The organism is Ancylobacter novellus DSM 506 (assembly GCF_000092925.1).
GTDB classification, from domain to species: domain Bacteria; phylum Pseudomonadota; class Alphaproteobacteria; order Rhizobiales; family Xanthobacteraceae; genus Ancylobacter; species Ancylobacter novellus.
This window is the reverse complement of sequence record NC_014217.1, coordinates 1,787,576-1,845,246: the sequence shown is the minus strand read 5'-3', so window position 1 is coordinate 1,845,246 and position 57,671 is coordinate 1,787,576. Positions and strand designations below refer to the sequence as shown.

Annotated in this window: 46 protein-coding genes and 1 pseudogene (2 of these 47 running past the window's edge); 28 read left to right on the top strand and 19 right to left on the bottom strand. The window is 68.5% G+C overall.

All coding sequences use genetic code 11. The annotated features are described in order from the left end of the window. From SNOV_RS08855 to SNOV_RS24075, 9 genes are all read right to left on the bottom strand, one after another. Positions 1 to 807, bottom strand: the 5' portion of a protein-coding gene (locus tag SNOV_RS08855; protein WP_013166577.1) for a D-alanyl-D-alanine carboxypeptidase family protein. It extends 438 nt beyond the left edge of the window; only the first 807 of its 1,245 coding nucleotides appear in the window; the start codon lies at positions 805 to 807; its stop codon lies off the left edge, out of view. Positions 808 to 889: 82 nt separating this feature from the next. Further along, positions 890 to 1,963, bottom strand: coding sequence for a septal ring lytic transglycosylase RlpA family protein (locus tag SNOV_RS08850; RefSeq protein WP_013166576.1), 1,074 nt, complete (start codon positions 1,961 to 1,963; stop codon positions 890 to 892). A 342-nt stretch (positions 1,964 to 2,305) separates the two neighbouring features. Further along, the gene (locus tag SNOV_RS08845) at positions 2,306 to 2,593 is read right to left on the bottom strand and encodes an HdeA/HdeB family chaperone (RefSeq protein WP_013166575.1); all 288 of its coding nucleotides are present in this window, start codon (positions 2,591 to 2,593) and stop codon (positions 2,306 to 2,308) included. 117 nt (positions 2,594 to 2,710) lie between these two features. Beyond that, positions 2,711 to 4,033: a glycosyltransferase family 4 protein gene (locus SNOV_RS08840; protein ID WP_041782123.1), complete on the bottom strand. Its 1,323-nt coding sequence runs from the start codon at positions 4,031 to 4,033 to the stop codon at positions 2,711 to 2,713. A gap of 79 nt (positions 4,034 to 4,112) precedes the next feature. Next, positions 4,113 to 5,183: a polysaccharide pyruvyl transferase family protein gene (locus tag SNOV_RS08835; protein ID WP_244412910.1), complete on the bottom strand. Its 1,071-nt coding sequence runs from the start codon at positions 5,181 to 5,183 to the stop codon at positions 4,113 to 4,115. 181 nt (positions 5,184 to 5,364) lie between these two features. Further along, positions 5,365 to 6,813: a mannose-1-phosphate guanylyltransferase/mannose-6-phosphate isomerase gene (locus SNOV_RS08830; protein ID WP_013166572.1), complete on the bottom strand. Its 1,449-nt coding sequence runs from the start codon at positions 6,811 to 6,813 to the stop codon at positions 5,365 to 5,367. A 207-nt stretch (positions 6,814 to 7,020) separates the two neighbouring features. Further along, positions 7,021 to 7,884 (bottom strand): SDR family NAD(P)-dependent oxidoreductase, encoded by an 864-nt coding sequence (locus SNOV_RS08825; protein ID WP_013166571.1) that lies wholly within the window; start codon positions 7,882 to 7,884, stop codon positions 7,021 to 7,023. Continuing rightward, the gene (locus SNOV_RS08820) at positions 7,881 to 9,215 is read right to left on the bottom strand and encodes a capsule biosynthesis protein (RefSeq protein WP_013166570.1); all 1,335 of its coding nucleotides are present in this window, start codon (positions 9,213 to 9,215) and stop codon (positions 7,881 to 7,883) included. Before SNOV_RS08820 ends, SNOV_RS08825 begins: the two co-directional genes overlap by 4 nt. Then, a complete protein-coding gene (locus tag SNOV_RS24075; RefSeq protein WP_013166569.1) occupies positions 9,212 to 11,404 on the bottom strand; it encodes a polysaccharide pyruvyl transferase family protein in 2,193 nt (730 codons plus the stop codon). Before SNOV_RS24075 ends, SNOV_RS08820 begins: the two co-directional genes overlap by 4 nt. Positions 11,405 to 12,153: 749 nt before the next feature. On the opposite strand from SNOV_RS24075, the gene SNOV_RS08810 reads away from it, so the two are divergent. The 4 genes from SNOV_RS08810 to SNOV_RS08795 all read left to right on the top strand — a co-directional run bounded on the left by SNOV_RS08810 (position 12,154) and on the right by SNOV_RS08795 (position 24,860). Then, entirely contained in the window at positions 12,154 to 14,601 is a 2,448-nt protein-coding gene (locus SNOV_RS08810; protein WP_013166568.1) for a glycosyltransferase family protein, read from the top strand. 113 nt (positions 14,602 to 14,714) lie between these two features. Beyond that, positions 14,715 to 22,025, top strand: coding sequence for a type I polyketide synthase (locus SNOV_RS08805; protein WP_013166567.1), 7,311 nt, complete (start codon positions 14,715 to 14,717; stop codon positions 22,023 to 22,025). After that, positions 22,022 to 23,416 carry an aminotransferase class I/II-fold pyridoxal phosphate-dependent enzyme gene (locus tag SNOV_RS08800; protein WP_013166566.1) on the top strand — a complete coding sequence of 465 codons (1,395 nt, stop codon included), beginning with the start codon at positions 22,022 to 22,024 and terminating at the stop codon, positions 23,414 to 23,416. Before SNOV_RS08805 ends, SNOV_RS08800 begins: the two co-directional genes overlap by 4 nt. A gap of 1 nt (position 23,417) precedes the next feature. Next, complete coding sequence (locus SNOV_RS08795) at positions 23,418 to 24,860, top strand: glycosyltransferase family 4 protein (RefSeq protein ID WP_013166565.1); 1,443 nt, start codon at positions 23,418 to 23,420, stop codon at positions 24,858 to 24,860. A gap of 20 nt (positions 24,861 to 24,880) precedes the next feature. Here SNOV_RS08795 and SNOV_RS24070 read toward each other — a convergent pair. Beyond that, positions 24,881 to 25,696, bottom strand: a pseudogene (locus SNOV_RS24070) (LTA synthase family protein); the annotation flags it as partial. Positions 25,697 to 26,436: 740 nt separating this feature from the next. On the opposite strand from SNOV_RS24070, the gene SNOV_RS08785 reads away from it, so the two are divergent. The 6 genes from SNOV_RS08785 (at position 26,437) to SNOV_RS08760 (ending at position 32,292) form a co-directional block, all read left to right on the top strand. After that, entirely contained in the window at positions 26,437 to 27,885 is a 1,449-nt protein-coding gene (locus SNOV_RS08785) for a KpsE/RkpR family capsule polysaccharide export protein (protein WP_013166563.1), read from the top strand. Positions 27,886 to 27,899: 14 nt separating this feature from the next. Further along, the gene (locus tag SNOV_RS08780; protein ID WP_013166562.1) at positions 27,900 to 28,724 is read left to right on the top strand and encodes an ABC transporter permease; all 825 of its coding nucleotides are present in this window, start codon (positions 27,900 to 27,902) and stop codon (positions 28,722 to 28,724) included. Continuing rightward, positions 28,721 to 29,467 (top strand): ABC transporter ATP-binding protein, encoded by a 747-nt coding sequence (locus SNOV_RS08775; RefSeq protein WP_013166561.1) that lies wholly within the window; start codon positions 28,721 to 28,723, stop codon positions 29,465 to 29,467. The genes SNOV_RS08780 and SNOV_RS08775 overlap by 4 nt, the downstream gene beginning before the upstream one ends. Positions 29,468 to 29,524: 57 nt before the next feature. After that, complete coding sequence (locus SNOV_RS08770) at positions 29,525 to 29,734, top strand: hypothetical protein (RefSeq protein WP_013166560.1); 210 nt, start codon at positions 29,525 to 29,527, stop codon at positions 29,732 to 29,734. A 358-nt stretch (positions 29,735 to 30,092) separates the two neighbouring features. Further along, positions 30,093 to 31,145: a polysaccharide biosynthesis/export family protein gene (locus SNOV_RS08765; RefSeq protein ID WP_049785717.1), complete on the top strand. Its 1,053-nt coding sequence runs from the start codon at positions 30,093 to 30,095 to the stop codon at positions 31,143 to 31,145. Positions 31,146 to 31,173: 28 nt separating this feature from the next. After that, positions 31,174 to 32,292, top strand: a complete 1,119-nt coding sequence (locus tag SNOV_RS08760; RefSeq protein ID WP_013166558.1) for a hypothetical protein — start codon at positions 31,174 to 31,176, stop codon at positions 32,290 to 32,292. Between the two features lie 7 nt (positions 32,293 to 32,299). Here SNOV_RS08760 and SNOV_RS08755 read toward each other — a convergent pair whose 3' ends face one another. Together SNOV_RS08755 and SNOV_RS08750 are read right to left on the bottom strand one after the other, a co-directional pair. Beyond that, positions 32,300 to 33,724: an FAD-binding protein gene (locus tag SNOV_RS08755; RefSeq protein ID WP_013166557.1), complete on the bottom strand. Its 1,425-nt coding sequence runs from the start codon at positions 33,722 to 33,724 to the stop codon at positions 32,300 to 32,302. Further along, complete coding sequence (locus tag SNOV_RS08750; protein WP_013166556.1) at positions 33,721 to 33,954, bottom strand: DUF1127 domain-containing protein; 234 nt, start codon at positions 33,952 to 33,954, stop codon at positions 33,721 to 33,723. Before SNOV_RS08750 ends, SNOV_RS08755 begins: the two co-directional genes overlap by 4 nt. Positions 33,955 to 34,084: 130 nt before the next feature. Between SNOV_RS08750 and SNOV_RS08745 the strand changes: the two genes are divergently transcribed. From SNOV_RS08745 to lhgO, 16 genes are all read left to right on the top strand, one after another. Beyond that, positions 34,085 to 34,978 carry a LysR family transcriptional regulator gene (locus tag SNOV_RS08745; protein ID WP_013166555.1) on the top strand — a complete coding sequence of 298 codons (894 nt, stop codon included), beginning with the start codon at positions 34,085 to 34,087 and terminating at the stop codon, positions 34,976 to 34,978. Positions 34,979 to 35,125: 147 nt separating this feature from the next. Further along, positions 35,126 to 35,878 (top strand): FadR/GntR family transcriptional regulator, encoded by a 753-nt coding sequence (locus SNOV_RS08740; protein WP_013166554.1) that lies wholly within the window; start codon positions 35,126 to 35,128, stop codon positions 35,876 to 35,878. A 32-nt stretch (positions 35,879 to 35,910) separates the two neighbouring features. Then, positions 35,911 to 36,822: an NAD(P)-dependent oxidoreductase gene (locus tag SNOV_RS08735; RefSeq protein ID WP_013166553.1), complete on the top strand. Its 912-nt coding sequence runs from the start codon at positions 35,911 to 35,913 to the stop codon at positions 36,820 to 36,822. 51 nt (positions 36,823 to 36,873) lie between these two features. Continuing rightward, on the top strand, positions 36,874 to 37,557 hold the full coding sequence (locus tag SNOV_RS08730) for an amino acid ABC transporter permease (protein ID WP_013166552.1): 684 nt from the start codon (positions 36,874 to 36,876) through the stop codon (positions 37,555 to 37,557). A gap of 10 nt (positions 37,558 to 37,567) precedes the next feature. Next, entirely contained in the window at positions 37,568 to 38,230 is a 663-nt protein-coding gene (locus SNOV_RS08725) for an amino acid ABC transporter permease (protein ID WP_013166551.1), read from the top strand. Positions 38,231 to 38,263: 33 nt separating this feature from the next. Continuing rightward, positions 38,264 to 39,034: an amino acid ABC transporter ATP-binding protein gene (locus SNOV_RS08720; protein WP_013166550.1), complete on the top strand. Its 771-nt coding sequence runs from the start codon at positions 38,264 to 38,266 to the stop codon at positions 39,032 to 39,034. 40 nt (positions 39,035 to 39,074) lie between these two features. Then, entirely contained in the window at positions 39,075 to 39,875 is an 801-nt protein-coding gene (locus tag SNOV_RS08715) for a transporter substrate-binding domain-containing protein (RefSeq protein WP_013166549.1), read from the top strand. Positions 39,876 to 39,941: 66 nt separating this feature from the next. Further along, entirely contained in the window at positions 39,942 to 40,388 is a 447-nt protein-coding gene (gene rpiB, locus SNOV_RS08710; protein WP_013166548.1) for a ribose 5-phosphate isomerase B, read from the top strand. 30 nt (positions 40,389 to 40,418) lie between these two features. Continuing rightward, the gene (locus SNOV_RS08705) at positions 40,419 to 41,366 is read left to right on the top strand and encodes a ribokinase (protein ID WP_013166547.1); all 948 of its coding nucleotides are present in this window, start codon (positions 40,419 to 40,421) and stop codon (positions 41,364 to 41,366) included. A 109-nt stretch (positions 41,367 to 41,475) separates the two neighbouring features. Further along, positions 41,476 to 42,585, top strand: a complete 1,110-nt coding sequence (locus tag SNOV_RS08700) for an Ldh family oxidoreductase (RefSeq protein WP_013166546.1) — start codon at positions 41,476 to 41,478, stop codon at positions 42,583 to 42,585. 66 nt (positions 42,586 to 42,651) lie between these two features. Further along, entirely contained in the window at positions 42,652 to 43,344 is a 693-nt protein-coding gene (locus SNOV_RS08695; protein WP_013166545.1) for a GntR family transcriptional regulator, read from the top strand. Further along, the gene (locus tag SNOV_RS08690) at positions 43,341 to 44,507 is read left to right on the top strand and encodes a mandelate racemase/muconate lactonizing enzyme family protein (RefSeq protein WP_013166544.1); all 1,167 of its coding nucleotides are present in this window, start codon (positions 43,341 to 43,343) and stop codon (positions 44,505 to 44,507) included. Before SNOV_RS08695 ends, SNOV_RS08690 begins: the two co-directional genes overlap by 4 nt. A 153-nt stretch (positions 44,508 to 44,660) precedes the next feature. Next, positions 44,661 to 45,641, top strand: coding sequence for a tripartite tricarboxylate transporter substrate binding protein (locus tag SNOV_RS08685; protein WP_013166543.1), 981 nt, complete (start codon positions 44,661 to 44,663; stop codon positions 45,639 to 45,641). A 78-nt stretch (positions 45,642 to 45,719) separates the two neighbouring features. Next, positions 45,720 to 46,187 carry a tripartite tricarboxylate transporter TctB family protein gene (locus SNOV_RS08680; protein WP_013166542.1) on the top strand — a complete coding sequence of 156 codons (468 nt, stop codon included), beginning with the start codon at positions 45,720 to 45,722 and terminating at the stop codon, positions 46,185 to 46,187. Positions 46,188 to 46,226: 39 nt separating this feature from the next. Beyond that, positions 46,227 to 47,735 carry a tripartite tricarboxylate transporter permease gene (locus tag SNOV_RS08675; protein WP_013166541.1) on the top strand — a complete coding sequence of 503 codons (1,509 nt, stop codon included), beginning with the start codon at positions 46,227 to 46,229 and terminating at the stop codon, positions 47,733 to 47,735. 33 nt (positions 47,736 to 47,768) lie between these two features. After that, positions 47,769 to 48,938, top strand: a complete 1,170-nt coding sequence (gene lhgO, locus SNOV_RS08670; protein WP_041782113.1) for an L-2-hydroxyglutarate oxidase — start codon at positions 47,769 to 47,771, stop codon at positions 48,936 to 48,938. 117 nt (positions 48,939 to 49,055) lie between these two features. On the opposite strand, the gene SNOV_RS08665 is transcribed toward lhgO, so the two are convergent. Together SNOV_RS08665 and SNOV_RS08660 are read right to left on the bottom strand one after the other, a co-directional pair. Beyond that, positions 49,056 to 49,763, bottom strand: coding sequence for a ribonuclease activity regulator RraA (locus SNOV_RS08665; protein WP_013166540.1), 708 nt, complete (start codon positions 49,761 to 49,763; stop codon positions 49,056 to 49,058). Positions 49,764 to 49,805: 42 nt separating this feature from the next. Beyond that, a complete protein-coding gene (locus SNOV_RS08660; RefSeq protein ID WP_013166539.1) occupies positions 49,806 to 50,591 on the bottom strand; it encodes an SDR family oxidoreductase in 786 nt (261 codons plus the stop codon). Between the two features lie 90 nt (positions 50,592 to 50,681). On the opposite strand from SNOV_RS08660, the gene SNOV_RS08655 reads away from it, so the two are divergent. After that, the gene (locus tag SNOV_RS08655; RefSeq protein WP_013166538.1) at positions 50,682 to 51,551 is read left to right on the top strand and encodes a LysR family transcriptional regulator; all 870 of its coding nucleotides are present in this window, start codon (positions 50,682 to 50,684) and stop codon (positions 51,549 to 51,551) included. 34 nt (positions 51,552 to 51,585) lie between these two features. On the opposite strand, the gene SNOV_RS08650 is transcribed toward SNOV_RS08655, so the two are convergent. Genes SNOV_RS08650 through SNOV_RS08635 form a run of 4 tightly spaced genes read right to left on the bottom strand, consistent with a single transcriptional unit; the run spans position 51,586 to position 55,369 of the window. Then, the gene (locus SNOV_RS08650; protein WP_013166537.1) at positions 51,586 to 52,350 is read right to left on the bottom strand and encodes an aldolase/citrate lyase family protein; all 765 of its coding nucleotides are present in this window, start codon (positions 52,348 to 52,350) and stop codon (positions 51,586 to 51,588) included. A gap of 51 nt (positions 52,351 to 52,401) precedes the next feature. After that, complete coding sequence (locus SNOV_RS08645) at positions 52,402 to 53,901, bottom strand: tripartite tricarboxylate transporter permease (protein ID WP_013166536.1); 1,500 nt, start codon at positions 53,899 to 53,901, stop codon at positions 52,402 to 52,404. A 16-nt stretch (positions 53,902 to 53,917) separates the two neighbouring features. Further along, on the bottom strand, positions 53,918 to 54,367 hold the full coding sequence (locus SNOV_RS08640) for a tripartite tricarboxylate transporter TctB family protein (RefSeq protein ID WP_144295967.1): 450 nt from the start codon (positions 54,365 to 54,367) through the stop codon (positions 53,918 to 53,920). A gap of 15 nt (positions 54,368 to 54,382) precedes the next feature. Further along, positions 54,383 to 55,369, bottom strand: a complete 987-nt coding sequence (locus tag SNOV_RS08635; protein WP_013166534.1) for a Bug family tripartite tricarboxylate transporter substrate binding protein — start codon at positions 55,367 to 55,369, stop codon at positions 54,383 to 54,385. A 144-nt stretch (positions 55,370 to 55,513) separates the two neighbouring features. Between SNOV_RS08635 and SNOV_RS08630 the strand changes: the two genes are divergently transcribed. Beyond that, a complete protein-coding gene (locus SNOV_RS08630) occupies positions 55,514 to 56,419 on the top strand; it encodes a LysR family transcriptional regulator (RefSeq protein ID WP_013166533.1) in 906 nt (301 codons plus the stop codon). Positions 56,420 to 56,455: 36 nt separating this feature from the next. Here the strand turns inward: SNOV_RS08630 and SNOV_RS08625 are convergent, their stop codons facing one another. Then, positions 56,456 to 57,671: the 3' portion of an acetamidase/formamidase family protein gene (locus tag SNOV_RS08625; protein WP_041783088.1), read on the bottom strand. Its footprint extends 1,124 nt past the window's final position; only the last 1,216 of its 2,340 coding nucleotides appear in the window; its start codon lies off the right edge, out of view; its stop codon occupies positions 56,456 to 56,458.

The following is a 57,671-nucleotide window of genomic DNA, read 5'->3' as shown; positions in this document are numbered from 1 at the left end:
GAGGATCACGACGATGAGCCGCTGGTTGTTCTGCACCGCCGAGCCGACGAGATTGAAGCCGCCTTCCTTCAGGTAGCCGGTCATGAAGCCGTCCGCGCCGAGGCTCATGCCCAGCAGCGGGTTGCGGTTGCTCTGGCGGATCTTGCTCCAGAGAAAGTCCGGCTCGCTGAAGATCTTATAGAGGTCGGGGTAGTCGCGGATGATGTGGGTGGCGATCTTCGCCATGTCCCGCGCCGTGGTCTTCTGGTCGGGATCGGACAGGCCGTTGGAATTGTGGAAGCTGGAGCCGGTGAGGCCGAGACGCTTGGCCTCCTCGTTCATCTTCACCGAGAAGCCGAGCTCGTTGCCGGAGATGCCTTCGGCCAGGATGATGGTGGCGTCGTTGCCGGACGGGATGATGGCGCCGCGCAGCAGGTCGCTGACCTTGATCGAGCTGTTCAGCGCCGCGAACATGGTGGCGCCGCCAGAGGGCGCGCCGCCGCGCCGCCAGGCATATTCGGAGACCTTGAACTCGGTGTCGGGCGACAGCCGGCCCTCGGTGATCTCGCGGAAGATCACGGCAAGGCTCATCAGCTTGGCGATGCTGCCTGGTGCGCTCTGCGTGTCCGCGGCCTTCTCGAACAGCACCGTGCCGCTCTCGAAATCCATCAGGATCGCCTGAGGCGCGGCAATCTCCGGCTGCGTCTGCGCGAGCGCGGGCAGCACGAAGGCGGCAAGGCAGAACAGGACGAAAGAGGCGAGAAGGACCGTCCGGAGGGCGGCGGTCCCGCCGGGAATGCTTTGGTCGGGGCTCATCGTGCGCAGCATGCTCAACAACCCTCCCCCGGCTCAAGGCAGAGTTAGCAGCCGGCGGGGGCCGCCGCAATGCGGCGCGTGGGCGGACGGGAAATCAGTAGAGGCCGCGGCCGGTATCGACCGTGGTGTCGATGCCAGGGGCGGCATAGCCCAGGACCGGCTGCGCGCCGACGACCCAGCCCGTGGGCGCGCCCGAGGCGGCCGGCTGGGCGGTGGGTGCCGGCGGCGCGGTGCGCACGGGAGTGGTGCGGACTGGCGGCTGCCAGCTCGCCACCTGCACCGGGCGGGTCGGGGCGGGCTTGGCCGGAACCATGGCCGGCGCCGGCAGCGGCGCGGCGGCGATCGTGGCCGGACGGGGCTTGGAGGCGACGCGCACCGGGGCGACCGGGCCGGGAGCGGCAGGCGCCCGCGCCACCTGCTCCTCGGCATCGTCGCCGAGATCGAACGGCCGGCTCGGCGGCACCGGCACGGAAGCCATGGTGCCGCGCAGCGGACCGGCGGAGGCGACCATCACGTTCGGCATGGCGGCTGGCTTGCCGTTGGTGCGCAGCGTCGAAGCGAGCTGGACGTCGTCCGAACCCTCGAGCGGCGCGCGGCCGACATATTCGACCCGCACGCGGGCGGTGCCGCGGCCTTTGAAGCCGAGCAGGTCGGCGGCGCGCTGCGAGACGTCGATCACGCGATTGCCGTGATAGGGACCGCGATCATTCACGCGCACCACCATCGAGCGACCGTTCTGCACATTGGTCACACGCACATAGGATGGCATCGGCAGCGTCGGATGCGCCGCGGCGATGGAGTGCATGTCGAAGATTTCGCCATTGGCGGTCAGGCGACCGTGGAAGTCGTCGCCGTACCAGGAGGCGAGACCCTCGGTGCGATAATTCGTCGGCTCGGCCGGCACATAGGTCTTGCCGGCGACGACATAGGGCTTGCCGACGCGATAGGTGCCGCCGCCCTTGGGGACCGGCTGGCCGAAGGCGATGACACGCGGGCTGGCAGAGACGCCGTATTTGGGGTCGATCCGGCTGGAGAGCTTGTTGCCGCCACTGCAGTTGGCAACGACGAGGCCGATGCCGCACAGCGCCGCGATGCGGCCGAGCCGGATGGCGGCTCCGCGTGCCGAGACAAGGCCGGTGGCTCGTACAAGAGCTGGAATCGTCCCCATTCACCCCGACCGCTTATCCCGCGCCCTGCCCCGCAGCCTGCGTCATTGATCGCGCAGACCAGAAAGGGACGAGCGCACCTCACCCAAGATCAATGGCCAAGATAGCCATGATCCCACTCCTTGTCCTTCAGGAGGCTGCCCGAGTGAGGCGAAAATGCGGCGCATCGCCCATCATGGTGAACGAAGCGTAAGTAACGGAGGGTCAAAGGTATTCTAGCGTGGCAGGTTTCGTCCTGCGGTTGTGGCGCCAAAAATTCGCCCAACAGTCGCCTCAGGGCGAATCCTGCGCTCGGAGGCACGGCCGGCAGGCGCCGACCGCCCTCCTCCGCATCCGATTGCCGGCTACTTGTCGCCGAGCACCGAGTCCGAGGCGGTGATGAGTCCGAGCTCCGGGTTCATGCCGCAATAGCCGCCGAGCTTCTCGGCATTGTTGACGAACTTGTCGGTGTCGATCACCGGCGGGGCGTCCTCGTCCTTGTAGTAGGCGTCGAGCCAGGTGAGGATGATCCCGATCGTCTCCTTGTCGCTATCGACGAACTGCTTGCAGGTCATCGTCGACAGGTCCCACTTCTCGGCCGCCGCCGGCGTCAGGCTGGCGATCAGCGCCGCAATCGCGAATGCGTATTTCATACCCCGTCCCCACCCTTGATGCCGCACGGTGCGGCGACGGCGCATGGTGCGCCGAGTGCCACCAAAATACCATGACGGAAAAGGGCGAAACGACGGATATTTGAGCTTCCGCCGGCGTCAGCCGACCGGCGCGGTCTCCGGCATCAGCCGGGCATAGAGCGAAGACAGCCGCTCGCGGTAGCGCTCTTCCGAGAACAGCGCCGCCTGCGCCCTACCCCGCGCGGAAAACGTCTCGCGCAGCGCCGAATCCGTCGCCATGACCTTAATGGCGTCGGCGATGGCGCGCGGGTCGTAGGGGTCGACCAGCAGCGCCGCGTCGCCCGCGACTTCCGGGATCGAGGCGGTGTTGGAGGTAATCACCGGCGTGCCGAGCGACATCGCCTCCAGCACCGGCAGGCCGAAGCCCTCATAGAGCGAGGGGAAGACCAGCGCCTTGGCGCCGCGGATCAGGCTCACCAGCAGCGGGAACGGCGCGTAGTCGAAACGGCGCACGCGGTCGCGGGTGAAGGTGAGGTTGTCGAGCTGCTCCAGATAGCGGTTCGAGCCCTCATTGAGGAAGCGTAGTTCCTCTCCGGCCTTCCAGGCGGTCTTGCCGAGCAGCACCAGCGGCTCCTCGACCTGCGAGGCGAGATAGGCCTCGATCAGGCGGGAGATGTTCTTCTTCGGCTCGATGGCGCCGAAGAACAGGAAATAGCCCTTGTAGGTGAGCCCGAAGGCCCCCTCCACTTCCTCGCGCACGAGGTCGTCGGGCTTGTCGGCGTATTTCTTCGGGATGGAGACGGCCTGATAGGTGTTGGTGATCCGCTCCTCCGGATAGTCGAACAGCTCGACGATATCCTTCTTCGACGCCTCGGAGACGGTGACGATATGGTCGGCGCGCTTGAGCACGCCCTGGATCATCCGCTTGTACATCTTCTTGTTGTCGAGCGTGGTGAAGGGCAGACGCAGCGGCACGAGGTCGTGCAGTGTGTAGATGTTGCGCGTACCCGGCAGCCTTATCGGCAGCGGATAGGTCCAGTGCATCAGGTCCGGCCGCGTCACGCCGCCGACGGTGAGGAAATGCTTGTAGGCGCGGAAGTGCCAGTAGCTGCGCGAGAACAGCTCCGGCGCGTTCCAGATCAGGTCGTAATGCGGCATGCGCGACTGGAAGGTGCGGGAGATGACCTTGCCGGTCATCGGCACCGGCCGCGCGCGCAGGCCGAGCGGCGAGGTGCAGAGCTGCACCAGCCGCCGGCTCAGTTCCAGCAGGAAGGAGGGTGAGCCGGCATTCGGATCGAAGAAGGAGATCTCCCGCAGCAGGGGGTCCGTGCTGGGGGATGCACGGGTGCCGTAGAGGATCTCCGTCCGATAGCCGAGCTCACCACAGGCGAAGCTGAGGTTGCGGGCATAGGTGGCGACACCCGTGCCCGTCTCCAGCGCGAGGTTGTAGCCGTCGATCATCACGGTCCCGCGGCTCGCCGGCCGCGGAACCGTCTGATGCGGCGTCCGCAGGAGCGGAGGAGCTCCCGCGCCGCTCTCGTCACCCCGCAACAGCATGGGCCTCCGCCACCCGCGCCTTGGGCGGGGCCGCGCCGCCGCCATGGGCGTAGGGTATGTCGCGGATCAGCGGATGCTCGAAGATGCTCGCGCCCGCCGGCGCGCTGATCGGCGCAACGTCGATCGGGAAGGCGTCGATGAGCGGATCGATGTCGAACTCGACCGGTTCCCAGGCGAGGTCGATCGACCACATCAGGTGTTCCCAGTCGGTCGGCTTGTTGCGGCGCTGGACATAGACCGGCAGATGGGTGCGCCCGAGCCCCTGGTAGAGGTCGGTGATGCGCAGGTCGTAGCCGTCGTCCGGGTCGAGCTTGCGGTTGATCAGCCCGTCCGGCGTGCCGCGCGGGGCGAAGTAGAGGCAGGGTATGCCGTAGCTCTCGGCGAACACCATGCCGTGCAGGCTGGTGGAGACGAGGCGCTTGCAGGCGAGGATCTCGTCCAGCTTCTCGCGCATCGATTCCGCACTGATCGCGGTCAGCGTGTTGATGATGCGCACGCTGCCCTTGAAGTCGGCCGGCACGTGATAGCGCTCATAGGCCTCGCGCGGCAGCGTATCGAGCGCGCGGTCGGTGAGATCGGAGAGGTGGACGATGACGCCGATCTCCCACTTCTTCTCGATCTTCGGGTTGTAGAAGCGCGGCAGCGCCCAGACCGGATCGCCGTAGACCGGCGCGCCGACCGCGTTCTCCTCGCCGAGGATGGCGCGGCCGACCGGGCCGCGCGTAGCGTAGACCCGGTAGCGGGTCGCCGGATCGGGCCGGAAGACGACGCGCTCGCCCTCCTGCGCGGTCTGGAGATAGCGCGACGAGCCGGTGCCCCAGATCGAGACGTCGCCGCCCTTCATGTTCTGGGCGATGGTTCCGACCGCCGCCATGCGCACGGAGAGGGCGTCATGTGCCTGGTGGATGATCGGTTTCCCTGAGACGAGGGCCACCATGACCGGACTGAGGGCGTCGCCCAGGTTGAGGTAGTGCTGGACCTTGGTAGCGGCGGCCCAGGTGAGTGGGACGGCGCCCTTGTCCCGGACGATGTTGCGCAGCGAGTTCTCAATCACGTCGCTTGTTCCTTCTTCGTCAAAACCTGACTCGAAATTCCCGTTTCCCCTGCCCGACCGCCTGCCGGGAGGCTCGGCCGGGACGGCCGGGCCTCGAAGGATGTTCGTCCAGATGCGCCGGAGACCCATGGTCGTGCCTCGCTTCGCTCGCATTGGGGGATCGGGATCCCGGAGCCGCCTCTCAGGAGACGTGAACGGCCGCGGCGCTCTCGACGCGGTTGTAGACGTCGTCGAGCCGCACGATGTCGTCCTCGCCGAGATAGGAGCCGACCTGGACCTCGATGAGCTCGAGCGGAATGCGGCCGGGATTGGTCAGGCGGTGGACGGCGCCGAGCGGGATGTAGGTCGACTCGTTTTCCTGAAGCATGGAGACGGTCTCGCCGACGGTGACTTCGGCGGTGCCGTGCACGACGATCCAGTGTTCGGAACGGTGGTGGTGCTTCTGCAGCGACAGCCGCTCGCCCGGATCGACGATGATCTTCTTCACCCGGAAGCGGCCGCCGAGATTGATGGTCTCGTAGCTGCCCCAGGGCCGGTGCATCTTGGGATGTTCATTGGCCTCGTTGCGGCGCTCGGCCTTGAGCGAAGCGACGAGGTGCTTCACCTCTTCGGAGCGCTCGGACGGCATGACCAGCACGGCATCGCCGGTCGCCACCACCGAGAGCCCTTCCACGCCGATGGCCGCGACCAGCGGGCCTTCGGAATGGACGTAGGAATTGACGGAATCGATGACCCGCACCGAGCCACGTTGCACGTTGCCCTTCTCGTCCGCCGCGCCGATCTCGCGCATGGCGTTCCAACTGCCGACGTCGGACCAGGGGAAGGTGCCTTCCACTACCGCGGCGCGGCTGGTGCGCTCAAGAACGGCGTAGTCGATGGACAGGCTCGGCGCGGCGTGGAAATCGGCGCTCAGCCGGCAGAAGCCGAGGTCGCTCTTGGAGCCCTCGACGGCGCGGCGCACCGCCTCGACGATCTCCGGCTCGAAGCTCTCCGCCTCTTCCAGCATCACATGCGCGGGGAAGAGGAAGTTGCCGGAGTTCCACAGATAGCCGGCCTCGACATAGTCGCGCGCCACGGCGGCGGTCGGCTTCTCGGCGAAGGCCTCGACCTGCGCGGCCGAGCCGCCGTTTAGCGCCGCGCCGCGGCGGATATAGCCGTAGGAGGTGCGCGGCTCGGTCGGGGTAATGCCGAAGGTCACGATATGGCCGAGCCCGGCGGCGCCGAGCGCCTTGCCGCAGGCATCGTGGAAGGAAGCGGTGTCGCCGATGACATGGTCGGCGGCGAGGACCAGCAGGATCGCCTCCTCGCCATGGAGCTGCTGCGCAAGCAGCGTGGCGGCGATCAGCGCCGGCGCGGAATCGCGGCGCACCGGCTCCAGCAGCACGGTCGGCTCAATGCCGATCTCGCGGGCCTGGCGCTGGGCGAAGAAGCGGAACTCGTCATTGGTGACGATGATGGGCGAGGCGAACATGTCGCCCGGCGCCACGCGCTGCAGCGTGTCCTGATAGAGCGTGCCGCCGGAGGTCGAGAGCGGCAGGAACTGCTTCGGCAGGGAATCGCGTGAGATCGGCCAGAGTCGTGTGCCGGATCCGCCCGCGAGAATGACTGGGACGATCTTGGAGTCGGCCATCGGTGTTCTCCTCGACGTTCAAAGGGGGTGTCGGTAATAAAATACGGTCCGCCTCCCGGTATTTCGCAAGTGCGAGATAGTATACATACGACAAAATACGTCAACATGAAGTCAGTATATGAATTTCATTTCAATTTATAAATATATGCAGACGTTGTGTGTGTATATGTCTGCCATTAGATGAGAAATAAGGATCGTCTGTGACGATCATATGGAGATATCGCGCGCTGCCATGGCGCGCCTTGGCGGCATTTCGTGCTCTTCGTCGGCGTCACTTCTTCTCGACTGCCCGATGTGCACCGCGAAAAACAACCGCAGCACCGCCTCGCGCAGGAAGGCCGGCACGCAGCGCCCGAGCCCGACCAGCGCCACCAGCGGCCAGGGGAAGGCGATACTGCGCGCGCCCCGCTCGCTCGCCGCGGCGATGACGGCGGCAGCCCGCTCGGGGCTCCATTGCAACGGTCGCCAGCCGCGATAGGTGCGGGTGACGCCGGTGGCGATGAAGCCGGGACAGGCGACCGTCAGCCGCACCCCTTGCGCCGCCAGCCGCGGACGCAGCGCGTCGCCGAAGGCGATGAGCGCCGCCTTGGTGGCGCTGTAGGTCGGCTGATCCGGTAGCGGCATGCGCCCGGCCAGCGAGGCGACCAGCACCAACCTGCCCCCGCCCCTTGCCCGCATCGGGTCGATCAGCGGCAGCACGGTGGCAACGGCGCCTTCCACATTGGTGCGGATCTGCGCCAGCACGTCGGGCAGCGCCTCGGCCTGGCCGTCGCGGCCGAGGCTCGCCTCGACGCCGGCATTGGCGATGACGGTGTCGATCGGCGACTGCACGTCGATATGGGCGATGAGCTCGGCCAGCGTCCGGCTCTCGCGTACGTCGAGCGCCACCGTGCTCACTTGCGCGCCGCGCTCCCGGCATTCGTCGGCCACGGCGTTGAGCCGCTCCGGGCCGCGGGCGATCAGCACCAGCGCCACGCCGGGCCGTGCATAATGCCGCGCCAGCGCGGCGCCGAGGCCGCCGGATGCGCCGGTGATGAGGATGTGGCGTTCGCCGACGGGTCTTGCGCTCATGCCGGTCGCGCCTCCTCCGCCATTCGGGCGACGAGGCCAACTACCGCCCGTTCGATCGCCGCCGGGGCGAAGAAGCCGCCGGCGATCTGCGTGCGCGCCAGAACGACGCGGCGATAGGCTTCGACGAGCCGCGGATCGGGCGCCGCCGCCTCGTGCCAGAAGCCGTCGAGCGGCCCCTGATGGGCCAGCCCCGGCATGTCGTAGGTGGCGCGGCCGAGCACCTTGAGCGGCTTGTTGTGCCGCAATGCCTGCAGCGCCGTGGTCGAGTTCACCAGCACCACGCCGGCACTCGCCTTCACCAGCGGCTCGATGTCGCCGCCCTCGATGAAGACGACGCGCTCCGTGAGGCCGAATTCCGCGGCGACGCGCTCCACCTTGCGGCGCGTGGCCGGCAGGCTGGTGTCGTAGGGATGCCGCTTGACCGCCAGCACCGCCCCGGCGGGAGCCGACCGCGCGAAGGATGCGAGCACCAGGCGCACCACCTCCTCCACCGAGCGGAAGCTGGAATGCGCCCGCATCTGGTAGTCGCCCTCGAGCTGCAGCGGCAGCAGGAAATAGGACACCCCTTCCCCAAGCCGCGCCCGGGCCGTGCGGTCACGCTTCGTCGCGCTGTTGGAATTTAGCCAGCGAACAATCCAGCCTGCATAATCCACCGCCGGATGCGCCAGCGTGTGGCGCCGGTAGCGGTGGAACAGCGGCGCCAGCGCGGCGAAGCCCGCATGCCAGGCGACGTCCCACATCGCCCGCCGGGGGAAGGGCTCGGGTAGCGGCGCGCGGCTCGGCGGCTCGGCCACGGTTACCGCCACCTCACGAAGCGATTCGGGTGCGCGCGGCAGGTCGGAATGAGCGTTCACGCCACGGCGCTCGCAGGTGATCCAGCCGGGGCGCACATAGCCTTCCTCCAGCAGATGGAGCCGGAGCCCGCGCGCATGGCCGAGCCGCACCGCCGGCGCGTGATAGGGCCGGCAGTCGCCGAACAGCACGACATCGCTCACCGCTTCCTCGGCCATGAGCCGCTCCAGATAGGTCGGCCAGTCCTGTGGCCGTCCGCGAAAGAGACGCGCGCGGGCGGGCCAGAAGACGAGGTCGCCGCCGCACAGATGCACCTTGACGATTCGCGCCCCGCGCCCGGCCAGCGTCCGCGCGAGGCGGAAGCCGAAGGGCGAGGCCGGCCCCTGCAGGAACAGGAAGCAGCGACCGGAAAAGTCTCCGCCCGTCCCTTCCGCGGCGCGGGCGGCCTGCACGCCCTGCCCCGCCTGCGGCGCCGGCAAGGCCGTGCGCGCGGCGGCGAAGGCGAGAGAGGGACCGGCGCGATCCGCCGTCCCGCTCAATAGTCGATCCGATCGACGATCTCGGCCGGCAGCGGCCAGTTCATCTCCTCCGGCGACACCGCCAGCGGCAGCGGGAAGGCGCGGATCAGCGGCCGGTCGTCATAGCTGAGCGGGCGCCACTTGCCGTGGACCCAGGCCAGCACCGCGCCCCAGTCGGTCGGCTTGGAACGGTCGAGGCAGTAGGAGGACAGCGTCGTCCGCCCGACACCCGAATAGAAGTCGCGCATGCGGTGGTCGATCTGGTGCTGCGGGTTGCCGAGGTCGAGCATCCTCCCCTCCCCGTCGCCATAGGTGGCGAACCAGGCGCAGGGGATGCCGTAGGTCTCGGCGATGACGAGCCCGTGCAGACTGGTCGAGACGATGGCGCGGCAGGAGACGATCTCCGCCACCTTCGCCCGCATTGCCTCGGCGGTCGGCGGGCAATGGGTATTGATCAGCCGGATGCGGTCCTTGAAGGCGTCCGGTACGTGATAACGGCGTAGCGAGGGCTTCGCTCCGGCCTCGGGCGTGCGGTCCTCCAGCTCGGTGATGTGGAGGATGACGCCAAGATCGTGCGTCTTCTCCACCTCCTTCATCGGCCAGAAGCGGGGGAGCATCCACACCGGGTCGCCGAAGATGTCGGGCACCTCGATGCCGGCGGCGCGCAGCGTGCGGGCGCTGTTCGGTCCGCGCAGCGCATGCACGTTGAACTCGGTGTCGGCGGGGCGGACATAACCGCGCACCAGCGGGTCGACCGGGTTGCGTTCGGCATCCACGCCGGTGCCCCAGAAATGCAGCACGCCGTTGCGCTGGTTGTGGCCGATGGTGCCCACCGCAACCATGCGCTCGATCGGCTGGTCGAAGCCGGCGCGCCGCACGGTGACGCCGGCCATGCCGGCGACGATGAGAGCGCTCAGCGTATCGCCGAGATTCGCGTGCGGCGTCTCCCGAGTCGTCGCCGCCCAGGAGAGCGGGATGGAGATCCGGTCGGCGTTCATGCGCAGAAGCGTAGACAGTCCCGGCGTCAGCCCGGCGGCCGGAGCCTTCGGGTAGCCGACGACTTTCGTTACCGCCGATGAAGCCGGACCGGGCACGCGTGCTCCCTTCGCTTCCGGCTCCAACGCCCGCGCTTCCGTTTGGTTCACCACGATCGGCCGACCGCCGTCGGCGTCACGATCCTGCTGACGCAGCAAAGCCACGTCATGCTGCAATACCAATCCCTTGATGACCGGATGCTCCCAGATGCTCTTGCCCGAAGGCGCCTTGAGGGGAGACGGCGTGAACGGGAAGGCATCGATCAGCCGCTCGGCGTCGAATTCGGCCGGCTCCCAGGTGCGGTCGACCGCATCCATCAGCGCCTGCCAGTCGGTCGGCAGGCCGCGGTCCTGGAAATAGGCAGGGATGTGCCGGCGGCCGAGCCCGAGATAGAGGTCGACGATTCGCAGATCCGCCGGACCGTCGGGATCGAGCGCCAGCCGGCCGAGGCCGCGTGGTTCGGACAGCGGCGGGAAATACAGGCAGGGAATGCCATAGGCCTCGGCGACGACGAGGCCGTGCATACTCATCGAGACGATCCGCTCGCAGGCAAGGATCTCGTCGAGCTTGGCCTTCAGCGCCGGCACGCCGAGCGGCGTCACCGTGGTGATGAGATGGACGTCGTTCTTGAACTCGTCCGGGACGCGGTAGCGCGCAAACGCCGGTAGCGGGCGCGCTTCATAGGAGCGGTCGGCGAGCTCGGAGAGATGCAGGATAACGCCGAGCTTCCACTTCTTGCGGATGCGCGGGCGATAGAATCGCGGCAGCAGCCAGGCCGGATCGCCATAGAGGCCCGGCCGCGCATCGCCATTGGCCATCAGCCGTTCGGCCACCGGGCCGCTGGTGGCGTGCAGCACGATGCCGCCATGGCCGGAAGGCGCGAAGGCAATGCGCTGGTCGGCCGGTGCCGAAGGGTTCTTCCAGGGCGAGCAGCCCGTGCCCCAGACATGCACCTGGCCGCCCTCGAAGGTGTGGCCGATGGCGCCGATGGCGGCCATGCGCACGGATTGCGATTTTGCCGGAACGCGACGCACCGGCAGGCCGCCGACCATGGCGGTCATGACCGGGCTCAGCGCATCCTCGAAGTTCAGATAGTCCATCAGCGTGGTCGATCCGGCCCAGCCGAGCCGGACTTCACCCTCGGACCGAACGACTGCTTCGAGCGGTGTTTTCATACTTCCTCACGCGCTGTAAGCAAAGCTAAAATATCTAAGATAGATGGTTCGGGCGCATAGCCCATGTTGATAATAGAATTACGCGTTTCACCCTTCATGTCCACTCCGGCAGAAATATACATATGGATGGAACCTTCCGACGCCGAGCGCGTTAGGTTTGCCCTCCACGACCTCCGATACCTCTCCTCCGGGCGCCGCCGACAGGAGCCGTCGTCGAGACGGCGGTGGTATGCCAGGACAGTTGCACCGCAACCGAACCGTTCCTGCGACGCAACAGATCACCTATGGTCATGCCGCCGAGTTCACGCGGAGAATTGCTGTCATTGGCTGGTAGGTAAGCACCGTATCGGTCGGTTTCATGTTGTCGCCGCAATCTAGTGAGTCTAATTAATCCAGACGATCAGCAAAGACTCCTTTGATAGCGGTAAGAGATTCATTCGAAAATCCATCAATTCACGATATGGAATCAAATACTAAGAGATTCTGGTGATTTGATACCGCCGCTGCCGAAAGTTGGTGCAACAATACAGAAAACAGCATCTAGACAGACCGTCATTTTTGATGCTGCAATGCACACCACGCGCATCATCTACGGGCACTTTGACGGTGTTCGAAGGCTGATCCCTCTCGAATCCGTCGACCAGCGAAACGGGTGGCTCATGAATTTTGAGACCTTCGGACATCAGGCTGGACGCGATTTCGGGCGGGAAGGCCTAGCCTCTCCAATCCGAAATCTGCAGGAGACAGGGATGATCGGTGACGATCTGAAACCTGAAGAACAACTTCGTGGCGCGTGGGAGTTGGCCGATTCGTGCCATAACTACTTAAGAATTGCAGACAATGCCGATGTGATCGGCGGTGTGTTCGTCGAGGACGGCCAGTGCCTCGCCTGGGGCTTCCACCGCGGCGACATCATGAAACCGGTCACGCTACGTCTCGAGGTCGACGGCGTGACCGTATTCGAGCGCACCACCGCGCCCGAGGCCTACATGCCCATCCACGTCACGGGCTATCGCCTCGCCTCGCACCGGCAGATGGTGTTCAGCGTCGATGACGCCCGCGTCGCCGCCGGTGCCTTCGCGGCGCAGGGCTTCTGGCCGGACGCGGAGATGCGCGAGGACCTCACCCATTTCATCGTCGGCATCGGACCCAGCGCCCGCGAGGCGCGCATGCGTCATCTCGTCTGGCACGAGATTCCCAATGTGACGCGGCGGCTGGAGAGTTCCGACGAGCCGCCGGCGCGCTGGCGCGCCTCGGTCTACACCCGCTACATGGCGACGCGGCTCGAACTGAAGGGCAAGCTCTCGGGCGGCCAGTCGGTTGCCAACTGGATCGTCTCCGAGGTGTTCGAGGACTGGTACAAGCGCCAGGTCTTCTGCCTGACCGACGAGATCCACGCGCTGCTCAGCGAGCCGGTGATGAATCGGCGGGTGATGAAGCACGAGATCAGCCTCACCCTCTTCGCCTTCTGGCGGCGGCACTACCCGCACATCGACATCTTCACCGAGGAAGGGCTGCGGCTCGTCCAGTACAAGTTCGCCACCGCCCCCTTCATCGGCGACAAGAACAACATCAAGCTTGTCTCGGACGGGCTGCGGCGCTCGCTCTCGGCGCCCGCCGACATGTACCGTAACCGCGACCTGCCCTGGAGCTGGTACTGGCTGTTCCTCCTTGAGGACCAGGGCCTCGGCAACAGGCTGCGCGACGAGGATTTCGTGCGCCTCACCTCCTTCAAGGAGGTCGCGCTCGACGTCACCCAGCCCGACCGGCTCTCCTTCACGCCCAACACCTGGCGCGCCTATTGGGGCGCCGGCGGCAATGGCGAGTTCACCCGCTTCGACCTGGCGCTGATCTCCATTCTCGCCGACACGCCCTACCCCGAGGTGGCCATCGCCGAGCGCGGCGCCGCCTTCTGGCACGAGCGGCTGCAGGGCGACGTCTATGCCCGCGCGCCGGAGCTCTCCGTGCTTTCCGCCACCGGGCGGATCGAGGCCGAGCCCATCGCGCTGCGCGACGAGGTGCCGCGCCGTGACCTCGTCATCATCGGCCACGCCAATGAGAGCGGCCTCGGGCGCAACCTCAACATGTTCGTCGAGGCGCTGTCGGGCTTCTCGCCGCTGGTGTTCAACGCCGACGACGGCGCCTGCGTCAATCCGGATGCCGACTACAACCCGAATGTGGGCGTGCGTGCCCGCACCGTGCTGCTCTGCGTCAACGCCGACCGCGCGCCGGAGATGATCGCTCGCTTCGCCGGTATCTGCGAGGACGCGCACATCATCGGCTTCTATCTGTGGGAGAGCGATCGTCCGCCGGCTAACCATACGCTCGGCGCGCTCGCCGTCGACGAGATCTGGACGCCGAGCAACTACGTCGCCGAGGCCTACCGCAAGATCACCCCGGTGCCGGTCACCGTGGTCGATAAGGGGCTGCACCAGCCGCTGGCCTACGTGCCGTTCCTCGATCGGTTCCGGCGCGAGCCGTCCGAGTTCGTCTTCCTCACCGCGGCCGAGTTCGGCTCTTCCATCGTGCGCAAGAACCCGCTCGACGTGGTGAAGGCGTTCCAGCGTGCCTTCGAGGACAGCGACCTCAATGTGCGCCTCCTCATCAAGATCCGCGAGGTCAATCCCGGCCACTGGAGCAACATCGATTCCTATTGGGAGGAGATCGAGGAACGCATCGCCGGCGACGACAGGATCGCGTTGGTCGAGGGCAACCTGACCAATGAGGAATACTGGACGCTGATGTGGAGCGTCGACGCGATGGTCTCGCTCCATCGCTCGGAAGGCTTCGGCTACTTCATCGCCGACGCCATGTTCGCCAACAAGGCGGTGGTCGTCTCCGACTATTCCGGCTCGCAGGATTTCTGCGACGCGGAGAACGCCTTCGTGGTGCCGGTGCAGCAGACCCCGGCGCCGCCGGAATATCTGGCGAGCCGCGGCTATATCGGCCAGTGGGGCGCGCCCGATGTCGAGGCTGCCGCGAAGGCTATGTACCAGGCGGCGGCGGATGCCGAGCAGCGCACCGCCCGCGCCGCGGCGGGCCAGGCCCGCGTCACCCACAAATACGACTTCGCCCGCTGGACCGACGCGATCTCCGCGCGGATCAGCCAGCGGATCGATCATTCCCGCCGGACGGCGGAGGCGGCACTGGGCGAGCCAGCCGCCTCCGTGGCGACCGCCGCAGCCGCGAAGGGCTAGAGCGCCGCTCGCGCCCCGCCCTTCCGCCATTGCTGCGTCGCAGAGGCCCGGCCTGAAGCGCCGGCCTCTGCGGCCGGGCGCCGGACTCCGGCGAATTCCTGAAGAGGTGCCGATTGGATAGCAACGTTCACGGCGCAGGTGCCGCACTGTCTTCCGTTTCCCAGCGCCCGCTGCATGCGGCGGCGATCCTGGGGTGCGCCTGCCGTCTGCCCGGAGCGGCGGACGAGGCCGCCTTCTGGTCGCTGCTGGCGCGCGGCGAATGCTCGGTGAGCGAGATTCCGGCGGACCGCTGGTCGCATGAGCGCTTCTTGCATCCCGGCCGCGGCGTGCCCGGCCGTGCCTACACCTTCGCCGCCGGCGTGCTGGACGACATCTATGGTTTTGACGCCGGCGCCTTCGGGCTCTCGCCGCGCGAGGCCGAGCAGATCGACCCGCAGCAGCGCCTGCTGCTCGAACTGGTGCGCGAGGCGTTCGAGGACGCCAACGTCCCGCTGTCGGCGCTCGCGGGCAGCAATGTCGGCGTCTTCGTCGGCGCCTCCTCGCTCGACAATTCGCTGCACTTCATCTCCGACATCTCGGCGGCCGACGCGCATTTCGTCACCGGCAACGCGCTGTCCATCATTGCCAACCGCATCTCGCACGTCTTCGGCTTCACCGGGCCGAGCCTCACCATCGACACGGCCTGCTCTTCCTCGCTGGTCGCCTTCGACCGGGCGGTGAAGGCGATCGAGAGCGGCGAGATCGACACCGCCGTCGTCGCCGGCGTGAACATCCTGGCGAGCCCGTTCCACTTCATCGGCTTCTCCCGCGCCGGCATGCTCTCGCCCACCGGCCGCTGCCGGCCCTTCTCCGGCGAGGCCGACGGCTATGTCCGCGCCGAGGGCGGCGTGGTGACGGTGCTGAGCCGGCTCGACCGCGCCTCGGCCGCCGGCTGGACGCCGCGCGCCGTGGTGATGGCGAGCGGCACTAATTCGGACGGGCGCACCAACGGCATCGCCATGCCGGAGACCCGCGCCCAGCAGCGCCTGCTCGAAGAGCTCTACGAGCGCCGCGGCATCGATCCCAACCGCCTCGCCTTCATCGAGGCGCATGGCACCGGCACGCTGGTCGGCGATCCCGCCGAGGCGCTCGCCATCGGCTCGGCGGTCGGCAAGCGGCGCGCCTCGCCTTTGCCGGTCGGCTCGGTGAAATCGAACATCGGCCATCTGGAGCCGGCCTCCGGCCTCGCCGGGATGCTCAAGGCGCTCAACGCGCTGGAACGGCGCGAACTGCCGGCGTCGCTGCATCTCGACACGCTCAACGAGTACATCGATTTCGAGGCGCTCAACCTCACCCCGGCGGCCGAACCGCTTCCGCTGGACGCCGAATCCCGCGTCGCCGGAATCTCCTCCTTCGGTTTCGGCGGCACCAATGCCCATGCGGTGATCCGCCTGCCGGAAGCGCACGAGCTGCCGGCGCGCGACGCGCCCGCCGCCGCGCCGGTGCTGATGATCTCGGCGCACGATCCGCAGGCGCTTTCCGCTCTCGCCGACGCCTATGCCGACCGGCTGGAGGTCGAGCCGGCGCCCGAACGCCTCGCCCATGCTGCAGCACATGGGAGGGCGCGGCTGGCGCATCGCCTCGCCGTCTCGCTGAAGGCTCCCGACGCGCCGGCAAGGCTGCGCCGCATCGCCCGCGGCACCGGCGAAGGCGCGCTGCTGCGTGGCGCCCCGCGCGGTTCCGGCTCTGGCGTCGCCTTCGTCTTCACCGGCAATGGCGGCCAGTATGCCGGCATGGGCCGCGCCGCCTGGCAGGCGAGCCCCGCCTTCCGCGACGCCGTCGAGGAGATCGACGCCCTGTTCGAGCCGCTCGCCGGCTGGTCGCTGGCGGAAGCCTTCCGCCAGCCGCCGAACGAGGCGAAGCTTGCCGCTACCGAGATCGCCCAGCCGCTGATCTTCGCGCTGGAGGTTGCCCTCGCCCGCACGCTGATGGCGAATGGCTGCATGCCCGCGGCCGTCGTCGGCCACAGCGTCGGCGAGATCGCCGCCGCCTATATCGCCGGCGCGCTGAGCCTGTCCGACGCTACCCATCTCATCTACTGGCGCAGCCAGCTGCAGGGCGAGACGCGCGGCAGCGGCGTGATGGCTTTCCTGATGGCGAGCCCGGCGCAGGCTGGCGAGCTCGTCGCCGCCGCCGCCCAGCCGGAGGTGGTCATCGGCGCCGTCAACGCGCCGAAAGGCGTGACGCTGTCCGGCCCGGCCGGCGCGGTCGACGCGGTGCTGCGCCTCGCCCGCCGCAGGGGCGTGGTCGGCAAGCGCCTTGGCATCGACTACGCCTTCCATTCGCCGGCCATGGGGCCGCTCTACGAGCATCTCTTCGAGGTGCTCACCGTGCTGGTGCCGCGCGCGCCGGCGATCCCGTTCATCTCCGGCGTCACGGGCGAGCCGATCGAGGACGCCTCGCTCGACGCCTATTACTGGTGGGACAACATCCGCCAGCCGGTTCAGTTCGACGCGGCGGTGCGCACCGCCGCGCGCGACAGCTCCATCGGCATCTTCCTGGAGATAGGTCCCAAGGCGGTGCTGACCGGCTTCCTGCGCGAAATCCTCGCCGATGCCGGGCGCCCCGCTACCGTCCTCGCGTCGCTGCAGGAGAAGGACACCGCCGACGAGGACCCGGTCGAGCGCACCCTTCTCGCCGCGCTGGTCAATGGCGCGGCGGTGGACGAGGCCAAGCTCTTCGGCCCCCCTGCCCCGCCCGGCCGCATCGAATTGCCCAAGACGCCGTGGCACCGCCAGCCGATTCGCCCGCCGCGCACGGGCGAGGCCATCGACCTGATCGGCACCGGCATAGATGATCATCCGCTGCTCGGCGCCCGGCTGCTCGGCGATGGCAGCGAATGGCGCGGCACGCTCGACATCGATTCCCGTCCCTTCCTCGCCGACCACAAGGTCGGCGGCAATGTCGTGCTGCCGGCGACGGCGCTCGCCGAGATGGCGCTGGCCGCCGGCCATGGCGCGCTGGGCACCGACCGGCTGCGGCTGGAAGAGTTCGCCATCTTCTCGGCGCTGCGTCTCTCCGCCGGCGAGAGCCTGGAGACGCGCGTCGCCGTCGACGCCGAGGGCGGCGTCGTCATCTCCTCCCGCGCCCGCGGTTCCGAGGAATGGAGCCTGCACGCGCGTGGCCGGGTGCTGGCCGATAGCGGCGTCAGCGCGCCGCTGGCCCCGCCGCCCGAGGTGGAGGGCGAGAGCGAGCTCGATGCCGAGGCGCTCTATGCCGCCGCCGCCCGGCTCGGGCTCGACTATGGCCCCTCCTTCCGCCTCGTCCGCTCCGCCCGGCGCATCGGCGCGGAAATCCATCTCGACCTCGCCGCGCCCGACGAGCCGCAGGAGCCGTATCTTCTCCCGCCGACGCTGGCCGACGCCGCGCTGCACGGGCTCGTGCTGGCCGCCGAGGGCCAGCCGACGCGTGCCGGCACCGCCTATCTGCCGATCCGTTTCGCCAGGCTTACCGTGCGTGGCGCGGCGGCGCCGGTGCGCGCCGCGCTGACGGTCCGTCGCGCCAGCCCGCGCGCGCTAGAGCTGGACGTCGCGCTGTTCGACGAAACCGATACCGAGACCGCCCGCATCGAGGGCGTCGAGCTTCGGGCGGTGGCGCTCGCCGCCGAGGACGAGCTCGACCACGATTTCCGCCAGAGCTATGTCCGGCTCGGCCCGGCGCGCACGGACGCGGGTAGCCGCATCGAAACCTTCCTCGATGCCGCCGGCGACGTTCCCACCGCCGACGATGCGCTGATGCTCGACGCGCTCGCCTATGCCATCGCCCATCGCGCGGTGGCCGGGGTCGCGGGCGAAGAAATGCTCGCTGCCGAGCGTCTCGACATCGAGGCGCTGATCGCGCAGGGCCGTCTCTCCGCCGAGCGCCGCGGCGCCTTCCTCGCGCTGCTCGACATCCTGTCCGAGGGCGGGCTCGCCCGCTACGCATCGGAGGAGGGTTGGCGCGTCCTGCCGCAGAGCGACCTGCCGACCCCGGAGCCGCTGCTGCACGAGATCGAGCGCATCGCTCCCGACCGCGCCGCCGAACTTGCGATCGGCGCCCGTCTCGTCGTCGACCTCGCCGCCCATCTGCGCGGTGCCCTCGCTCTCACCCATGCCGCCGGTCTCGTCGACCAATGGGAGGCCGCCTCGCCGGCCGCCCGCGCCGTCGCCGAGCAGGCGGTGGCGCTGGTGAAGGCGGCTTCGCGCGATCTCGACGCGCCCCTCGCCGTGCTGCTGGTCGAGCGTCACGGCACGGTGCTCAAGGCGCTGCGCCCTCTGGCCGAAGCCGGTGCCATCAACCTCGCCATCCTGCCCGCCGACGCTTCCGCCCGCCCCCGCCTCGCCGACCGCGTGCGCCCCTCCGAGGGCATGGCGCTCTGCGACGAGGAAGCCCTGCCCGCGGCCGATCTGGTCCTCCATGCCGATCCGCGTCAGCCGCTCGATCCGGCCGGCGAGCTCGGTCGGCGGCTCGGTGCGGCCCTGCGGCCGGGCGGCGCGCTTCTCGCGCTCGGCTTCGCGGCGAGCGGCTTCGCGCGGCTGCTGACCATCGATGCGCCCGCCGGCACCGTGCGCGGCGAGCGCCGGCTGCGCAGCGCCCGGGCGGCGACGGACATCGCGGTGATCGGCGCTCCGGCCCCGGAGGCGCCCGACCACCGGGTGGTTGGGGAGGCCGTGATGGCCTTGCTGAGGGAGGATGCGCGCTCATGCCTGGTTTCGGACGCCGGCCACGTACTCGACCCCGATCTGTCGTTGCCTGCCGCCAGGAGCGGCGCCGTGCTCGTGTGGCGGCCGTCACCCGGCGTGGACGCCGCCTCGCTCGCAGCGGCGATGGACGAGACACGCGCGCTGCTGGAGGTCCTTCGCGCCGGCGCCGACGCCGGCTCTCCCGCCCTGCGCCTGCTGGTCGACGGCGACCCGCTGGGCGGCTCGCCCGCCGCCGCGGCGCTGTGGGCCTTCGCCCGCACGGCGATGAACGAATATCCCGATCTCGACGTCAGGCTGATCGCTCTCGACCGGACCGTCGTCGACGGCGCGGCGATGAACGAATTGGCGCGCGCCATCGTCGGGTTGCCCGGCGAGCGCGAGTTGGTGCTTGACGATCGCGGCCTGAAGGCCGTCCGCCTCGCCCCGGCGGCGCCGGAGCGCGCCGTGGGTTCCGAGGCGGCGGCCCGGCTCGCCATGCAGCGGCCGGGCTCGCTCGACCGCCTCGTCTGGCGGCCGGAATCCCGCCGCGCGCCGGAAGCCGGCGAGATAGAGATCGAAATCGCTGCCGCCGCGCTGAACTTCCGCGACGTGATGTTCGCGCAGGGCCTGATCGGCGACGACATGCTCGCCAGCGGCTTCGCCGGCCCGACCCTCGGTTTCGAGTGCGCCGGCAGGGTCGTGCGTGTCGGCGATGGCGTCGCCGATATCCGGCCCGGCGACGAGATCGTCGCCTTCGCCCCCGGCTCGTTCGCCACGCACACGACCGTGCCCGCCGCTGCGGTGCTGCCGGTGCCGGCCGGCGTGTCGCTGGATGCGGCGGCGACGCTTCCCGTCGCCTTCCTCACCGCCTGGTACGGCCTCGTGCAGTGCGCGCGGCTGGAAGCCGGCGAGACCGTGCTGATCCACGGCGCCGCCGGCGGCGTCGGGCTGGCGGCGATGCAGATCGCCAAGGCGCGGGGCGCGCGCATCGTCGCCACCGCCGGGTCGCCGGAGAAGCGCGCCCTGGTCCGGCTGTACGGCGCGGACGCGGTCTACGATTCCCGCGACACCCAGTTCGCCGAGACGCTGCGCGCGGACGGCGGCTGCGACGTAGTGCTCAACTCGCTGGCGGGACGGCCGATGGAGCTGTCGCTGCGGGCGCTGAAGCCGTTCGGCCGCTTCGTCGAATTGGGCAAGCGCGACTTCGTGGCGAACACCAGCATCGGGCTGCGGCCCTTCGCGCGGAATCTCACCTATTTCGGCGTCGATGCCGACCAGCTCATCGCCGCCCGGCCGGCGCTGGCGCAGCAGATGCTCGCCGAGCTGAAGCGCCTGTTCGAGGCCGGCACGCTGCGGCCCCTGCCCCATCGCGTCTTTGCCGCCGACGATGTGCGCGCCGCCTTCCGGCTGATGCAGGGTTCGGGGCATGTCGGCAAGATCCTGGTCCGGCCGCCGGCCGACATCTCCGCGATGCCGGCCGAGAAGCCGGCCTTTGTGGCGGCTGCCGAGGGCGTGCATGTCGTGGTCGGCGGCACGGGCGGCTTCGGCCGCGAGACCGCCCGCTGGCTGGCGGAACGGGGCGCGAAGCACATCGTCGTCGCCTCGCGCCGCGGCGTCATCGATCCGCCGCTGGAGGTGGATGGCGCCGAGATCGTCGCCGAGAGCCTCGACGTGCGCGATGCGCGCGCCTGCGCGGCGTTCATCGAAGAGCTTCGCATGCGCCACGGGCGCATCGCCGGCCTCATCCACACCGCCATGGTGCTGGACGACGCGCTGATCCGCGATCTCGACTATGACCGCTTCGAGGAGGTGCTGGCGCCCAAGGTCGACGGTGCCCGCAACCTCGATGTGGCGACCGCCGGGCTCGATCTGGACTATTTCGTGCTGTTCTCCTCGGCCACCACGCTGATCGGCAATCCCGGCCAGGCAGCCTATGTGGCGGCGAACGCCTATCTCGAAGCCCTCGCCCGCCGCCGCCGCGAAGAGGGCCGGCCGGCGCTCGCCATCGCCTGGGGTGCGATCTCCGATGCCGGCGTGCTGGCGCGCAATGCGGCCACCTCCGAGAAGCTGAGCCGCCGGCTCGGCTTGGGCATGCTCACCGCGAACGCGGCGCTGGAATTCCTCGGCGCCTGCCTCACGGATGAAGCCACGTCGCCGGTCGTGGTGCATGCACCGGTCGACTGGCGCGTGGCGCGCGAGCTGGCGGTCATGGGCGGGGCGAGCTTCGCCGCGCTGCGTCCTGCCATCGACGATCCTGCGACCGCTGCCGGCGAGGCGGACCTGCTCGCCCTCATCCAGGGCCAGAGCGACGCCGAGGCGCGCACCACCGTGCTCCGCCTGCTCACCGGCGAGCTCGCCCGCATCCTGCGCCTGCCGGCGGAGGCCATCGAGCCCACGCGTCCGCTGAGCGACATCGGCATGGATTCGCTGATGGGGCTGGAGCTCGACATGGAGATGCAGCGCCGCCACAAGGTCGCCCTCCCCATGCTCGGCCTCGGCGCCGGCGCGACGCTGGAGGACGTGTCCGACAAGGTGCTGCGCAAACTGCGCCCCTCCGGCGAGGCTTCGGGTGGCGAGAGCTCCGCGCCGGGCATCCAGATCCCGGAGGAAGGCGCCGGCCTGATCGACCGCCATTTGCGGGCCGAGCCGACGGCGGCCGCCATCCAGTCGCTGCACGCCAAGGCATCGGCGGACAGCCGGCGAGACGGGAGCCTGCTGCGATGAGCCTGCACAGCAACGGTATCCATCTCGACGAGGCGGCGCGGGCCGCGCTGCTCGCTCGCATGCGCGAGCGTACGAGTGAGGTCGATGCCGCCCCGCCCATGCCGGTCTACGACACCTCCTTCGAGACGCTGCCCGGCTATGACGAATTGCTGCTGGTACGCTCCGCCGGCGAGGCGCTCGGCATCTCCAACCCGTTCTTCCGCCCGCATGAGGGGCGCGCCGGCCCCGTCAGCCGCATCGACGGGCGGGAGGTGATCAACTTCGCCTCCTACGACTATCTCGGCCTGAACGGCCATCCCGAGGTACGCCGCGCCGCGCAGGAGGCGATCGAGCGCTACGGCACCAGCGTCTCGGCGAGCCGGCTCGTCGCCGGCGAGCGCCCCATCCACCGCATGCTGGAAGCGCGGCTCGCCGGCCTGCACCGGGCGGACGATGCCGTCGTCTTCGTCTCCGGCCACGCCGCCAACGTGACCACCATCGGAACACTTGTCGGGCCTGAGGACGCGGTGTTCCACGACACGCTGATCCACAACAGCGTCATCGTCGGTGCCCAGCTCGCCGGCGCCACGCGCCGGAGCTTCCCCCACAACGACCTCGACGCGCTGGAGCGCATCCTCGCCGCCGAGCGCCCGCGCTACCGCCGGGCGCTGATCGTCGTCGAGGGGCTCTATTCGATGGACGGCGACGTGCCCGACCTCGCCCGTCTCGTCGAGCTGAAGCAGCGCTTCGGCGCCTGGCTGATGGTCGACGAGGCGCACGGCATCGGCGTGCTCGGCGCCGGCGGCCGCGGCGCCGCCGAGTTGCTGGGGCTCGATCCGGGGCTGGTCGACATCTGGATGGGCACGCTCTCCAAGTCGCTCGCCTCCTGCGGCGGCTACATCGCCGGGCCGCAGGCGATGATCGACTATCTCAAGGTCTCCGCCCCCGGCTTCGTCTATAGCGTCGGCCTGCCGCCGGCGGCGGCCGGTGCGGCGCTCGCCGCGCTCGACGCCATGGAGCGTGAGACCGGGCGCATCGCGACGCTGCAGGCCAATGCCCGCTATTTCCTGGAGGCGGCGCAGGAGGCGGGCCTCTCCACCGGCACCGCCGAGGGCCACGCCATCGTGCCGATCATGGTGGGGGACTCGCTCAAAGCCGTGCTGCTGTCCGAGCGGCTCTTGGCGCGCGGCGTCAACGTGCTGCCGATCATCCATCCGGCGGTGCCGCACCGTTCGGCGCGGCTGCGCTTCTTCATCACCGCCGCCCATGCCCGCGAGCAGCTCGACGAGGCCGTGCGCGTGCTCGTCGAGGAGATCGACGAGTGTTCCCGCCTTCTCGCCGAGCTCGGGTTCGGCGGCGTGGAGGATGGCGAGGAGACCGATGCCGTGCCTGTTCCGGAGTGGAGGAAGTGAGATGAAGGTCGTGCTCGACATCACCCGGCTGTTGCGGCGCTCGTCGCAGGCGACGCCCACGGGCATCGACCGTGTCGAACTTGCCTATGCCCGCCATCTGCTCGGCGCCCGCCATTACCAGGACCGCGCCGCCTTCGTGGCGCGGGTCCGCGCCTCGACCTGGTATCTCGACGCCGAGACCGTCTCCGCCTTCGTCGAGACGCTGGTGCAGCGCTGGAAGCTCTCCGAGGGACGGATCACGCGGCGCGAGCTGGCCGACGTTGAGCGCTTCCTCGAGCTGGAACCCGGCAGCCTGTTCGGCAATGAGCCGGAACCGCCGCCGCGCTCGTCGCTGCCGGACGTGCTGCCGGCGGTCAAGCGCCTGTTCTCGCCGGTCAACCTGCTGCCGCGGCTGCTGCGCCCGCGCAATTCGCAGGGCGCGGTCTATCTCAACGTCTCGCATGAGGGGCTGAATTCCATCAACGGCGTGCGCTCGATGGTGCGCGGGCATGGCCTCAAGCCCATGTATCTCGTGCACGACCTCATCCCCCTCACCCATCCGGAATATGTCCGGCCGGGGGATGCGGAGAAGCACGAGACGCGCATGCGCACCGTGCTCTCCTCGGCCGAGGCCATCATCTGTAATTCTCAGCACACGCTGAACCAGCTCTCCAGCTTCGCCGAGCGCAACGACATGGGCGTGCCGCCCAGCATCGTCAGCCCGCTCGGCGTGGAGGACGAGTTCGGCGCCGGCGAGCCGGTGACGCCGGAGATCCCGCCCTTCTTCCTCACGGTCGGCACCATCGAGCCGCGCAAGAACCACCTCGTGCTGCTGCATGCCTGGCGGGTGCTGGTGGAGAAGCTCGGGCCGAAGGCGCCGAAGCTGATCATCGTCGGCCGGCGCGGCTGGGAGAACGAGAACGTCATCGACATCATCGAGCGCTGCCAGACGCTCGGCGACCATGTGCTGGAGTGCAACCGGCTGCCGGACGTGCATCTGCGACGGTTGATGAAGCAGGCGCGGGCGGTGCTGTTCCCCTCCTTCGCCGAGGGCTACGGCCTGCCGCTGTTCGAGGCGATGGCGCTGCGCGTGCCGGTGATCTGCTCGGATCTGCAGGCGTTCCGCGACATCGCTGGTCAGGCACCGCGCTATCTCGATCCGATCGACGGGCTCGGCTGGGCGCGGGCGATCGAGGAATATGCCAAGCCGGATTCCGAGTTCCGTGCATCCCAGTTGCGCCAGCTCGCCGGCATCAAGATGCCGCGCTGGCGGGATCACTTCTCCATCATCGACCGCATCATCGACGTCGTCGCCGACGCCGGCGAGGTCTCGGCTTCGCCGGGGGCGTGGCGCCCCGCCGCCAGCTTCGAGCGCAGCAAGGCGTTGATCTCGGCCGGCGAGCGCGTGGATGCGGGACGCTCGTTGTCCTTCGCCGCCGCCCACCCGCATTCGAGCACGAGGTAGTCCGTGGCCGTGTCGTCCGCGAGACCCTCATGCCCGGGAAGGATCGGAGCATGATCGCCGTAGAAGACCAGCAGCGAGCGGTCCGTCAGCGCGTCGAGCGCCGCCGTCACCTTGCCGAACATGGCGTCGGCATTGGCGAGGTGGCGCGCGTACTGTGCGACGGGATCGTCGATGCCGGGCAGGCGGCCGGGGCCGTAGGGATCGTGCGCCTCCATGGTCACGGCCATCAGGAACAGCTCCTCGCCGGCATTCGTCGCGGCCTCGATCTCCGCGACGATGCGGCGGCCGACGGCGTGGTCGCCGACATAGGGGCCGAAGCGGTCCTCGGGCGCGAAGTCCTCCTCGGTGACGAAGCGCGCGAAGCCGAGGCGGGGGATCGCCCGCTCGCGCCGGAAGAAGCGGGCGTCGTGCGGGTGCAGGAAGAGCGTACGCCAGCCGACAATGCCGAGCGCGCGGGCCAGCGAGGCGGGCGCCAGCCTGTGCGGGCGCAGATAGGGATCGAAACGGTCCATGCGCTGGCGGACAAAGGGCACGCCGGTGAGCATCTCCACTTCCGAGCGGTGGGTGTAGGCGCCATAGCAGGAAACATCGAGCCGCCCCTGCGCCAGCGCACGGCGGCGCAGCCGGTCGAGGTTCGGCAGGGCGAGCTCGACACCGTAGCGGCGCAGGTCGGCGAAGGATTCCGACTGCAGGATGACGACCGCGCGGTAGCCCTCGGCGTTCAGCGGGATGGCGGCGGGAGCGCCCCGCCCTTTTCCGTCGCGGCGCCAGGCAGCGAAGCCGGCGGCCAGCGAGACCGAGAGGCCCAGCGTGCGGACGAACCGATTGGCCGGCATGTCCAGCAATTCGGCGGTGATGGCGGGCAGCAGCCCGGCGATGCGGCCGGCCAGCACGACAAAGCCGGCGGCGGCGAGGATCGCGGCGCCCAGCAGGCAGAACTGCACAGTACCGCTTACGGCGCGCGGCTCGATGGCGGTCCAGGCGAGGATTGCCCCGGCGAGCACCAGCACGACGAAGCCGAGGCCGATCGCGGTATTGCGGCCGACATAGAACAGGTCGGGGTGGCGCAGCAGCGTCGGCAGGAAGCCGAGGTCGCTGAACACCAGTGGCTCGCGCAGATAGGAATATTTGACGCGGGATGTCACCACGAACACGCCGAATGTCACCAAAGATGCCACCATGGCGAAGAGCGGGCGTGCCGACAGGCCGAGCCACAGCAGCCAGAGCCAGAAGGCAATCGCCGCGCCGACGAGATGCGCCTCGCCTGGCGCGCGCGCCGCGGGATGGCGGTTCGGTGCCGCCAGCCGGTCGAACCGGTTCGCGGCGATCAGCGTGATTGCCAGGGCGATGAGCATCACTATTCCCGTTTGAGTGGTCTCGGCGGTCATGCCCTTGCCCATTATGTGTCGATGAAAAGAACAATAGATCACAGTTCTGGGTATTTTCGTGACCAGAATAAGAAATTAACTTTCCATTCATCGAATAATATTGGCATGTATAGCCTGATTGAACGATATTATGCTGAATCTCACATATCCGTTGCGTGCGCATTGCGAATGAAGGGAAGCGGGATCGCATGAATAAGCTGCACCCGATCCTCGACATGAAGGCCGAGCCGGTGGACGAGTCGCTGCCGGAGGTGGCAAAGCCCGTGCCTGCCGCCAAGGCCAAGCCACTTCGCCCGGTGCCGCAGGAGGTGCCGGACGACGGTGGCGACGTGCGCGCCCCTGCCCGCGCCAAGCCCGCGCGGCCGGCGGCCAAGCGCGACGGCTTCCCGCTGGCCGACGCGCAGGCGCCCGACATCGCCGGTCTGCCGCGCAAGGGCCGTCGCAAGCGCTCCGTCGGGCTGTGGGCGTCGTTCCTGCTGATGGTCGCCGTGCCGACGCTGGCGGCCGGGATCTATTGCGGCCTCTTCGTCTCCAACCAGTACATGTCGGAGTTCCGCTTCGCGGTGCGCAGCCAGGATTTCGCGCCGGCCGGTACCAGCGCAGCGAGCACCGCGCTCGGCGCGGCGGCGCGCGGGATGGGCATGTTCACCGACAACTTCCTGGTGGTCGACTATCTCACCAGCCGCCAGGCGGTTGAGGATCTGATGAAGACCGTCGATTTGCGCGAGATGTATACGCGCGGCGGTGTCGACTACCTCTCGCGGCTACGCGGCGAGGAGACGATGGAGAACCTCGTCACCTACTGGCAGTCGATGATCGACGCCAATTTCGACCTCGCCACCGGCCTCGCCCTCGTGCGCGTGCGCGCCTTCACCGCCGAGGATGCCCACAAGATCGCCGCGACGCTGGTGACCCAGAGCGAGAGGCTGATCAACGAGATTTCCGCCCGCGCCCGGCGGGACGCGGTGAAGTTCGCCGAGAACGACGTTTCCCGCGCCGAGGAGCGGCTGCGCGGCGCCCGGGCGGCCCTGCGCCAGTTCCGTGACAGCCAGCAGACGCCCGATGCCGCCCGCACTGCCGGCGGCACGCTCGACCTGACCATGAAGCTGCGCGGCGAGTTGGCAGGGCTGCAGTCGCAGCTCGCCTCGCTGCGCACCTACATGAATCCCAACGCGCCGACCGTGAAGGTGCTGGAGAGCCGCATCGCCGCCACGCAAAAGCAGATCGCCTCCATCGAGGGCGAGATGGGCAAAGGTGGACAAACCGGCGTGCCGGCGAATGGGTCCCGGGCCGGTGCTGCCCAGGGCAAGGAAGCTCCGGCCGCCGGCTCCGCCACGGCCGCGGCGATCGCCGCCAACCCGGTACTGTCGGACATCCTGGCGAATTACGAGGACGTCGACCTCAGCCGGCAGTTCGCCGAGAAGTATTACGACACCACCCTCTCCGCGCTGGAGTTGGCCCGCTCCGAGGCCGCCGCGCAGCAGACCTATGTCGCGACCTATGTGCAGCCGGCGCTGGCGCAGGCGAGCGAATATCCGCGGCGGGTCATCTCGACGCTGATCGTGTTCCTGGCCGCCGGCGCGCTGTGGTTCATCAGCGTCATGGTCTTCTTCTCCATCCGCGATCACGTGGCCTGAGCGGGGGAGCGGCGATGACCTACACCCCGCCCTTCGACGCTCCCGAGCAAGGCTTCAGCCCGCGCCGCTTCGCCGAAGGCTTGCGCGCGCAGGGGCGCGTCGTCATCGCGCTGATGCTGCGCGAGATGCGCCTGCGCTCGGTGCATTCGCGCCTCAGCTATCTCCTGGCGCTGCTGGAGCCGATCCTCCAGCTCACCATGATGATGACGATCTTCACCTATATCGGCCGGCGGCCGGAGTTCGGCACCAGCCTGCTGCTGTTCCTCGGCACCGGCATCCTGCCGTTCTTCTTGTTCACCCACGTCTCCGGCCGCACGACGGGCGCGATCCGCGCCAGCGGTCTGGTGCGGGCGCTCGCGCCCATCCAGCCGCTCGACATCATGCTGGCGCGCGCGCTGCTGGAGACGCTGACGCTGCTGTTCGTCGCGGTGCTGCTGTTCACCTTCATCTATGCGACGGGGGTCAAGGAAGCGATCCCGATCCGTCCGCTGCTGGCGATCGAGGGCTTTGCCGCCACCGCGTTCCTGGCCATCGCCTTCGGTCTCATCAACGGTGTGATCGGCGCCTTCTTCCGGCTGTGGGCGGTGTTCTACGGCGTGGCGTCGCGCTCGCTCATCTTCCTGTCCGGCGTGTTCTTCGTGCCGGACTTCATGCCCCCGCCGGTCCGCGCCGTGCTCGCCTGGAATCCGCTGCTGCACGGGCTGGAATGGTTCCGCTCCGGCTTCTACCTGACCTACCCCACGCTCACCCTCGACAAGGGCTACATCCTCGGCTTCGCCGTCGTCTCCCTGCTCATCGGGCTGGCGCTCGAGCGCGTCTTCCGGGCGAGGCTGATATGATGGCGGTGGAGATATCCGGCGTCGCCAAGACGTTCCGCGCCTCGCACGGCCCGCGCCGGGTGTTCGAGCATCTCGACGCGACCTTCCCGCGCGGCGCCTCGGTCGGCATCCTCGGCGTGCGCAACGCCGGCAAGTCGACGCTGCTCCGGCTGATCGGCGGTTCGATCCTGCCCGACCACGGCAAGGTCCGCCGGCACGGCTCGGTGTCACCACCTGTCGCCACCACGCAGGCCTATCACGCGGCGCTGACCGGCCGCGAGAACCTGCATTTCGTCGCCCGCGTCAACGGCTTCGACGGCGATGCCGCCGCGCGGTTCGTCGCCTGTTTCGCGCAGATGGGCGAGGCGATCGACCAGCCGCTGTCGAGCTACACGCGCGAGCGCCGCTCGCGCTTCCTGTTCGCCGCCTCCTACGCCCTGCCCTTCGACATCTACCTCGCCGACGAGGCGCTGTTCGGCGGCACGGGCGTCTTCCGTGAGCGCTGCGCCGAGCTGGTGCAGGCGCGCCGGACACAGGCGACGCTGATTTTCACCACACGATCCCCACAGATGCTTCGTAGGTTCGCGGACATCGGCGCCGTCCTGCATGAGGGTCGGCTGCACATGTTCGAGCGGATCGGCGACGCCATACGTCTCTTTCGCTCCCTCGATCCCGGCACGGCGTCCGATACGGACAGCGCGCCGGAAGACGAGGAGGACGAGGAGGAGAGGTTCGCTGACGAACCCTTCGGGCCATCGGCCTGAAGTCGTTTTCCATCACTTTCGGTCGGGGAGGTCCCGATCCAACCTGAAGGAGCCGACATGAACGACCTGAACACCATGCCTGAGATCAGCCGCGAACTCGAGCGCTTCGTGGCCCGCCGCCTCGTCGAGTTCGACCAGGAGGCCTGGAAGGAGCTCAGCGTGCAGAAGCGCAAGGAATGCATCCAGGCGGCGCGCCGCGCGCTGAAGGCGGAGCGCAATTTCTTCGCCCGCCAGGCGAAGCTTGCCACGCCCGTCGCCGCCGAGTGACGCTTTCGGCGCAGCTCCGATGCCGACCAGGTCGGTCGGCATCGGATATTTCGCGCTCTGCATCAATGCAGCGCAATTCCAAGTATATAATTTGCGGTACTATTATAAGACCGCGAGTTATGCCGTGGCCTTTTCTGTGTCCTTGTGAGCACAGGAGCGAGCTTAGTTGTCCGTTTTTGGCCATGGCAAGGGAATAATAGCCTCGATCCGGTTTACATGACCCATTCGAGAGTAACAGGGATCGGGCGGCTTGATTATGCGTGGTCCGAAGGCCAGCCTCACCGGGCTAGCCGCGTTGTGTATGGCGCTTGGTGGATGTGTCTTCTTTCCCGGGTCGGGCCCCACGACCCAGGAGGTGATGTCGCCGCAAACCGAGCCGACCGAATACGAGATCGTCGACGTCGACGCGCGGACGATCCACGCAATGAGCGCGTGGCGTTCGCCGAGCCTGGCCCGCAGCTTCGGCGGCGCGCGGCTGGCGCCGGAAACCCGGGTGAATGTCGGCGACGTGGTCTCGGTCTCCATCTGGGAGGCGAGCACCGGCGGCCTGTTCGGCGGGCGGTCGACGAGCGGGACGGATACCGGCTCGGGCAGCGAGACGCTGCCGGCGCAGACGGTGGACCGCGAAGGGCGCATCAAGGTTCCCTATGTCGGCGACATCTCGGTGGTCGGCAAGCGTCCGAGCGAGATCGCGAAGACCATCGAGGAAGGGCTGAAGGGCAAGGCGATCGAGCCGCAGGTGCTGGTCACCCTGCCCGAGCAGACCTCCGCCTCGGTGGTGGTGGTCGGCGACCTGACCGGCGCCGGCCGGGTGAACCTCAACGTCAAGGGCGACCGGCTGCTCGAGGTGATCGCTCAGGCGGGCGGCATCAAGGGCCCGCCGCACGAGACCTTCGTGCGGGTGACGCGCGGCAAGCGCAGCCAGACGATGCAGCTCTCCGCCATCCTCGCCCAGCCGGACGAGAACGTCTTCATGCGGCCGGGCGACACCGTCTACGTCTTCCGCCGTCCGCAGACCTTCACGGCGCTGGGCGCGGTGAAAGGTGCCGGCGAGATGGCGATCGACCGGGACGACTTCACCGTGGCGGAAGCCATGGGCGTGTCGGGCGGCCTGATCGACAGCCTTGCCGATCCGAGCGGCATCTTCATCTTCCGCTACGAGCAGGCGGCGGTGGTGCGGGCCTTCAATCCGGAATCGCCGCACCTCAACGGCAACACGCTGGTGCCGGTCATCTACCGGTTGAACCTCAAGGATCCGAGCGGCTACTTCGTCGCCCGCGCCTTCCCGATCCGTGTCGGCGATATCGTCTACGTCGCCAATGCGCCGGGTGCCGAGTTCAACAAGTTCCTGCGCATGGCGCAGACCATCAGCACGATGATCCGCTCGAACGCGGTGGCGGTTACCGACTAGCGGACCCCGCCAGCAACGGAGGCCGGCCATGAACAGAAACATGGCCGGCGCGGCCTTCCTCCTGCTGGTCGGCGCGGTGCCGCTGCGCGCGGCCGAGCCGGTGCCGATCTCCGACTACATGATCATGGATGTGTGCGTCGATGCTTCCGACCGCATCCTGCCCGCGCTCATGCCGGGAGATGTCGGCTGCGAGCGCCGCCGCGACATCCGCGTCGGTGAGACGCCGCCCTATGAGCTGCGCAACTTCCTCAATCCCGGCCGCGCCTGCGCCGAGGACGGCGGCACGGTGCAGAAGCTCAACCGTCCCGTGGAGCGCGACGGCGAGACCCGCATCGTCTCCTCCACCATCACCCTTCCCCCCGAACCCTGCGGCCGCGGCAGCCGGAAGGCCAAGCCCGGCGAGGGCGGCGCCTCGATCCAGTGGTACGACGACGGCTACGGCTTCATCATGGGCAGTTACAGCCCGGTGGCACCGTCGATCTACCAGACGCCGCTGTGCCGCGACGGCACCCGCTCCTCCCGCCGCTTCTTCCGCGGCTGGGTGATCGCGCCGACGGCGGTGCCGGCGGTGGGCGAGAGCGGCTACGGCGTGTTTGAAGGCCGCCTCGCCACCGGCGCCGCCTCGGCCCTGCCGGAGGCCTGCCCCACCCGCTACCGCCGGGCGCTGACCACCTGGCTGGTCACGCCCATGCGCTACACCGGGAAACGCGAGATGGTGTCGATCGTCTCCGGCCATTTCGCCCAGGTGAGCCGCGACGGCCTCTCCCCCGGCAAGACGCTGCAGATGGAGCAGACCTACTGGACCCGCGAGTTAGGCCTGTCGCGCTGGGAGAAATGGGCGCGCGAGGACTGGGTACATCCGCGCAGCGGCCGCGCGGCGCCCGACCTCGCCCGCGAGCTCTACAAGCGCGGGCGCTGCGGCCCGCCGGCGGGCGGGACCTTCGACATCTCGCCCCGTACGCGCTTCACCGACGCGGCTGGCGCGGGCGACGCTTATGTGCGCGCCATCGTCGACCCGAAGAGCGGCGAGAGCCATCTCTGGTACATGACGCTGTGCGAGGACTACACGAACGTGCGCCCTCTGCCGCCGGACAGCGCCCTGCCGAATGTCGGCGCTATCGCCGATCCGGCCTACTGGGCGCGGTGAGGAGACGTCAGAACACCTCGTAGCCCGGCGTCAGCGTGTTATGGGGATCGTAGCGCGCCTTGGCTTCGCGCAGGCGCGGCCAGGCAGGGCCGAAATGCTCCCGCCAGTCCTCTGCGGTCATCGGGAAGGCGCTGACCGGATAGAGGACGCCGCCCTCCCCGCGCACGCGTTCATAGAGCGCGCGGTTGCGGGCGACCGTCGCCTCGACGGTGGCCGGATCGTCCGAGGGCGGAAAGCGGATGAGGTTGAAGACGAAGGCGACCTCCTCCTCCGGCATTCGTAGCAGCGGAGCCCTCAGGGCCTGCGTCGCGAGCGGATACCAGGCGACGCGCCCGAAAGGCCCGATGTCTTCTAGGCTCAGTTCCTCGATAATGCCGGTGGCGACATGCTCCGCATTGGAGCCGCGCAGGAAGCTCAGCCACCAGGGATGCGGCGTGAACCATTGGCCGTTCGCGCGCAGCAGGGCCTCCAGCTTGGCGAAGGCGGTGGCATCGTCCAGATAGGCGAGATCGGTGGTCGCGGCCTCCTCACGGAGGTCGGACAATCCGGCGAGCCGCGCCTCGATGTCCGGTGCTGCGCCGCCGTCGTAGTACACCGCGCCCTCGATCTGGTAGCGCCAGCCGTCCGTGTCCGGCAGGACCGCCCCCTGCAACTGGTCGAAGCGCCCCTCTCCCAGCACGAGACGCTGGTCCGCGGTGAGCGAATGCAGGTCCGGGTAGAACAGCTGCACGCGCCGCACCCGCTCGGGCGCCGGCACCAGCCGAAGCGTCGCGCGGGTGACGATGCCGCACTGGCCGAGCCCGCCGCGGACGGCGTCGAACAGGTCGCGATTGTGTTCGGCCGAGCAGGCGAGCTCGCGGCCGTCGCCCGTGACCACGTCCAGGGCGAGCACATTGTCCGTCTGCATGCCGTTGCGGGACGTCGCCCCGCCTATGCCGCCGACCGCGAGCGTGCCGCCGACCGACAGGCCGAGATAGTTGGTCAGCACCGGCGGCGTGAGCCCGCGCGGCAGGGTGGCGGCGAGCACCTCCTGCCATGTCGCGCCGGCATCGACGACGACGCGGTCGGGCTCGATCAGGTGGACCGCGTTCATCGCGCCCATGTCGATGACGATGCCGCCGAAAGCCATGGCGCGGCCATAGGTCGAATGGCCTTGCCCGCGGGCGGCGACCTTCAGCCGGCGTATATCGGCCCAGCGGATCACCGCAGCGATGTCGGCGGCCGACGCCGGCCGGACGACCAGCCAGGGCCGCCGGCGGACGACATGGCCGAAATCCTCCGACGCCGCGTCCAGCGTCCGGGCGTCGCAATCGAACGCGCCGGCGACGGCGAGCTTCGGATATTGCGCCGCCGCTGCCGGCATGGCCGCGTCCCCGCCAAGCGCCGCGGCATAGCCGAGGCCGCTGCCCAGCATCATACGCCGGTCGATCATCGGCGGCCTCCCGGCGTGGAGCGAGCCGATCGTGCGACATGTGCGATCTCGGCCCGCGTCAGCCCGATGTCGCGCAGCGTGTGGTCGTCCAGCGCCTCCAGGTCGCGAATGCCGGCGCGGATGCGGCGCTCGGCGCGCAGCCAGTCGAGGAGTCGTGTCAGCCGCGATGCCGAACGGCGGCTGGAGGCGGAAAGATAATAAGTTGCATGTGCATCGGATGCTCGGCTCATGTGGCATCTCCGCTTGCGGAAACAGGGTGGCGGCGCGCGGCCGCCGGTTCGTTCGCAAGTGGGTACATGCGGTGTGCGCTACAATCGGTTGCGCGCGTGATACATTCTCCCGGAAAACGGGAAAATGTGCATGGACCGGCTCGATGACATCGAGGCCTTCCTGGCCGTCGCCGAGAAGGGCAGCCAGACCGCGGCGGCGCGCCACCTGCGCCGCTCGCTGCAGTCGATCAACCGGTCGCTGGCGGCGCTGGAGCGTAGCGTCGGGGTCGAGCTGGTGCGGCGCACCACCCGCCACTCGCATCTGACGGACGCCGGCCGCGCCTTCTATGAGCGGGTCAAGCCGGCGCTGGCCGAGATCAACGATGCAAGGTTGGAGGCCGCCAAGGCGCGCGGCGAACCGAGCGGCCTTCTGCGCATCGCCGCCCCGGTCTTCTTCGCGCCGGCCTATGTGGTGCCGGCCATCGCCGCCTTCATGGAGCGTCATCCCGGCGTCGAGATCGAGCTGAAGGTCTCCGATCGCATGGTCAACCTGCTGGAGGACGGCATCGACGTGGCGGTGCGCATCCGCGAGATGGCCGATTCCAGCCTCATGACGCGCCGCCTCGGCGAACTGCGCGTCGTCGCCTTCGGGTCGCCGGACTATTTTGCCCGCCACGGCCGCCCGCAGCACCCCGACGATCTCGTGCGGCACGAATGCGTGCTGCGCCACGCCGAGGGGCGCAGCGATAGCTGGACCTTCCGCGTCGGCGGGCGGCGCAGGGCCGTGCGCGTGCAGGGCCGCTTCGGCAGCGACAGCGCGGCGGCGACGCATGCCGCGGTGGCGGCCGGGCTCGGCATCGGCCTCACGCCGCTGTGGCAGATCCGCGGTCTGGTCGACGCCGGTGCGGTGGAGGTGATCCTCGAGGATTTCGAGGATGCGCGCATTCCGATCCATGCCGTCTGGCCGGCCGGCAAGATCCCGCTCGCCAAGACCCGCCTGTTCGTCGACGAGCTCGCCGCCCGGCTGAAGCGCGAAAGCCTGTAGCGCGGTCGCAGGAGCCCGACTGAAGCCGAACGCGGTCCACAGCCGAAACATCCTTCTCCCGGCACGATCATCCCCTCCGAGGACGGAGCCGCTTGACGTGGATGTCCGTGGTATGCATCTTGGTCTGACCACGGTACAAAATGAGCCATGAGCGACGCATTTGAGATCACGCGCCTCGACGACCAGGGCGGAAAAGGCTTCGAGAAGGTGTTCGCCTTCCTGCGGGAAAGGCTGCTCGCCGGGTCGCTCAAGCCCGGCGACCGGCTGATTCCGGAGCGCGAGCTCGCCGCGCAGCTCGGGGTGAGCCGCCCCATCCTGCGCGAGGCGCTGCGCGCGCTCACCGTGCTCGGCATTGTCGAGATCCGCGACCGCGTCGGCACCATCGTGCGCCGGCCGGACATCTCGGTGCTGAACGACTTCTTTACCTTCGCGCTCTCGCACCGCGCCGACCTGATGGACGACATCGTCCAGGCGCGCGTGGCCATCGAGTGCCAGTCGATCCGCCTCGCCGCCGAGCGCGCCAGCGTCGCCGACCTCGAGCGGCTGCAGGCCGCGCTCCGGCAGATCGAGGAAACCATCGACGACGTCGAGGCGGGCGGCCGGGCCGATTTCGACTTCCACCACGCCATCGTCCGGGCCAGCGGCTCGGAGACGCTGCTGGTGCTCTACGATTCCATGTCGGCAGTGCTGATGCGCTCGCATCTCGACCGCCGGCATCTGGTGCGCGTCTTCGACATGCGCACCTACCTCATCGAGGACCACAAGCGGGTCTTCGATGCCATCGTCGGCGGCGATCCAGAGGTTGCCGACCGCTCGCTGCGCGAGCACTTCGCCATCGGCGACGAATTCCGCCGGAAACTCGCGATTCAGGGAGGGCGCCGGGCCGACCAGCCCGATTGACCAGCCTGACAACAAGAAGACGAAGGTTAGATATGGGACGGAAAGAACAGGGAAGCGTCGGCTTCATCGGCCTCGGCACGATGGGTCGCGAAATGGCACGCAACCTCCTCGAGGCCGGCTTCGCCGTGCGCGTGTTCGACGTCGTGCCGAAGGCGATCGACGATCTGGTCGCGCTGGGCGCCGAGGCCGCGACAGGCCCGGCCGATGCGGCCCGCGACGCCGACATCGCCATCACCATGCTGCCCGACACGCCGCAGGTCGAGGAGATCGTGCTCGGCCCCGGCGGCCTGCTGGCCGACCCGCCGCGCGGGCGGCTCGTCGTCGACATGAGCACCATCTCGCCGGTCGCGGTGCAGCGTATGGCGGCCGAGCTCAAGCGCGTCGGCGTCGACATGATCGACGCTCCCGTCTCCGGTGGCCCCATCGGCGCCAAGAACGCGACGCTGTCCATCATGGCCGGCGGCGAGGCGCAGGCCTTCGCCCGCGCCAAGCCGTTCTTCGAGGCCATGGGCACCACCATCAACCATGTCGGCGCCCCCGGCGCCGGGCAGGCGGTGAAGCTGTGCAACCAGCTCATCTGCGGCATCAACATCCAGGCAATCTGCGAGGCGCTGGCGCTCGGCCGCGCCTTCGGCGTCGATCTGGAACAGATGCGCGGCGTGCTGCTCGGCGGCTCGGCCGCCTCATGGATGCTCGACAAGCTGGGCCCGGCGATGATCATGGGCGACGCCTCGGCCGGCTTCCGCATCGACCTGATGCTGAAGGACCTGCGCCTCGTGCAGGAGCAGGCGCTCGCGCTCTCCGTGCCACTGCCCGCCACCGCCCTGGTCACCAGCCAGTATGTCGAGGCGCGCGCCCATGGCGAGGGGTCTAACGGCAACCAGGCGTTGTTTCGCGTCTATGACCGCATGGCCAACCAGCCGCGCCATCCGGACAACGGCTGATCCGACGCGGGTGCGCCCGCACATCGTCGACAGATAGGTGGTGCCTCCACCATGGGTCTCGAACTTGATTTCTCGGTCGTGCTCGACCGCTGGCGCAGCCTGCTCGACGGCGCCACGCTGACGCTTGAGCTGGCCTTCATCGCGGTGGTCTGCGGCGCCATCATCGGCGTGTTCGGCGCCATCGGCCGGCGCGGCGGCAATCCGCTAATCGAGCGCCTGTGCGGCGCCTATGTCGAGGGCATCCGCAACACGCCGCTGCTCGTGCAGATCTTCCTGGTCTATTTCGGCCTGTCGAGCCTCGGATTGAAGTTCTCCGCCTTCACGGTCGCCGCCGTGGCGCTGACCATCAATGTCGGCGCCTACACGACGGAGATCATGCGCGCCGGCTTCGATTCCATCGTCAGGGGCCAGATCGAGGCCGCCGAGGGCCTCGGCCTGTCGAAGGCGCAGATCTACTGGCACGTCATCATCTGGCCGGGCATCGAGCGGGTCTACCCGGCGCTGACCAGCCAGTTCGTGCTGCTGATGCTGGCTTCCTCGGTCACCTCGCAGATCTCGGCCGAGGAACTGACCGCGGTCGCCAACTACATCCAGTCGGAGACCTACCGCTCCTTCGAAACTTACATCGTGGTCGCGCTGATCTACGTCGCGCTGTCCTTCGTCATGCGGTTCGGCTTCTGGCTGCTCGGGCTCGCGCTGTTTCCGCGCCGCCGCCGCCTCGGCACCCCGCTGTGAGGAGATGACCATGGGCGGTGCTCTCAACGTCAACCACCTTCTCTTCCTCGGCCATGGCGCGCTCTGGACCATCGGCCTGTCCGTCATCGCGCTCGTCGGCGGCGGCCTCGCTGGCTTCCTCGTCGCGTTGGGCCGGGTCTCGCCCAGCCGCACGGTGCGCCTGCTCGCGGCCACCTATGTGCAGCTGATCCAAGGCACGCCGCTGCTGGTCATCATGTTCCTGTCCTTCTTCGGGCTGGCGGCGATCGGCTTCAACATCTCACCGCTTGCCGCGGCCGGCGCCTCCATGACCATCTTCGTCGCCGCCTATCTCGGCGAGATCTGGCGCGGCTGCATCGAGGCGGTGCCGAGGCCGCAATGGGAGGCGGCGGAAGGGCTCGCGCTCTCGCGCAGCCAGCGCATGGTCAAGGTGATCCTGCCGCAGGCAATCCGCATCGCCACGCCCCCGACGGTCGGGTTCATGGTGCAGATCATCAAGAACACCTCGCTCGCGTCGGTGGTCGGCTTCGTCGAGCTCACGCGCTCGGGCCAGATCATCAACAACTCGATGTTCGAACCCTTCCTCATCTACTCGATCATCGCCGTCGTCTACTTCTCGCTCTGCTACCCGCTCTCGCGCCTCAGCCGCCGGCTGGAGCGCACGGCCCTCCAGAAGAAGCCGGCCCTTGCCTGAGGCCGGCCACGAGGAACGCGAAGGAACGCTCCCATGAACATCTCCGCCATCCAATCCGCCCCGGCTACCAACGGCATCGCTCCCGTCGTGGCGATGCGCCAGGTCCACAAGAGCTTCGGCCCGCTGAAGGTGCTCGACGGCGTCAGCTTCGAGGTGGCGCGCGGCGAGGTGACGGTGCTCATCGGCCGCTCCGGCTCGGGCAAGAGCACGGCGCTGCGCTGCATCGACCGCTTCGAGAGCATCGACGGCGGCGAGATCGAGGTGTGCGGCCGCCGCGTCGACGACGCGGGGCTCGACCTGCGCGCGCTGCGGCTCGACGTCGGCATAGTGTTCCAGAGCTACAACTTGTTCCCACATCTCACCATCGAGGAGAACATCACTCTCGCCCCGCACGCGGTGAAGGGCGTGCCGAAGGCCGAGGCCCGCGCGCTCGCCGCCAAGGTGCTGGCGCAGGTGGGGCTCGAGGAAAAGCTGCACGCCTATCCCGAGCAGCTTTCCGGCGGCCAGCAGCAGCGCGCCGCCATCGCCCGTTCGCTGGCGATGCAGCCCAAGGTGATGCTGTTCGACGAGGTCACCTCGGCGCTCGATCCCGAACTCACCGGCGAGGTGCTGAAGGTGATCGAGGCGCTCGCCGCCGACGGCATGACCATGGTGATGGTCACCCACGAGATGGGCTTCGCGCGCGGCATCGCCGATCAAGTGGTGTTCATGCACAAGGGCAAGGTCCACGAGGCGGGACCGGCCGACATCCTCTCATTGCCCTCCACGCCCGAACTCGCGCAGTTCGTCGGCACCGGGCTCTGAGCCGAAAAGACCAACCACGACAAGCAAAAGGGAGAAGCGCATGCTCAAGCATTCCGTCCTCGCGGCCGCCCTGGCGGCGGCATTCCTCGTCGGCGGCACCGCCGCCAAGGCCGATCTGCTCGACGACATCATGGCGGCGAAGAAGATCCGCATCTCGACCGACCTCGCCATCCCGCCCTCGGGCATGATGGATTCCAGCATGAAGCCGGTCGGCTCGGACGTGGAGACCGCCGAGTTGCTGGCGAAGGATCTCGGCCTGACAATCGAATGGGTGCAGACCACCGGCGCCACCCGCATCCCGAACCTGCAGACCAATAAGGCCGACGTCGTCATCTCCACGCTCTCGGTCACGCCCGAGCGCGCCAAGGTGATCGACTTCACCGACCCCTATGCGGCGCTGGAATCCGTCGTCGGCGGCCTGAAGACCATCGAGGTGAAGGACTGGGACGGCCTGAAGGGCAAGACCATCGCCGTTTCGCGCGGCACCACGCAGGACACCGCCCTCACCAACCGCGCCAAGGAAGGCGGCGGCTTCAACGTCGCCCGCTATGACGACGACGCCACCATGGTGACCGCAGCGGTGACAGGCCAGGCCGATTTCATCGCCACCTCTGCCACCATCGTCAACCAGATCGGCGTGAAGAACCCGGCCCGCGCCTTCGAGCCGAAGGTGCTGATCACCACTTTCAACCTCGCCATGGGCGTGAAGAAGGGCGAGCCGCGCCTCAAGGCCAAGCTCAACGAGTGGATCGCCGAGAACATCAAGAACGGCAAGCTGAACGCGATCTACAAGAAGTACCACGGCGCCGACCTGCCGGCGAATATGCGCGGCGCCAGCTGAGCCGTACCCGATCCGGCGGCGCCCATGAGCGGGCGCCGCCTCTCCCCTGATCAGAAGGAACCGAATATGCGCCTCGTCATTGGATCCGATCATGCCGGCTGGTCGCTGAAGGGCGCCGTCATCGAGCACGTCCGCAGCCTCGGCCACGAGGTGATCGACGTCGGCTCGTATGACGACAAGCCGGTCGACTTTCCCGACATCGCCCGCCAGGTCGCCGCCAAGGTCACCTCCGGCGAGGCCGAGCGCGGCATCATGGTCTGCGGCACGGGCGTCGGCGCCTCGATCGCCGCCAACAAGATGAAGGGCATCCGCGCCGCGGTGTGCCACGACATCCACTCGGCGCATCAGTCGGTGGAGCATGACGACGTCAACGTCATGTGCATCGGCGCGCAGATCATCGGCCCGTGGCTCGCCAAGGACCTCGTCGCCTCCTATCTGAGCGCCGAATTCTCCACCGACGAGGATTTCCGGCGCCGAGTGGAGAAGCTGCACCAGATGGATGCCGAAGGCTGAAAGCCGCAGACTGGCGGGGCGGAGAAACGGATGATCCTGGTCTTCGGTTCGATCAACATGGACCTCGTCGCCTCGGTCGCCGCCATTCCGCGGCCGGGCGAGACCGTCCTGTCGCCCGGCTACCGCACGCTGTTCGGTGGCAAGGGCGCGAACCAGGCGGTCGCCGCCGCCCGCATGGGCGGTGAGGTCGCGATGGTCGGGCGCGTCGGCAATGACGGCTTCGGCGCGTCCTGCCGCGGCAACCTCGCCGCCAACGGCGTCGCCACCGAACATATCCTGACCGGCGCCGAGCCGACCGGCTGCGCCTTCATCACCGTCGACGCCGCCGGCGAGAACGCCATCACCGTGGCCAGCGGCGCCAATGGCGCCGTCGCGGCGGGCGACCTGCCGGAATCTCTCGTCGGTGCCGACACGGTGGCGGTGATGCAGATGGAGGTCCCCCTCGCCGCCAGCCTCGACGCCGCGCGCAAGGTGAAGGCGGCGGGCGGCAGGGTGGTGTGGAACCTCGCCCCGGCTCCGCCCGGACTCAAAGCGGCCGATCTGCGGGACATTCTCGCGGCGACGGACGTGTTCGTCGTCAACGAGATCGAGGCGATGATGGCCGCCGAAGCCCTCGGTGGTGCCTCCGATTTCAAGGACGCCGCTCGGCGCCTCGTGCAGGCGGGCTCCACCATCTGCGTCGTCACCGCCGGCGCCGCCGGGGCCTTCGCCTGCGAGCCGGACGGCACGCTCCACCACGCCCCCGCCCTGCCCGTTACGCCGGTCGATACCACCGGCGCCGGCGATACCTTCGTCGGCGTGCTGGCGGCCGAGCTCGCCTTGCACGGGCGACTGGACGAGGCGCTCCGGCGCGCCTGTGCCGCCGCCTCGCTCGCCTGCCTCGCCGCGGGCGCGCAGGACGGCATGCCCACCCGCCGACAGCTCGACGACCGGCTTTCCGGGCCGGCGGGTGCCAAGGCGGCCCCGTCGCTCGCATAGAAAATCTTTCGTCTGAAAGAACGAAAAGTAAGCTTTCCTGTAGGCGTCAAGCTCATAGGCTCCTGACCAATGGCCCGGCGAGGCCGGGCGGCCGGGAAGAAGCGACGCCATGAAGCATCCGTTGGAGACCCATCGCGCGCAGGCTGCGGCGATCCTCGAATCCTGGGGCATGCCGGCCTCGACCGCCGCCACCACGGCGGAGATCCTCGCCTGGGCCGATCTCCACGGCATCGAGAGCCACGGCATCGCGATGCTGGTCGAATACGACGTCCGCCGGAAGACCCGCCCGATCAACATGAAGCCGTCGCCGCGCCTGCTGCGCGACGTGCCGGTCGCGGCACTGATGGACGCCGATGGCGGCCTCGGCCACGCGCCGGCCCGGCAGGCGATGCAGATCGCCATCGACAGGGCCCGCAGCGCTGGGGTCGGCATGGTGTCGGTGCGCAATTCCGGCCACTTCGGCGCGCTCGGCTACTACACCACCATGGCGGCGGATGCAGGGCTGATCGGCATCGCCACCACCAGCGTCTTCGGCATCCGCGTGCCGCCGACCGGCGGCAGGCAGGCGCGCTTCGGCACCGATCCCTGGTCCTTCGCCGCGCCCTCCGCCGACGGACGGCATTTCGTGCTCGACATGGCCACGACGACGGTCGCCTCGGGCCGCGTGCGCAACAAGATCGTCGAGGGGCAGCCCATGCCGCCCGGCTGGGGCTTCGACCGCCACGGCAATCCGACCCGCGATCCACGCGAGGTGATGGATGGCGGCTTCCTCTCGCCGCTCGGCGGTGCCGCCGAGAGCGCCGGCTACAAGGGCTACGGCCTGGCGACGATGGTCAACATCCTCTCCTCCTGCCTCTCCGGCGCGACGCTGATCACCGATCCCATGCATTCGCGCCAGCCCTGGGGTCTCGACGTCGGTCATTTCCTCATGGCCTTCGCCCCCGGCCTGTTCCGCGATCCCGCCGCCTTCGAGGCGGACGTCGCTCGGCTGTCGGACACAATGCGCGCGACTGAACCGGCAGACCCCGCAAAGCCCGTCCTGGTCGCCGGCGATCCCGAGCGTGCGGTGCGTGACGCGCGTCTACGCGACGGCATCCCGATCGGCCCTGGGCTGGCGCGTCGCCTGCGCTCGCTCGCGCTGGAGACCGGCGCGGCATGGCTGCTCACGCCCGTCGATCTCTCCGAGGTGGTCTCGGAAAACATCGCTGGTCTTTCGTGAGGTTGACTGTTAACTGTTTACTGCCGACCGCCACAAGCGCGGCGAGACAGGGTTGAAACACAGAACATGCACGGCCAGCGCATCGAACGGGCGGAGGGCCTCGCTGCCCGCGTCTACCAGGAGATCGAGCGGATGATTCTCGCCGGCGATCTGGAACCAGGTAGTCGGCTAAACGAATACGCCCTCGCGGAGCGGTTCGCGGTCAGCCGGGGTCCGGTGCGCGAGGCCACCCGCGCCCTTGTCGAGGCCGGGCTGCTGGTCTCCGTACCTACGCGCGGCGTCTTCGTCCGCGAGATGTCCGAGGCCGAGATCGGCGAGAATTATGACGTGCGCGCGGTTCTCACCGGGCTGATGTGTGCCCGCGCGGCCGAGCTGCGCACCGCCGAGGACGTGGCGGCGCTGGAAGGCTACGTCGCGGCCATGGATGCGGCCATCGCTGTGGGACAGGTGCGGGAGTATTACCGCATCAACCTCGACTTCCATGACCGCATCAATGCCGTCTCGGCGCATAGCTGCGCGCGTCGGGTCTATGACGACCTGATCCGCGAGACGCATTCGTTGCGCCGCGCGCTGTTCTCGCCAGGCCAGACCAATGGCGAGCACCGCGAGATGGTCGCCGCCATCAAGGCGGGCGACGCCGAGGCCGCCCGCCGGCTCGGCGAGGAGCACGTCCTGCACGGAAAGACACGATGGCTGGCGTCGGTGGCGGCGGAACCGCCGCGCGCCGCGACCGGCCCCAATAAGGGAGGACCAAGGTGAAGATCGCGAATATCAAGGCCAGCCTGCACCGCCACGAGATCGACCTGCCGGGCATCGGCGAGTCGATCGAGTCCCGCAGCTTCGTCTTCGTCGAGGTGGAGACGGATGAGGGGCTGAAGGGCATGGGCTGCACCGGCTCGTTCCTGCCTTGGGCGGTGATGCCGTGCATCGAGCATCACCTGCTGCCGCTCCTGAAAGGCAAGGACATCCGCCACACCGAAGCGATCCATCACCAGGTTTGGCGCCAGCTCAACAACCGCGCCTATACCGGCGTCATCTCCAATGCCCTCTCCGCCGTCGACATCGCGCTGTGGGACCTGCGCGGCAAGATGGAGGGCGTGCCGATCTCCGAGCTGCTCGGCGGCTTCAGCAACGAGGCCTATACCTACGCCACTTTCGGCTACCCGTTCTTCGACGAGAAGCAGATCGCCGAATATGCGCTGAAGTTCCTGGCCGACGGCCACACCATGCTGAAGATGGTGGTCGGCGGCGAGCCCACCCGCACCTGGAAGGACGATGTGCGCCGCGTGCGCGCCGCCCGCGAGGCCATTGGTCCCGATGTCGACCTGATGATCGACGCCAATTGCTGGTTCAACCCGCATGACGCGCTGATGCTCGCCAAGGGCGTCGAGGACCTGAACCTGAAATGGTTCGAGGAGCCGATCCAGGCGAACGACGCCCGCGCACTCGCCGACCTGCGCAACCGCACCAACGTGCCGATCTCGGCCGGCCAGATGGAAGGCCACCGTTGGCGCTTCCGCGAGCTCGTCACCCACCACGCGGTCGACGTGCTGCAGCCGAACGTCCTCTACAATGGCGGCTACACCGAAGCCCTCAAGGTCGCCCACATGGCGCAGGCCTTCAACCTGCCCATGTCCAATGGCGGCGGCTGGCCGATTTTCAACATGCACCTGCTCGCCGGCGTCATGAACGGCGGTCCGGTCGAGTTCCACTACGGCATGTGGATGACCGGCAAGCACTTCTTCGAGGGCACGCCGGACCCGGTCAACGGCAAGATGCGCATTCCCGACAGGCCGGGCCTCGGCTTCACCCCGCGCTACGACGCGCTGGAGGAGGCCCGCATCCGCGACCCCGAGGCGGGTCGCCCGAAGAACCGCGACGCCCACGGCTACCTGCTGCGGGAGGCCATCTACAAGAACTGAGCCGACCCCGCCCCGGTACCGATGAGGAGCCGGGGCGGCCGCCGCTGCCGAACGCCAACGGCAGCGTGGGGACAGGAAGCTGAAGACAATGCGGCGGACGCCAGCGCCCGCCGTCGCCGACCCAACGAGAACAGATGATTGGGAGGAAAAGCCATGATGAATATGACGCGTTCGGCCCTCTGGAGCCGTAGCCGTGCCGCTCTCGCCGGTGCGATGTGCGCCGGCGCCCTGCTCGCCGCCGGTCCCGCCTCGGCCGCCTATCCCGACCGGGACATCACCATGATCATCCCGTTCGGTGTCGGCGGCGGCAGCGATGTGCTCGCCCGCACCATCGGCAACGTGATCGCCGAGATGAAGCTCATCCCGGTGAAGATCTTGCCGGAGAACCGGCCCGGCGGTTCCGGCGCGGTCGGTTATTCGGCCGTCGCCAAGCAGAAAGGAAGCCCGTACACCATCGCCACGGTGAGCGTGTCCTTCTTCACCACGCCGCTGCAGGGCGGCTCGCCGGTGAGCTATCGCGACTTCACCCCGCTCGCGGCGATCGCGCAATCGCCCTACATCCTCGTCGTGCCGGCGAGCTCCGAATACAAGACGCTCGACGACCTGAAGAAGGCCAAGCGCCTCACCACCGGCACGGTCGGCGTGGTGTCGGACGCGGCGCTGCTGGCGCGCATGACCTCGAAGGCGCTGGGCGTGCAGATCGACGCCATCCCCTTCGACGGCGAAGGCGAGGTGATGTCGGCGCTGCTCGGCGGCCATGTCAACATCGCCTATTTCAACCCGAGCGAGGTGCTGCCGCAGATCCAGGCCGGCACACTGCGTCCCCTGGCGGTGTCCTCCTCCCAACGCGTCCCGGCGCTGAAGGATGTGCCGACCTTCACCGAGCTCGGCGCGCCCATCGTCCACACCCAGATCCGCGGGCTGGTCATGCCCAAGGACGTGCCGGCCGAGGCCGTCACCTATTGGGAAGGCGTGCTGAAGAAGGTAGCCGAGAGCGACGCCTGGAAGAAGCAGTATGTCGACCGCTTCCACGACGTCCCGCAATTCCTCGATTCCAAGGCGTTCGGCGCCGCGATCGTGGAGACGAGCAACCGCTACGAGACGCTGATGAAGGAGCTCGGCATCATCAAGTGATGCCGGAATTCCGTACATCCCGGCGGGTCGCGAGGCGCGCCGGGATGTATCGTCGGCTTCGCCATCGGGGATGATGCGATGATCATGCAACGTCTCGACCAGGCGGTCGCGCTCGCGCTCGGCCTGTTCGGCGTCTATCTCGTCTGGGCCGGTTTCGGCTACGGCTTCATGCAGGGCACGACTCCGGGCGCCGGCTTCTTCCCGGTGCTGATCGGCGGCGCCCTCACCGTGCTCAGCCTGGTCAATCTGGTGCGCAGCCTCGTCGGCGCCGAGGTGCTGGAAGACGCCATGACCACCGGCGACGTGATCCGCTTCGCCGCGGTCGCCGCCGCGCTCTTCCTCTATGTCTGGCTGGCGCCGCTGCTCGGCCTCGCCCTGTCCACCATGGCGCTGATGGCCGTGACCGGCCTGATCATCCGTCCCTCGCTGGAACCCCGCTTCCTCGTCCGGCTCGCGCTGGTCTCGATCATCTTCTCGCTGGTCTGCGTGTGGGTATTCGGCAACCTGCTCGGCGTGCCGATGCTGGTCGGTCCCTTCGGCTTCTGACGCGGCGGCCCTGCGGCACCGGTCCGGGATGTAATCGCAATGGAAATCTTTGGCCTTCTCTGGGACGGCATCGTGCAGGCGGCGGCGCCGAGCATCCTGGCCGGAACCTTCCTCGGCATCATCATCGGCCTCTTGATCGGCGCGCTGCCCGGCCTCGGCCCGAGCGCCGGCGTGGCCATCATGCTGCCCGTGGCGGTGGGCCTCGGCGGCACGGCTGCCATCGCCTGCCTCGCCGGCGTCTATTACGGCTCGATGTTCGGCGGCGCCATCACCTCGATCCTGCTCGGCATTCCCGGCGACGCGCCCTCGGTGATGACGGTGCTCGACGGATATCCCATGGCACAGAAGGGCGAGGCCGGGCGGGCGCTCGGCATGAGCGTGTTCGCCTCCTTCGTCGGCGGCATCGTCGGCCTTATCGGCCTCGTCGCCCTCTCCGTCCCGATCTCCCGCGCCGCCCTCGCCTTCGGTCCGACCGAGATGACGGCGCTTATGTGTTTCGCGCTCTCGTTGGTGAGCGTGCTCGGCGGGCGCAATGTCATCAAGGCGTTCGTGGCGCTCGCCATCGGCTTCTGGCTCGGCATGATAGGCATAGATCCGATCGCCGGCCCCGCGCGCTTCACTTTCGGTCAGATGGACCTGTTCGAGGGTCTCGACTTCTCCGTCGTCGCCGTCGGGCTGTTCGGCCTTGCCGCGATGTTCACCACGCTGACCGTCTCCATCGATAAGAAGCTCGCCTCCTTCTCGCTCCGGTCGCTGTTCCCGCAGGTCCGCGACGCCATCTCCTCGCGCTGGGAGCTGTTCTCCGGCTCGCTGGTCGGCTTCATTGTCGGCGTGCTGCCCGGTGTCGGCGCCACCGCGGCGACCATGCTGTCCTACGCGGTGGCCAAGCGCTTCTCGCGCGAGCCGGAGAAGTTCGGCACCGGCATCGTGCAGGGCATCGCGGCGCCGGAGGCAGCCAACAACTCGGCCTCCTACGCCTCGATGATCCCACTCTTCACCCTGGGTATCCCCGGATCGGCGACGACGGCGGTGATGATGGGCGGGCTGCTGATGATCGGCCTGCAACCGGGACCGCTGCTCTTCGTGAACAACCCCGATTTCGTCTGGACGGTATTCGGCAGCTTCTGGGTCGGCAACCTCGCGCTCGTCTTCCTGACGCTGCTGCTGACCCCGGCGCTCGCGGCGATCCTCTTCGTGCCGACCGCCCTGCTCTATCCGATGGTGCTGGCCGTGGTGGCCTTCGGCGTCTACGCCATCGAATATTCCACCGCCTCCATCTTCATCGCCGTGCTCGCCGGCGTCGTCGGCGTGGTCCTCACCAAGCTCGACTACCCGGCGGTGCCGCTGATCCTCGGGCTGGTGCTCGGCCCGATGCTGGAGCGCAACATCCGCCGCACCCTGATCCAGAGCCAGGGCGACGTGCTGATCTTCGTCGAGCACCCGATCGCGCTGATCCTGTTCCTGCTCACCATCGCCGCGCTCCTGATCCCGGTGATGCTGAAGCTGCTCAACAAGAAGAAAATTCCCGCCGACGAGGCGGACATCTAGGGCCGCGCGACGTCCAAGACTTTCAGCCATGTCATCGTCGGCGGCGGCATCGTCGGCCTCGCCACGGCGCGCGAGCTCATCGCGCGCGATCGGGCGGCGAGGATCGTCCTGATCGAGAAGGAGGCCGATGTCGGCCTCCATCAGACCGGGCACAATAGCGGCGTCATCCACGCCGGCGTCTACTACCAGCCCGGCTCGCTGAAGGCGAAGCTCTGCCGCAAGGGCGCGGAAGCCACCAAGCAGTTCTGCCGCGAGACGCAGATTCCCTTCGAGACCTGCGGCAAGCTGATCGTCGCCACCAGCCCGCTGGAGGTCGAGCGCATGCACGCGCTCGCCGGCCGGGCGGCACAGAACGGCATCGAGATCCGTCCTGTCGGCGGCGAGGAACTCGCCCGCATCGAGCCGAATGTACGCGGCCTGGAGGCGCTGCTGGTGCCGGCAACCGGCATCGTCGACTATCGCCGCATCTGCGTTGCGATGGCCGACAGGCTGCGCGAGGCCGGCACAGAGCTGCGCCTGTCGACGCGCGTTACCGCCATCCGCGAGGACGAGACCGGCGTCACCGTCACCACCGATGCGGGCGACACTCTGCGGGCGGAGAAGCTCATCGCCTGCGCCGGCCTGCAGTCGGACCGCCTTGCCCTTCTCGCCGGCCTGCCGGTGCGCCACCGCATCGTGCCGTTCCGTGGCGAGTACTACACGCTGCCGGCGGCGAAATCGGCCATCGTGCGACATCTCATCTATCCGGTGCCCGATCCGGAACTGCCCTTCCTCGGTATCCACCTCACCCGCATGATCGACGGGCGCGTCACCGTCGGCCCAAACGCGGTGCTGGGCTTTTCGCGTGAGGGCTATCCGCGCGGCAGCGTCGACCTGGCCGACATCGGCTCCATGCTGGGCTTCTGGACCATGGCCCGGCGGAATCTGCGCTCCGGCCTCACCGAGTTCCGCAACTCGCTGCTGCGCCGGCGCTATCTCGAGGAATGCCGCAAATACTGCCCGAGCCTCACGCTCGACGACCTTGGCACGCCCGGTGCCGGCATCCGCGCCCAGGCGGTGCTCGACGACGGCACGCTGGTGCAGGATTTCCTGTTCCTGGGCTCGCCGCGCAGCTTGCACGTCTGCAACGCGCCCTCCCCGGCCGCGACCTCGGCCATGCCGATCGCGAAGATGATCGTCGACCGGATGGAAGAGGCCGCGTGATCTACGTCAGAGGGCGGCGCGCGGGTCCTTGCGCGCCAGATCTTTGAGGAGATGGCCCGTCCGGTGCGAACGGCGTGGTCGCAATCGCGAACAGGCCGCTCGCATCGGCGCGAAGCGTCACTTCAGGCTGGCCTTGTAGGCCTCGTAGCGCGCCTTGGTGTCGGCGTTCATCGGGTAGAGGCCCGGCAGCGCCACGCCGCTCTCGACCTCCGACATGATCCACGCCTCCATGCGCTCCTGCTCCGGCGCCTCGGCCAGCACCACGTCGAGATAGGCGGCGGGGATCACCACGGCGCCGTCGTCGTCGACGACGATGATGTCGTCCGGGAACACCGCGACGCCACCGCAGGCGATCGGCTCCTGCCAGTTGACGAAGGTCAGGCCGGCGACGGAAGGCGGGGCGGCGACGCCGTCGCACCAGATCGGCAGGCCGGTGCCGAGGCAGCCCTCGCCGTCGCGCATCACCCCGTCGGTGACGAGGCCGGCGACGCCGCGCTTCTTCATGCGGGCGCAGAGGATGTCGCCGAAGATGCCGGCATCGGTGACGCCCATGGCGTCGGCGACGACGATGACGCCCTCCGGCATCGCCTCGATGGCGCCGCGGGTGGAGATCGGCTTCGACCAGCTCTCCGGCGTGGCGAGGTCCTCGCGCGCGGGCACGAAGCGCAGGGTGAAGGCCTTGCCCACCAGGCGCCCCTGCCCTTCGCGCAACGGCCGCGTGCCGCGCAGCCAGATGTTCCGCAGCCCCTTCTTGAGCATGATGGTGGTGATGGTGGCGGTCGACACCTTCTTGAGGGTGTCTATGGCGGCGGGATCGAGGCTCATGGGTTCGGTTCCTGGCTGGAAGACTGGTTTTCAGATGCTTGGTCAGATGCTCGGGATGAGGCCGCCGTCGACGCGGATCACCGAGCCGGTGATGTAGGAGGCGCGCGCGCTGGCGAGAAAGGCGACGGTGTCGCCATATTCCTGCGGGTCGCCATAGCGGCCGACCGGGATGGAGCCGGTGCTCTCCGCCGTCACCTCGGCGACCGGGCGGTTCTCGCGCTTGGCCTTCTGCTCGTCGAGGAAGACGATGCGGCCGGTGGCGATGCGGCCGGGCACGATGACGTTGGCGGTGACGCCGTCGCGGCCGATCTCGCGCGCCAGCGTCTTCGACCAGCCGACGAGAGCGAGCCGCAGCGCGTTCGACATGCCGAGATTGGGGATCGGCGAGATCACGCCCGAGGAGGCGGAGGTGATGATGCGACCCCATTTGCGCGCGCGCATGCCGGGCAGGACGAGGTCGGTGACGGCGATCACCGAGCGCACCATTTCCTCGAAATAGCGCGACCAGACTTCAGGCCCCTGCCCGCTCGCCGGGGTGGGCGGCGGGCCGCCGGTATTGTTGACGAGGATGTCGACCTCGCCGAAGTGCGCGCGGATCGCCGCCAGATGCGCCTTGGCGGCGGCGAGGTCGGCGATGTTCCAGGTCAGCGCCAGCGCCTGCCCGCCGGCCTCGGTGATCGCCGCCGCGGTCTTCTCCGCCGCCGGCCCGTCTATGTCGGCGACGACGGTGCGCGCGCCCTCCTTGGCGAGCGAGCGGGCGATGGCGCCGCCCAACCCGCCGCCGGCGCCGAACACCAGCGCCGTCCTGTTCTGCAATCCGAAATCCACGCGGTCTCCTCCCTTTTCCGGAGGATTATCCCGTATGGCTAGAATAGAGAAACTGGCGTTTCCTTGTTTCAGGCAGTAGTTTTTCTTTCGATGGAAACCCGCTTCCTCGAGACCTTCCTGACCGTGATCGAGCATGGCTCGCTGGCCGAGGCCTCGCGCCGGCTCGGCATCACGCCGGCCGCCGTCGCCCAGCGCATCCAGGCGCTGGAGGACGAGATCGGCGTGGCGCTGCTGGCGCGTGCCGGACGGCGGGTGCAGGCGACGTCGGCGGGCCTCGCCATCGCCGAGCGCAGCCGGCAGATCCTCACCGATGTCCGGCACCTGCGCATCCTTGCCACCCAGGACGCGCCCTCGGGCGAGCTGCGCCTCGGCGCGGTCTCGACGGCGCTGACCGGCCTGCTCGCCCCGGCGCTCAGCCGGCTGCGCGAGAGCGTGCCCAATGTGGAAGTGTTCCTGCTGCCCGGCACCTCGACGGCGCTCTACCAGCAGCTCGTCGATGGCGGCATCGACGCCGCGCTGCTGGTGGAGCCGCCCTTCCCCATCCTCAAGACCTTCGACTGGCGGCTGCTGCGCTCGGAGGCGACGACGCTGCTGGCGCCGCGCGCCTGGGCGCATGAGGACGTGCACGAGCTGCTCGCGACGCGCCCCTTCATCCGCTACGACCGCAACAATTGGGGCGGGCGCGTCGTCGACCGCTATCTGCAGGACGCCGGCATCGCCCCGCGCGAATGGCTGGAGCTGGATTCGTTGGAGGCCATCGCGGTGATGGTCGCCAACGGGCTCGGCATCGCGCTGGTGCCGGAATGGGCGCGCACGACCCCGGATTCCGCCGAGATCGTCCGCCTCAGCCTGCCGCTGCCCGCCGAGCCGCGCCGCATCGGCATGCTCTGGCCGCGGAACTCCGCCACCAGCCGCCTCGTCGAGGTGCTGATCGAGGTGCTCGGCCGGAAGGCCGCGTAGCGCGCGCTCACGCCACGAGCGCGCGCCGCCTCTCTCAGGCCTTGAACTTCTTCGCGATCGCCTCGGTGCTGCGTGCCAGCGTGCCGGTGTCGATGCCCACGGCGGTGAAGGTGCTGCCGGCCGCCATGTAGCGGCGCGCCAGCGCCTCGTCGCCGGTGAGGATGCCCGCCGGCTTGCCGGTGGCGACGATGCGGTGCAGCGTCCGCTCGATCAGCTCGACGATGTAGGGATTGCCCTGGTCGCCGAGATAGCCGAGGTCGGAAGAGAGGTCGCCCGGCCCGACGAAGAGCCCGTCTATGCCCTCCACCGCGGCGATCGCCTCGATGTTGTCGAGCGCCTGCTGGGTCTCGATCTGCACGAGGATGCAGAGCTCCTCGTGCGCGCGGGAATGGTAGTTCGCCACGCGGCCATAGCGCGAGGCGCGCGCGGCGCCGGCAAAGCCGCGTATGCCGTGCGGGGGAAAGCGCGTCGCCGCCACCGCCGCCTGCGCCTGCTCGACGGTCTCGACCATCGGCACGAGGAAGGTCTGCGTGCCGATGTCGAGGAAGCGCTTGAAGACGATGGGGTCGTTGACGGGGATGCGCACGATCGGGTGCGTCGTGTTCTCCATCATGGCGTGGATCTGCGACAGCACGCCCGGAACGTCGTTCGGCGCGTGCTCGCCGTCGATGATCAGCCAGTCGAAGCCGGAGCCGGCGAGGATCTCGGTGGCGGTCGGGCTCGTCATGCTGTTCCAGAAGCCGATCTGCTGACGGCCGGCCACCAGGGCGCGCTTGAAGCTGTTAACGGGCAGGTCCACGGGCAGGGTCCTTGTAATGGGCAGTGACGACAGGGTGGGAGGCGGGCGTCGCTATTCGGCCAGGGCCCGCTCGCGGGTCTTCAGCACGGCGGGCGAGAGCATGGCGAGCAGCATGACCGCGACGACGAGGAGCAGCAGCGCGCTGATCGGCCGAGTGACGAACACCGACGGGTCGCCGTCGGAGAGCTGCATGGCGCGGCGGAAGTTCTCCTCCAACTGCGGCCCGAGCACGAGCCCAAGCAGCAGCGGCGCCGGCTCGACGCCGACCTTGATGAAGAAGTAGCCGACCACGGCGCAGCCCAGCATCAGCCAGACATTAAAGGCGCTGTTGGAGATGCCGTAGGTGCCGATGCAGCAGAACAGCACGATGGCGGGGAAGAGCAGCCGGTAGGGAATCTTCAGCATCGACACCCACAGGCCCACCAGCGGCAGGTTGATGACGAGCAGCATCAGGTTGCCGGTCCACATGGAGGCGATGACACCCCAGACCAGCTCGGGCTGCTCGGTCATCACCTGCGGGCCGGGCTGGATGCCCTGCATCATCAGCGCGCCGATCATCAGCGCCATCAGGGCGTTGGCGGGAATGCCGAGCGTGAGCAGCGGAATGAAGCTGGTCTGCGCGCCGGCATTGTTGGCCGCCTCCGGCCCGGCGACGCCCTCGATGGCGCCCTTGCCGAAGCGCGAGGGGTCCTTGGCGACCTTCTTCTCCAGCGCATAGGCGGTGAAGGGCGGCAGCGCCGCACCGCCGCCCGGCAGCACGCCGAGAGCCGAGCCGATGACGGTGCCGCGGAGCATGGCCGGGAAGGCCGCCCGGAGGTCGGCGCGTGAGGGAATGAGGTCGCGCAGCTTCTGGCTCACCACCTGCCGGACCGCCGGTCGTTCGAGATTGGCGATGATCTCGGCGAGGCCGAACATGCCCATGGCGACGGGCACGAAATCCAGCCCGTCCGACAGCGCCGGAATGCCGAAGGTCATCCGGGCGACGCCGGAATTCACGTCGATGCCGACCGTGCCGATCAGCAGCCCGAGGAAGACCATGGCGAGCGACTTCGCCACCGAACCGTGGGCGAGGATGACGGCGGCGAACAGGCCGAGCACCAGCAGGCTGAAATATTCGACCGCGGTGAATTTCAGCGCCAGCGCCGCCAGCGGCAGGCTGAGCACCGCGATCACCACCGTGGCGACCGTGCCCGCGAAGAAGGAGGAGATCGCCGCGATGGCGAGCGCCGGGCCGGCGCGGCCGCGCTTGGCCATTTCGTGCCCGTCGAGGCAGGTGACGACCGAGGAGGTCTCGCCGGGCACGTTGACCAGGATGGCCGTGGTCGAGCCGCCATACTGCGCGCCGTAGAAGATGCCGGCGAGCATGATCAGCGCCGAGGCCGGCGCGAGCCCGAAGGTGAAGGGCAGCAGCAGCGCCACGGTCGGGATCGGCCCGATGCCCGGCAGCACGCCGATCGCCGTGCCGATGACCACGCCGATCAGGCAGTAGATCAGGTTGTTCAGCTGCAGGGCCGTCGAAAGGCCGAGGAGAAGATTGTCGAAGAGTTCCATGGCGCGCCTGCGATGCTCACCAGGGCCAGATGGACACGGGCAGCGCCAGTGCCTTGACGAAGAGCAGCACCGCTGCGGCGGTGACGCCGAGCCCGAAGAGGATCACCTCGAAGAAGCGGCTCTCGCGGCTGGCCACGGCGGCGATGAGGATGGCGGCGAAGGAGGCGAGCGCCAGGCCACCGCTCTCGATCAGCAGGGCGAAGACCCCCACCGCGGCGCCGACCCCGAGGATCGGCCGCAACTGCACCGTCTCGATGCCGACGGGACCGCGCAGCACACCACGGACAGCGAAGAAGACGCCGAAGGCGAGCAGCATCAGCGCGATGGCCCGCGGCATGTAGCCGGGCCCCATGTCGGCGGCCGTGCCGCCGACGAGGTTACGAGTGGCGACGAGAGTGCCCGCCGCCACCACGATCAGGAAACCGCCGAACAGCAGGTCCGGCCAGCCGAAGCGACGGCGGGTCACGATGCGCACCGGCGGTCAGTTGGTCTTGATGTCGGCTGCGCGCACGATGTCGCCCCAGCTCTTGATGTTGGTGGTGAGCCAGGTCTTCACCGCGTCCGGCGTGCCGGGGCGCACCGAGCCGCCCTGCTCGGCGATCTTGGACTGGATCTCCGGCATGGCGAGGATCTTGTTCAGTTCCGCATTCAGCTTGGCGACGACCTCCGGAGGCGTCTTGCCGCTGGTGAGCAGGCCCTGCCAGGTGCCCGCGTCGTCCAGCGGCAGCTTCGCCTCCTTGAACGTCTCGACGTTCGGCAGCGCTTTCAGCCGCTCGTCGCCGGTGACGGCGATGCCGACCAACTGGCCGTTGGTGACGAAGGGCAGCGTCGCGGTCGCGCCGTTGATGATCACGGTGCTCTCGCCGGAGACGACGGCGCGCGAGGCGGCCGAGCCGCCCTTATACGGGACGTTCTTCCAGTCGATGCCGAGATCGCGCGCCAGCGCCACGGCGGTGATGTGGTTGAGCGCGCCGACGCCGGAGTTCGCGACTGCCAGCTTGCCCGGATTGGCCTTGGCGTAGGCAACGAGCTCGGACACGTTCTTGGCCGGCACCGAGGGGTTCACCGCCAGCACATAGGGGCCGAACATGACCATGCCGACCGGGGCGAGGTCGGTCTCGACATTATAGGAGAGGTCGGAGAACAGGCTGGGCGCGATGGCGAGCGAGCCGATATCCATCAGCAGCAGCGTGTGCCCGTCCGGGCGGGCCTTGGCGACCGCGTCGGCGCCGATATTGCCGGCGGCGCCGGGCTTGTTCTCGACGACCACCGGCTGGCCGACGGCCTCGGAGAGCTTCGGCGCGATGAGGCGGGCGAGAATGTCGGACGTGCCGCCGGGCGCGAAGGGCACCACGATGCGCACCGGGCGATCGAAGCTCTGCGCGGCGGCGGGGCCGGGAGCCATGGCGGGCGCGAAGGCGCAAAGGGTGAGAGCGGCCGCGGCCGCCTTGAGAAGGCGAAGGCTCATTGGCGTTACCTCCAGATAATGGCGATGGCGACGTTGCGCCTCTTTTCGCGATTGTGAGGCGTCGCTGCCTCCTTCGCCAATCTAGGTGCTATTCTATGCTCCAATGAGTTGTTCTTAGCATCGATCAATGCCACTTTTGGATCGATGTTCGAGCTCAGCCATCTCCGCTGCTTCGTTGCCGTCGCCGAAGAGCTGCATTTCGGCCGGGCGGCCGCGCGCCTGAACCTGACCCAGCCCCCTCTCAGCCGGCAGATCCAGCTTCTGGAACATACGCTCGACGTTCGGCTGCTGGAGCGTACCAGCCGCTCGGTGAGCCTGACCCGCGCGGGCCACAGCTTCCTGCCGGAAGCGCGGCGGCTGCTGCGGCTGGCAGAAGGCGCGGCGCTGGCCGCAAGGCGGACGGCGAGCGGCGACGTCGGCTCCATCACGCTCGGTTTCACCGCCGCATCCGGCTACGATTTCCTGCCGCGCCTCATCACCCATTTCCGATCCGCGGCGCCGGGCATCGATTTGGTGCTCAAGGAAATGGTGTCGACGGACCAGTTCGAGTCGCTGACATCCGGGCTCATCGATGTCGGCCTAGTAAGGCCGACCTTCAACCGGCGCGAGGTCGTCTCGCTCTGCGTAGTCCGCGAGCCGCTGCTGCTGGCGGCCCCAAGCGGTCATCCGCTGACCAACGCGCCGGAGGTGCAACTCGCGGACCTCGACCGGCAGCCGATGGTCACCTATTCGCCCTACGAGGCCCGCTATTTCTACGACCTTCTGGCGACGCTTTTCGCCACGGCGGGAATAACGCCGCGCTATGTCCAGCATATCAGCCAGGTGCATTCCATCCTGGGCCTGGTGAAGGCCGGCATCGGGCTGGCGCTGGTGCCGCGCGCCGCCCGCAATCTGGGCTTCGAGGGCGTGGTGCTGCGCCCTCTGGCGCTAGGGACCTCGCCGACCGTCGAGTTGCACGCGATCTGGCGGCCGGCCAATGCCAATCCGGCCATTCCGACGCTGCACAGCACGCTGCAGCGCCTGGTGTCGAAATCCGAACAGGATGACTGACGGGCGCAGCCTGGACTGGCGCGGATCGTTGGGTCGCTACCGGCCCTGCTGCCGTGCCGCGAATATCGCCTTGTCGATCCGGGCGTGGACGCCCCAATTGCCGTCCGCCACCTGCGTGACGCCGAAATCCACCGCCACCGATATCAGCGAGATGGCTTCGTCCTCGTCGAGCCCGTAGCGCTCCATCAGGAACTTGCGCGTGGCGCGAAACGCGCTGCGCAGAGCCTTGCTGAGCGAGGAGCGCTTGAACACCTCGGACTGCGCGTTGCGGCCGAGTTCGCGCAAATAGTTGGTGTAGCTGAAACCGTGCAGCAGCCAGGCATCCGGCGTCTCGATGAGCGGCGCCCCGAGGCCGTTGAGGAAGCTCTTGTCAGTTTCGCCGCGCTTGTGCAGGACAAGCCGGATCTCGCCCGTGAGCGAGCATTCCAGCGCCGTGCCGCTGATCTCCCCGTCACCCTGCGCCAGATGCGGGTCGCCGACGGAGAGCAGCGCTCCCGGAACGGCGACGGGCAGATAGACCGAGGCGCCCTTGCCGGCGCGCCAATTGTCGATGTTGCCGCCGAAATAGCCCGGTGGCACCGAATCCACGATGTCCGTCTCGCGTGGCGCCACGGCGATGAAGCCGAAATGCGGGCGCACGGGGATGCGCGCGCCGGCGAGCACCGCTTCGCGTTTCTCGATCCGCGCGTGGTCGACGGGAACGCCGGGATAGTCGATGGTTTCGTGGACGACGCCGAACGGGTCGGTCTGCGGCGCCCAGCGGAAGGAGTAGACCGCTTCCGCATAGCCGCTCTCGCCGGCGGCGTCGGTGCGGTAGACGGTGATGACCTCGCGCTTGTGCGGCTCGTCGAGAATGTCGTCGTGGTGGAAGCCCCAGGCCGCCGCCGCGTTGGAGCCGAAGGCAGAGCCGGCATGGGCCGGGTTGGCGCTGGGGCGCGGCTTGAGAGCGAGGATCTCGACCTCCAGCACATCGCCCGGCTCGGCGCCGTGAACGAAGATCGGCCCCGTGCAGATGTGGACGCCGAAGCCCTCCCCCGCGCCGCGCCCGAAGATGGAGGCGTTGACCGGGCCAGCCCCGCGCCGGTCCACGGCCTTGTAGTCGCCCGTCCAGCGGAACACGCTCTCCGCGCCGGGATCGCCCGCGATCATGCGCTCATGATCGTCATAGGCGTGCTGGGTCAGGGTCTCGACGGTGACGCGGGCACCGGAGCGCACGCGAAGCACCGGCGGAATGGTGCGGGAGAGATAGCCC

Coding starts and splice junctions, on each gene's coding strand:
- SNOV_RS08850 (WP_013166576.1), bottom strand. CDS start 1,963: ATGGGGACGATTCCAGCTCTTGTACGAGCCACCGGCCTTGTCTCGGCA.
- SNOV_RS08845 (WP_013166575.1), bottom strand. CDS start 2,593: ATGAAATACGCATTCGCGATTGCGGCGCTGATCGCCAGCCTGACGCCG.
- SNOV_RS08840 (WP_041782123.1), bottom strand. CDS start 4,033: ATGATCGACGGCTACAACCTCGCGCTGGAGACGGGCACGGGTGTCGCC.
- SNOV_RS08830 (WP_013166572.1), bottom strand. CDS start 6,813: ATGGCCGACTCCAAGATCGTCCCAGTCATTCTCGCGGGCGGATCCGGC.
- SNOV_RS08825 (WP_013166571.1), bottom strand. CDS start 7,884: ATGAGCGCAAGACCCGTCGGCGAACGCCACATCCTCATCACCGGCGCA.
- SNOV_RS24075 (WP_013166569.1), bottom strand. CDS start 11,404: ATGAAAACACCGCTCGAAGCAGTCGTTCGGTCCGAGGGTGAAGTCCGG.
- SNOV_RS08810 (WP_013166568.1), top strand. CDS start 12,154: ATGATCGGTGACGATCTGAAACCTGAAGAACAACTTCGTGGCGCGTGG.
- SNOV_RS08800 (WP_013166566.1), top strand. CDS start 22,022: ATGAGCCTGCACAGCAACGGTATCCATCTCGACGAGGCGGCGCGGGCC.
- SNOV_RS08795 (WP_013166565.1), top strand. CDS start 23,418: ATGAAGGTCGTGCTCGACATCACCCGGCTGTTGCGGCGCTCGTCGCAG.
- SNOV_RS08785 (WP_013166563.1), top strand. CDS start 26,437: ATGAATAAGCTGCACCCGATCCTCGACATGAAGGCCGAGCCGGTGGAC.
- SNOV_RS08780 (WP_013166562.1), top strand. CDS start 27,900: ATGACCTACACCCCGCCCTTCGACGCTCCCGAGCAAGGCTTCAGCCCG.
- SNOV_RS08775 (WP_013166561.1), top strand. CDS start 28,721: ATGATGGCGGTGGAGATATCCGGCGTCGCCAAGACGTTCCGCGCCTCG.
- SNOV_RS08770 (WP_013166560.1), top strand. CDS start 29,525: ATGAACGACCTGAACACCATGCCTGAGATCAGCCGCGAACTCGAGCGC.
- SNOV_RS08765 (WP_049785717.1), top strand. CDS start 30,093: ATGTCGCCGCAAACCGAGCCGACCGAATACGAGATCGTCGACGTCGAC.
- SNOV_RS08760 (WP_013166558.1), top strand. CDS start 31,174: ATGAACAGAAACATGGCCGGCGCGGCCTTCCTCCTGCTGGTCGGCGCG.
- SNOV_RS08755 (WP_013166557.1), bottom strand. CDS start 33,724: ATGATCGACCGGCGTATGATGCTGGGCAGCGGCCTCGGCTATGCCGCG.
- SNOV_RS08750 (WP_013166556.1), bottom strand. CDS start 33,954: ATGAGCCGAGCATCCGATGCACATGCAACTTATTATCTTTCCGCCTCC.
- SNOV_RS08745 (WP_013166555.1), top strand. CDS start 34,085: ATGGACCGGCTCGATGACATCGAGGCCTTCCTGGCCGTCGCCGAGAAG.
- SNOV_RS08740 (WP_013166554.1), top strand. CDS start 35,126: ATGAGCGACGCATTTGAGATCACGCGCCTCGACGACCAGGGCGGAAAA.
- SNOV_RS08735 (WP_013166553.1), top strand. CDS start 35,911: ATGGGACGGAAAGAACAGGGAAGCGTCGGCTTCATCGGCCTCGGCACG.
- SNOV_RS08730 (WP_013166552.1), top strand. CDS start 36,874: ATGGGTCTCGAACTTGATTTCTCGGTCGTGCTCGACCGCTGGCGCAGC.
- SNOV_RS08725 (WP_013166551.1), top strand. CDS start 37,568: ATGGGCGGTGCTCTCAACGTCAACCACCTTCTCTTCCTCGGCCATGGC.
- SNOV_RS08720 (WP_013166550.1), top strand. CDS start 38,264: ATGAACATCTCCGCCATCCAATCCGCCCCGGCTACCAACGGCATCGCT.
- SNOV_RS08715 (WP_013166549.1), top strand. CDS start 39,075: ATGCTCAAGCATTCCGTCCTCGCGGCCGCCCTGGCGGCGGCATTCCTC.
- rpiB (WP_013166548.1), top strand. CDS start 39,942: ATGCGCCTCGTCATTGGATCCGATCATGCCGGCTGGTCGCTGAAGGGC.
- SNOV_RS08705 (WP_013166547.1), top strand. CDS start 40,419: ATGATCCTGGTCTTCGGTTCGATCAACATGGACCTCGTCGCCTCGGTC.
- SNOV_RS08700 (WP_013166546.1), top strand. CDS start 41,476: ATGAAGCATCCGTTGGAGACCCATCGCGCGCAGGCTGCGGCGATCCTC.
- SNOV_RS08695 (WP_013166545.1), top strand. CDS start 42,652: ATGCACGGCCAGCGCATCGAACGGGCGGAGGGCCTCGCTGCCCGCGTC.
- SNOV_RS08685 (WP_013166543.1), top strand. CDS start 44,661: ATGATGAATATGACGCGTTCGGCCCTCTGGAGCCGTAGCCGTGCCGCT.
- SNOV_RS08680 (WP_013166542.1), top strand. CDS start 45,720: ATGATCATGCAACGTCTCGACCAGGCGGTCGCGCTCGCGCTCGGCCTG.
- SNOV_RS08675 (WP_013166541.1), top strand. CDS start 46,227: ATGGAAATCTTTGGCCTTCTCTGGGACGGCATCGTGCAGGCGGCGGCG.
- SNOV_RS08665 (WP_013166540.1), bottom strand. CDS start 49,763: ATGAGCCTCGATCCCGCCGCCATAGACACCCTCAAGAAGGTGTCGACC.
- SNOV_RS08655 (WP_013166538.1), top strand. CDS start 50,682: ATGGAAACCCGCTTCCTCGAGACCTTCCTGACCGTGATCGAGCATGGC.
- SNOV_RS08645 (WP_013166536.1), bottom strand. CDS start 53,901: ATGGAACTCTTCGACAATCTTCTCCTCGGCCTTTCGACGGCCCTGCAG.
- SNOV_RS08635 (WP_013166534.1), bottom strand. CDS start 55,369: ATGAGCCTTCGCCTTCTCAAGGCGGCCGCGGCCGCTCTCACCCTTTGC.
- SNOV_RS08630 (WP_013166533.1), top strand. CDS start 55,514: ATGTTCGAGCTCAGCCATCTCCGCTGCTTCGTTGCCGTCGCCGAAGAG.